Genomic DNA, 57,671 nt, shown 5'->3' with positions numbered 1-57,671 from the left:
ACATTGTTGTTTCCCTCCAGGGTCTCTATAAGCTTGTCTGCGTTGTCAGCGGGGATCCTGATGGTATAGTTGGCTGATCTGTCCTCGTTATAAACACTGCTGTTTTCAATATAACCGCCAAGCTCTGTGATCTTGTTCTCCACAAGATTTCTTGCCTTATCAAAATCCTCTGTCTCGGCATTGATATGAATTGTTGTTATAAGCTTCCTGTTTGTCTTGGCAGCTGACTCATTCACTGTCTCTGCCTGAGCTCCGGAGGTGTTATAGGACTGATCGTCCATATATGCTTCGTCAGCAGTCTCTTCATAAATTGCAGCTCCCGCAGGTGCCTCATAGGTCATCTTGGAAGTTGTAAACGCGTTATCTGTAGTAGCCCTGCTTCCTGATGAACCGCATCCTGCAAGAAGTGTTGCTGCCAGCAGGGATGTTCCGATTGCAATACCTAAATTACCTTTTCTTTTCATATCTGATTTCCTCCTTGTATACATATAGGTGTTTTGCTTTTCTATATGGTATACATTTGTGAATGATCAAATGTTGCAACAATCCCTAAATTTTTTATTTATTTACAAGCTGGCCGATATTCTCAAAAATATCTTCACATTCCTGAATCTTTTCTGCAGTTCCGATAACGCATACGCACTGATCTTCCATAAAAGCATCAACATAATCCGCCATACTTCTGATTGATTCCTTTGTTGTGGAAAGAAGTTCATCTCTGTTTCTCTGAATATTCTCCATCTTCGCATTGCAAAGATAAGCGGTAAGTCCGTAGGTTCCTTTGCCGGAAGGAGTCTTGGGAGTATCAAGATCAGAAACCGCACCGATTACATACTGAAGAACTACTCTGTCATCTGCATCGAAGTTTCTAAGGTAATCAGCTGCCTTCTCAAAGACCTCAATACTGTTCTTAAGATTGGGATCTCTGTAGGTCACAAAAGCAGAATCACCGTTCTTGGCATAACTGCTCATACATCCGTAGGCACCACCAAGTACCCTGATGTTCCTCCACAAATAATCGTAGCCCATCATAACCTTCAAAACTCTGAGAGTTCCGTTATACTTAAGGCCCTTGGAGGCAAAGTTGCCGGCACGGCACACATACTGAACCTGTCCCGCTGTCTTGAAGGCTTCGTTCTTCTTCTCAGGAACAAGTACAAGCTCGCCCTTTTCATAATCACAGGTAAACAGGGAATCTGCAAATTTTCTGCTCTCTTCGGGAACATTTACATATTCCGCCTCGGTTCCTGTTATGTCTACGATGAGATTCTCAGGTCTGAAAATAGCCCTTGAAAGCATTTCAAGCTTCGTTGCAAGAGCCTCTGCACCTTCGTCTGTCTCTATCTCGCTGATGAGTTCCTCCAGATGCTTGAAATATCCTATTCCGCTGATGCCATCTGCAACCATTGCTGCAGGAGATACATAGGACATTGCTCTTACCGCAGCTGACTGATGACCTGCTGAAGCTAGATCAGACTGCATTCTGGCATACTGCTCGCCGACTATTTCTCTGAGGCGCTTGTAATCATGATATTTGGAACCTGTAACAATCTCTTTAATGAGCTCGAAGGCCTTGGGTAGATTATCATGAAGCACCTTAACATTTATCTCGAACTCTGTTTCAAAACTGGTTGCATCGGATGAATCGGTATAAGTACCGATGGAGCCTCCGATACCTCCGGTATGAATATTGATCTCGTTATAGAGGTCTCCGTAGGTATAATGCTCAGTATCAAGCATTCCCAGCACCTTCTTAAGAGTGGCAGCATAGGGAATAAGCTTGGCGTCAATATTCCTTAGATCAAATACAAAGGTTATATAGTCAATACCATGGGTAAAGATGTTATGGAACAGAATCTTGACCCCTTTTTCCTCTCTAAGATCATAAATAAACTGCTCTGCTGTCTTTTTGAGATCCTCTCTTCCAAGAAGCGGGATTTTCTTAAGATCTTCAGGATCATCGGGGCTTTCCTGATATTCCCTGAGAGCCTTGGTCTCCAAGGCGATATTCTTAATCTCTTCCGGAGACAGAGATTTCTTGTACTCTGCCAATTTGTTCTTAAGCTCTTCGTCTTTCTTCTCGGTAAGACCTCTTTCAGGCTCAAGAAGAAGTACTGTCCTGTGATTATTATCAAGAAGATACTCACGGATAAGCTTCTCGAAATAGTCTCCCTTTGCCTCCTCTTTGAGTTCTGCAAAGGTCTCATTGGCCTCTACATTGATCCAGGGGCTGTTATCATCGTACAGCCAGCTGTCCAGAACCTGGAGGCCATAGAGAAGTCCCTTAGGATATCTGCCAAAATCAGCCTCTCTGTACTTGAACTCATCATAGTTAAGGCCAGCAAGCAGGGACTTTTTCTCAATTCCCTTCTCTACCTGCTCCTTTAGAACTTCTCTTATTGTGTTAACAAACTCATCCTTCTGGGATGCATCCGCATTCTTGGCTATTATTGAGAAAACAGGCTGTTTGATGCCGTTGTCGTATTCACTGTATACGTCCTGTCCTATGCCCTTCTCAATGAGAGCCTTCTTGATAGGCGCACCGGGTGCTGAACACAGGGCATAATCCAGAATATCGAAGGCCACATAGAGCTTCTTGTCCAGAGTATCCTTAAGAACGCAGTTGTAAGAAAGATATGTGTTCTTCTCAAGGCTCTCCTCCTGCATTATAGGATAGGGCTTGTGAATCTCCCTGGGTGCGTCAAAGGCGGCCTGCGCAGGGATATCTGAGGAGACCTCAAGATAATCGAAACTGCTAAGGTAAGCCTTATCGATATAATCAAGCTTCTCAGCCATATCCATATTTCCGTAGAGGTAAATATAGCTGTTGGAAGGATGATAATATTTTCTGTGAAAATCAAGGTATTCTTCATAAGTCAGATCAGTGATGAAATCCGGGTCACCGCCTGACTCCTTGCCATAGGTGTTATCAGGGAAAAGCGAGCACTGGATCTCCCTTGACAGAACGTCCTCCGCAGATGAAAAAGCGCCCTTCATCTCGTTGTACACTACGCCGTTAACGGTGATATCGGAATCCTCAGATTCCATCTCGTAGTGCCAGCCTTCCTGCTTGAAAATCTTGTCGGTCTTATAAATGTTAGGATAAAATACCGCATCAAGATATACATGCATCAGATTCTGGAAGTCGGTGTCATTGCAGCTTGCGATCGGATACACTGTCTTGTCCGAAAATGTCATTGCATTTAAAAAGGTGTTAAGAGATCCCTTAACAAGTTCAACAAAAGGGTCCTTAATAGGGAATTCCCTGGAGCCGCACAGCACTGTGTGCTCTATGATATGGGCAACACCGGTGGAATTCCTGGGCGGTGTCCTGAATCCTATTGAAAACACCTTGTTCTCATCATCATTGGACAAAAGAGCAATTCGCGCCTTTGTCTTTTTGTGGCTGAGAATATAGCTGTCGGAATTAAGATCCTCAATTCTTCTCTTTTCAACTATTTCGTAAGCCGTTAAATCCTCTATTCTCATTTAATGAATAATTCCTTCCTTCTTTTTCATCAAAGATCACAGTTATATTCTGCAATCAGATATCAAAATCATCGCCGTGCTTGAAGGCGATATCAAACTCATCCTTCTTTTCAGAGGAAGCTCTGCGCTTTGCCCGCCTTTCAGCAGCGCGTCTTCTTTCATCTGCCTTAAGGGCGTCATTGATCTCTTTTCTGTTAAGCGAGATTGTACCCTCAAATTTGGGCATCTTCATATGGGGCTCTGCCGCTCTAGGAGTCTCGTCGTCATCATCCATCGGAAGTACCATTCCCTCAGGAACATATCTTGGAGCATTATTCTTAACAGGCTCTTCTTCCGGAAGTTCAGGCTGAGGTTCCGGAAGAGGCTCAGGTTGAGGTTTAGGCTCGGGCTCAGGTTCCGGCTCGGGCTCAGGTTCCGGCTCCTGCCTGAATTCCGGCTCAACCACTCCGGAAACGCCGGCGCTCTCTGTTTCAGGCTCTTCCTCATTATACTCGTCTTCCACTACAGGAACTCTGTCAGAAGACATGCATATAAGAGCAGCCACACAGGCAAGAATAAAGCCATAGTAAATGGTTACCATAGTCTGATCGTTCATTCTGGTGGCCCCCATGAAGGGAACTGTGGCAAACACGATAAGAAGTGACAGAATCCAGGGTGAAACCTGCTCAACTTCCCTGTTCCTCCAAAAGCCCACGATAACTCCCGACATAGCTACAACGGTTATCAGATAGATGATCTTATAATCCGTGTAGGTCCAGAACATGCTGAAGGTATTCAGATTGTGGAAATAATGGGATGCCCACATGACGATGGTGACGTCGCCCTGCATTATTCCGGCTTCCTGAAGGATCATTGCCGTGAAAGTAAGGATTGCCCCCAGAAAAACAAATGCAAGTCTTATTAGCTCGCTTTTAACCTCTGTATCATGAATAAAAGGAACAGCAATTATAAGAGGCAATATGGTCACAAAAGTGCCAAAGTCCACATAAGACATAAAGCCAACGACAACGCCTGCCAATAAATACCAGATCACCCACACACGGGAATTATATGCCTTTTTGGCTGCGCCTTTAATGTAAAAGGACACAACTAACAGTTCTATTCCGAACAGAACAAGGAACAGATACTCAGTTGACAGCTTGGCCATTCTGGTATTATCAGAAAAAAGAGGCATAAAAGCCGTATACGCCGCAAAAACAAGGGAAGCCGTCTTACCAAGCAGCATCCTGACTGCAAAAGCTCCGCAGATAATAAATACGGTAAATAGGAATACTTCGAAGAAAAACGCCACAGAAATCTTATTACCAGTAAAGAGAAGCACAAAGCCAAGAAGCTTGGAATAAAGAATTGATAAAAGATCGGTTTCCTGAATCTTTACGCCGTGCACGGCAGCATTATCATACAGTGTGATCTTACCTGAAGGTATTGCTGTTGTTCTGAAGAGCAAATTGACTCTGTAAACAACAGATCCGATAATTATCCCTGCCAGGGTTATGCCGTACAGGATCTTAAAAACAATTTTTCTCGACAGCTCTTCGGCGCCGATGGCATCACAGACTCTTCCCAGAAGGAAGGTCACAACTCCCATGATAAGAACAGACAGCACTGTGAAACCGCCCACATAAAGATATATGTCTTTAGACGGAAAAAGTCCCGAAAAGTAACTACAGCTCGCTATCATAACCACATCAAAAAGAAGAAAAACACAAAAGATGCATATTGCCGGCCATTGGCGTCTTAGTTTCATTTCAGGACTCCCCCACGTCATTTGTTTTTTAACTTAAATATTCACTTGAAAAATTACTCTTCAGGCTCATCCCAGTTGTGGTATACAGCCTGTACATCATCATCTTCGTCAAGAAGATCAAGAATTCTTGTAAGATACTTAACAGTCTCAGGATCTGTTACGGAAACATAATTCTGAGGAATCATTGTTACCTCTGCTGAAGCTGTCTCAACCCCCTCTTTGCCAAGTGCCTCAACTACGGGCTGGAAGTTCTCGGGAGTTGTAAGAATCTCGTAAGAATCCTCTTCCTCATTGAAATCATCAGCACCTGCATCGAGTACGAGCATCATAAGATCGTCTGAAGACATCTTGCACTCTTCCTTGTCGATGAGGATCTGTCCCTTATTATCAAACATATAGGATACGCAACCGGGAGTTCCCACGTTGCCGTTTCCTTTGGTGAATGCGCTCTTAACGTTAGCAGCTGTTCTGTTTGAATTATCTGTAAGAGCCTCAACGATAATGGCTGTTCCGCCAGGACCGTATCCTTCGTAAGTAATGCTCTTGTAATCTACTGCTCCGTCGGCACCTGAAGCCTTCTTGATACCACGTTCGATGGTGTCGTTGGGCATGTTGTTGGCCTTTGCCTTAGCGATTACTGTTGCAAGCTTGAAGTTGTTGGCAGGGTTAGGGCCGCCTTCCTTAACAGCAACTGCGATTTCCTTTCCGATAATGGTAAAGATCTTACCCTTTGCCGCATCATTCTTTTCTTTCTTGTGCTTGATGTTAGCAAACTTTGAATGTCCTGACATAAAACCTGTTTTCCTTTCATATATATGTTTAAATCTATTTTGCTATTGCAAGTTCATGGTCCTCTTCTGAAACCTCTTCAGGTAATTTGTTAGCCAAAACGTCCTGTATCATATGGTTCTTAACAGAAAGAATCTTGAAACTATAGCCTTCCACATTGACGGTAAAGTCTACATCTTCCTCGGGTATCCTGTCAAGTTTTGAAATAAGGAAGCCGTTAAGAGTCTCAAACTGAGTCTCACCAAAGCTTAGGTCAAACCTCTTCTCAAGGACTTCTATAGGTGTCTTACCGTCTACGATATATTCGCCCGAATTCTTGGTGGGCTTGATATAATTAACATCTTCGTCGTATTCATCCAGGATATTACCGACAATCTCCTCAAGAATATCCTCCATGGATACCAGTCCTACTGTCTGTCCGTACTCATCTATGATGATAACCATCTGAGTCTTGGTGGACTGCATACCGTGGAAAAGAGAATCGATGTTCCTGGTCTCGGGAACGAACTTGGGCTGTCTTAAAAGCCCCTTGATCTTCCTGATGGGAAGCTGTGCATCCGTCTCGTCGGAAAGCTTCTTCATGGCATCCCTGATGTGCATGATCCCGATTATATGATCGATATCATCCAGATAAACAGGGAATCGGGAATTGTTGGTGTTCATCATGAAGCTGACCGCATCCTTAAGGCTCATGTTGGCATCGATGGCCACCATATTGTTTCTGTTGGTCATGATGTCCTGAGCTTCCTTGTCGGAGAACTCAAAGATATTGGATATCATGTCCGCCTCTGCCTCCTGAAGAACGCCCTGTTCCTGGCCTTCATTTACCATTGACTTTATCTCTTCCTCTGTGACATCCGACAGATTGTCGTCTTCTCTCACACCGAAGATATACAAAACTCCGGAGGACAGCACATTGGTAAGATAAACAAAAGGCATACTGAGAAGTCTGAAAAAACTGACAGGATAAAAGCATACATAAGCCCATTTCTCAGGATTTCCCAGTGCAAGTCTTCTTGGAATGATAATTCCAAAGCACATGATGAGCAGCGCCAGGACAAGTCCCACGGCAATAAAAATCAAACTCTGTGCCAGTTCCTGCTCATTGACGCCGGCCATTCGAACAATAAAGTCCGTTAGGTCATATGTAACAATACCACCAAGAAGCATGTTAATTATAATTGTAACAAAATGCATGCTCTTGACATGGTTCGAATCATTCTTAAGAAGTTCCAACAGCTTTTTGCTGATACCATCCTTCAGTTCCGCATCCTTTTTCTCCACATCCTCCTGCCTTAAATGCAGAAGTGCACAGGAAAAACCCTGAACCAGAACATCGATTAAAAGAATCAGACAAAAAGCGAAAATACTGACAGAAGGCAAGCCTTCGTCCATAATCAAATCCTCCTGTAAACATGAATAAACAAAAATGCGCAAAACATCAAATTAAACTATATCACATTTTTCCATTTGTTGAAAGTAGGCGCAGCATCTCCTTCTTGATGCGCTCATCATAAATGCCGTCCTTGGCCTTCTCGGATTTTGGAAGTTTATCGTACGCCACCAGCATAGGATGCTGTCTCTTGGCATTATTTCTGACTTCATTGTAGGTCCAGTGATTAATAAAATAGAATCTGCACCATCTTATGTGCTCAAGCTCCCATGCAATCTCACTGTCCTCGGAGAGTTCTCCGTCCTCAAAAAGCCTCTGCTCTATCCAGAAATGATCGGCTCTTGCCACATTGGAATCCATATAAAAACCGCTGAGTTTTTTCCACTCATCCTCCATCTCCTGCTTGAAATCTTCGGGAGCAGTTCTACCGGCATATCTAAGGCAATAGTCATAATTAAACAGCTTACCGAGTTGGTAAAGTTTTTCTTCCTTGACATTCTCCTCTGTAAGAACGTCCTTGATATCTCCAAAGGTAAGGATCTTGTCGGAGAGATACAGGTCGCTGAAATCCGTCATTGATTCCGAATAGCAATGAACCTCTGCATCGGGATTGATGTACAGCATTCTCTGAAGCGCTTCAACGGTGTGTTCCTTCAGGGTATAGATTATTCTGTCCATCTCCTTGATTGAATCAATTTCCTCATCCCAGTTGCCGTCATGAACTATTATCTTGTCCTTGTTCATGGTGCTGAGTCGTTTAACGAAGGTCTTCTCAAACTCATCACATCCCCAGATATGATATTCGAAATTCTGATCAAGGGAAAAAATATTGTTAAGAAATCCATACTTAAAAATGGCAATTCCCACCTGATCATAGCCGATGATCGCAATCTTAACGGCTTCTTTTCTCTTATCGTAGAGATTATTGTCCTTCCAGTAGGTTCTGGCAAGGAGATCATAGATGTTAAAGAAATGAAGGGCTGCTTCCTCATCATCTGCAGCTTCCAAAAGTGTGGAATCAACCTGCTGCATCAGCATATATACGTTCTTATCCTTGAGTTTTTTCTCATGCTTGGTGTAGAAATTTATATTATTCAAGTCATCAGAAAACATAAGGATATGGTTGTTGACTCTCTCCGCCCTCTCGGTGCTGTCCACTATGTAGCCATGCCTTATCGTGCGAAGAAGCTCCTTTCCCCAGTCGTTGTCGGTATAGACAACCGTGGCATCCTTGTGGAGCCTCACAAACATATGCCCAACTCTTCTTGATGCATATCTGACTACGCTTAAGATGATACCTGCAACAACTATGGTGGAGGTTATCTCCGCAAAGACAACATATCCGTTTTCTATATCAACGACAGGATTGACGAAATACAGAGCAATGGAAGCATACACAGTCTCCCAAAACCCCAGTTTTCCAACCACTCTGTATCCTATAAATGCACTGATAAAAGGAATGGCTGCCGCCACATAGGACAGCCAGAAGAGCTTTTCTCTGATAACTCTGAATATCTTCATAAACTATGGTTCCCCATTCAAACTTAACTTTTTTCTAAAAAAGCTGATAACATCATACACATTATCATTTTCCCGTCACTATTTGCAAGCACTTATTACATAGGATAAAATTAGAAAAGTGATCATCACAATATCAGAATAAATGGGGAATAAAATGGTTTCGATTGTTACGATGGCTGCAAATGCACTCGGGGGAATAATTGTCAGTGCTTTGAGAGCTTTCTTTTCTTTGATATCCTGGTTTTTAAAAAACTTTTTCAACTGCATCAAGTACTTTTTCTGTGTTCTCCCGGTTACAGCTGTAGTATTCTCCGGGCTTTTTGTTGTGAACATTGTGCTGCTGATAACAGGGTCCTTTCATGTCTCCGAAACAGATTTCCTTCCGGCTGAGGGAGTTAACGAAGCAAACAGACTTCTTGATGCAGGCACTAACACAGTCGCTGTAATGTACAGAGAGCTTATTTCCTGGTGGAATGATACAGTTTACGTTCTGTACGTGGGCCCTGCATACATTGTTCTTTTGGTTGTTACGATACTGATGTTTGTTCCCGTGGTAAGCGTGCTGCTGTGTATCTCAGTATTTGCCTCCTATTCAGCGGTACTCTTCGGGGCAGTATGCGTGGATGCAGCGATTTATATCCTACGTCTGATCCTTGGCAAATCTCCGGTCAAACAGATTCAGGGCCGATATTTCCTGCTGTTTAGGGATGCTGGTAAAAAGCATGATGAGAAAACCTATGAAAAGTGGCTGAGGCGCCATCACGATGAATTCGAAAATGATGAATATGAGAAATCTCCTCGCAGGTCCAAGGTTGACACCTTCTATGAGGACGAGGCTTCTGATGATCGATATGAAGATGATTACTACGAAGATGATTACTATAAAGACGAAGCTGAATATGAGGATGAGGAAGACTATCCGGAAGACAGTGAATATGACTACCCTGATGAGTATTCTGATGATGAGGAATATTACGAAGAAGAATATGATGACGACGAATCTGATGAAGACTACGATGATGAAAATCCCGGCTTTGATTTCTTTGCCGGTTGCAGTTCAAGGGAAAGCCTTGATAAAAAATACAGATCCCTGGTCAAGCTCTATCATCCCGACAATATGGACGGTGATACCCGGGCACTCCAGGAAATCAACGTCCAGTATGACAAGGCCAAAAAGAGTAAAAGATTTCAGGAAACATAAACTCTTGGTACTCTTTTGTTAATATCACAGGTGAGCTCATAGTTGAATCTTCCGCTGAGCTCTCCGAGAAACTCTGCGGTGATCTCCTCACCGCTCTTTTTATCTCTTCCGAGAAGGACTACTTCATCCCCCTCTGCTGCATCGGGAATATCAGTAACATCCACCATGAACTGATCCATGCACACGCGTCCCAAAATGTTGGCGCGTCTGCCATTTATAAGTACATAGCCCTTGTTGGACAGACTCCTTGGATATCCGTCGCCGTAGCCTACGGGAATGGTTGCGATCCTGGTGCTGCCGCCGGTCACATAGGTTCCGCCGTAGCTTACAGGTGTTCCTGCAGGAACCTCTTTGATCATTACTATATGACTGATAAGCTCCATGGTGGGTTTAAGATCTATTATGTCCTTGGGCACTTCCTCAGAGGGCCACATCCCATAGACGGTTACTCCTGCTCTCACCATATCCATGCTTGATTCGGGAACTGCTATAATGCTGGCGGAATTGGCACAATGCTTGATGGGAATTGTAATACCGGCCTTCTCCTCTGCCATATTCACGAAGTCAGCAAAGACCTTCTCCCTCTCCTTCACATTGGTGAGATCCTTTTCATCCGCTCTGGCAAAATGGGTAAATATTCCTTCTATTCTGATTCCCTTAAGGGCTGCTACCTCTTTGATAAAATCTGCTCCGTTGTCATCAGGGGTAATTCCTATTCTGCTCATTCCGGTATCCACAGCAATATGAATAGGTGCAGGCTCTGACAGCTCGCCGCTATCTATAAGTGCCTGTGCGCACTCAGACAGCTCTTTTGCCATGTCCATACGAAATACGGTGGGACGAATTCCCTGTAAAAGCATTCTCCTATGAGAATATGGGAATGTATAACCAAGGATGAGAATGGGCTTATTGACTCCATTGTCTCTAAGTTCGAAGGCCTCCTCTGCGGTGGCTGTGGCATATCCGCTGATATAATCCACTTTCTCCAGTTCTTCTGCTATACGAACCGCGCCGTGTCCATAGGCATCCGTCTTGATAACAGCCATCATCCTTGTGCCCGCAGGTATATTATTCTTCATAGCATCAAGATTATGTCTTATGGCACCAAGATCAATTTTGGCATATACTCTGGAGTATTCTTCCAACATGTTCAAACCATCCTTATAAATAAAATTTAATCCAATAAATTGGCTAGCTCACTGGTGATATCCGAAGCTGCCATGAAATGCTTGCCAAGCCTCTTCGCTGCGGCATCTCCGCAGAGGCCGTGGAGATAACAGGACAGGCACGCTGCCTCGAAGCTACTCTGCTTATCGCAGATAAATGCCCCCATTATTCCCGACAGAACGTCACCGCTGCCGGCTGTTGCCATTCCGTCATTGCCGCTTACGTTAATATATATCTTTTTCTCATAGCCATCGGCTATTATGGTTCTTGCATCCTTGCAGACCACCGTACAGTGAAGCTCCGAAGCAAGAAGTCTTGGATATTCAAGAATATTGTCCTTGCATTCCTTAACACTCTTACCGTATAGTCTTGCAAACTCTGCAAGATGAGGTGTAAGAATTAGTCTCTTACCGCCGGTAGCATAGTTGGCAGCAAGGTTTCTGAGTTTCTTGTCCTCAGCGATGATATTAATTGCATCTGCGTCTACGACAAGACTTTTATCATAGCTCTTTAATACACTTCTTACAAGCTTTTTGCCCGTTGAAAGTGTTCCAATGCCGGGTCCGAGAACAGCCTGGGTAGACCATTCAAAAGCCTTCTCAAGCTTGCTTTCAAAATTCTCGTCCTCTTCATACACATCAAGTATTGCTTCCGGTAAAAGAGTCTTGACGGCGACCGCATTGGCACTTGATGTAAATACGCGTATCATACCGGAGCCGCTTCTGAGCGCTGCTGTTGCACATAGGATACAAGCTCCGCTGATGTCTGTGGAACCTGCAATGATCAGAACTTTACCATTGCTTCCCTTATTGGAATCCTTTTTTCTGGAAGGAAGAAGCTTATCTATATCTCCGTCATAGAAAAAGGCCTCCGGTTCCTTTCCAAGAAAACTCTCCCCGGTGATACCGGCGTCCTCAACGTAGAGTCGCCCAACTTGTTCACAACCGGGGTACATGAGTTGTCCTATCTTGACCTGATTAAAAGTCACTGTGGCATCCGCCTTAACTGCGGCCTGGCATATCTGACCGTTATCGGCATTGACCCCCGAGGGCATGTCGACAGAAACAATGAACAGGTCATCCTTTCGAACAGCTTTCTGCTGGTTGATGAAGTTCACAGCCTCAACGTAATCTCCGGACACAGGCCTCGACAGGCCGATTCCAAACATCGCATCTATTATGATATCCCACTGAACAATGTTTTTGTTGTCCACTATATTGGAAAAAGTGTCCGTGAGTATCTTGTACTTTTCCAGAATCTTAAGCTGCTTAAGAAGAAGGTCTGAGCACTTGGTATAATCTCCAAGAACACAGATATTGACGCGATATCCCCTCTGAAGAAGAAGTCTTGCTGCGCAGGCTCCGTCTCCGCCGTTATTTCCCACACCGCATATTATAAGACAACGAAGCGGCCTGTTAATGCAGCGCCCGGCTCTCCACTCATCTATCCTGTCGCAGATCTTGAGAGCAGCCCTCTCCATAAGGATAGCGCTGTCAATTCCAAAATGCTCAGTGGTATTTCTGTCACAGATTTTCATCTCACTGCTGGTAACCGCATATCTCATTGTCATCCTCCTTTTGGGAAATGGCCATAAACATTAAGGCTGCCAAGAACGGCAGCCCTGTATTATTCTACATATTCATTTTCATTGCCGGCAAGAGGGCGCCTTACTGGGTGTCTTCTGTCCGGGTCATACTTCATGTCAAAAATCTCGATAACCTCCGGTCCGAAGATCTGATGCATATAGGAATAAAGATTGTAATTCTCCATCTCCGATTCCTGAAGCCTTATGACATTTTTCTTAAGTTCCACTCTTACCTTGGAGATCCATTCATCCATAGCCTTGATATAATCGGTATTGTCATGAAGTCTCTCGTAGCACACCTTCATGGTTTCTATCATAAGCTTGTAATCTATATCATAGATTTCTTTGGAAAGACTCAGAAGCTCATCTGTATGACTGTCGAGCCTCTCGTTACATTCATTGATAAGACGGGTTCTGTCCTGAATCTCCTTCTCAATCTGGGGTGAGTCACCGGACTTGGTGGCCTGATCTCTCAAGGGGACAATTTCGCCAAGGAGCTTCTTTTTGAGCTTCTTGATGTCCTTGGTCTCGGTTCTGATCTTGCCATCACGTTCAACCAGTGCATTCAGTTGATCCGCCAGAGCCTCTATCTCAGGCGTCATCTCCGTCTGCGTAAACAGCTGGTGCCATTTATTATCCAGTGTAAGGATGGGAATACTCTTTCCCTCCAGCGCAGACATGTACACTTCGTCATTCTTTGCCATCGGTGTCTCTTTCCGGTATCCTCCCTCGGACTGTTAATCCTTGGATGGGTTCAATGTTTTCTCGTACCTATTTATATTATACGATAATTTCATTAAACTGTCAGATAAATGTACATTTTCTACCTGAATATTGTTAGGAACTTCCAGATCCACATGGGCGAAGTTCCATATAGCCTTGATTCCGCAGGCTGCAAGCTTCTGAGCCATGGGCACTGCCTGTTCCTTGGGGATGGTCAGTACTGCGATCTCGATCTTGTTCTCTTTGACAAAATCCTCCATCTCCTCGATGGGGCGTACCTCCACGTTCCTGATCATTGTGCCGTAGAGATCGGGATTGCAATCAAAAGCCCCCTTAAAAACAAATCCCCTTCTTGTAAAATTGGTATATCCTGCAAGTGCCTTGCCAAGATGGCCGGCGCCTATGATAACAAGACTGTGCTGCTTGTCAATGCCGAGGATCTTACTGATCTCCTCGTAGAGATAGCCTACATTATAGCCGTATCCCTGCTGGCCAAAGCCTCCAAAATTGTTGAAGTCCTGCCTTATCTGTGAAGCAGTGACCTTCATAATATCACTTAATTCCTGGGAGGAAATTCTCTCAATACCCCTCTCTTTGAGATCTCCTAGATATCTGAAATAGCGCGGCAGACGACTGATGACCGCCTGTGAAATTTCCTTCTCTGACATGATAACTCCCTATTCAATTACATTTTTTGACTAATATCAAAGACTTAATTGTTAATTAATCAACGATACAATTATAGCCGTCCGTTAAATAAATGTCAATCAAACAAAGCCTTTATCTCTCCCGGTGTAAGTTCCTGTGTCGGGGCAAAATCATCTGAGTCCAAATAGGCATAAATCGCGTAAAGAAGCGCCTTTGCCTCAGGATATTCGAGCAGATCCGAAAGTCCCATTGAGGAAAACATAACCCTTCCCTTCAGACATCTGCATTCAAATAATTTCGCCATATTTCTTAGATATGAATAGCTGTCCAGCTCCTTGATTATGGGCTTGATCTTATCAGGAACAAACACTGCTCTTCTACCTGCCATAGGCCACCACTGCCACTCGTTATGGTTTCCTGTGGGGAATCTTTTGAAAAGTGGATGGGAGTCATCAATATACTGTCCCATTCCGCCCTCCTGAAAATCAAAGGTTCCAACAGACCAGAAATCCGTAGAAAACTGTGCCTTGATAGAATGGGGAAGCGACTCCTTATCTGAAGCAGGCGACAGGAAAACTGTGCCGCCTTCTTCAAGAACCTTCAGGGCTGTATCATCAAAAGATGCTGTTTCATATACTGAATCCGGCTTCGCAGGAGTTATGTCAGGAAAAGCCCAGATCTTGTACGTACTTGTAATGGGCTCATTTTCAATCCCCCGGCTTTCTTCCGGCAAAAGAGATATTCTTATTACAAGACATACTCCCACGTCTTCGGGTATACATATTCTTCCAAGTCCGGACTTAAGGAGTGAGAATCTGATTCCTAATTTCCCTGCGGTGGTTAATTCTCCTTTGGGAAAATGCTGCGTTCTCTGCGTCTGATGCATCAGACCTATACCTGTGTTTTCCTCCGAGATTTCAACCTCAATCTTTCCACCGATATCTCTTTTACCATAGTTGGCAATTGTAATGTCACAGGAAAGAAGCTCGCTGAAGGTGTAGGTATATTTCGGAAGACATGCCAGTACACGGACAGGTGCAAAAAAATCCCTGAATCTCTCCGGCGCTGCAAACTTATAGGGCTTGGGCTCCATATGAGAGTTCATCATACCAACAAGTGCGGTTCCCTGTCCCGGGAAATCCTGGATTCCAAGAAGAGACAATCCGGACATTTCAGGAGTGCGAAGAACCGCTTCCACCTCCTCCCCGTAGCACATAAGCGCAGTCTCACCGGTGGCTTCAACATACTTCTTCCAGTCTTTCAGTGCGCCTTTTTGCTCTGCCCTGTCCCTGATCATTTTGTAATTCACCGGATCAGATACTCCCCTGAATTCCTGTATTTCGTCAAAATCGGGAAGTATCTCATATTGCCCCACTTCAAAGCCAAAAATTGGCTTGCAGTATTCTTTTCTGATCTCATTACAGACTTCATTGAAGTTATGACAGGCGCTTGGATAGTCCTCATTAAGATGCCCCTTCATTCCGGCAGAAGTTGCTCTCAGCATCGTCTTACGATAGTCACTTGCGGTATAGAAATCGCTCTTTCCATTGGCTCCCCTATCTCCGTAGAAATTGTTGGATCCCCAGGCATAGAGCCTTGTATCATCGATACTTTTTGCAATATCAAGAAGCTCCTCCATCTTAGATATTCCGGCTTCTGATGAATGCAGTTCATTCCCGAGAGTCAGCATCACAAAAGAAGGGTGGTTCGCATAACTTGTTATAATCTCCACCAGTTCTTTTTTGTAATATTCGTAACTGTTCTCCGGTATAAATGCGTCCACAGGATTCCAGTGTGACAGCTCCGGCTGCACCATTATCCCAAGTTTGTCAGCCGCTTCAAAGGCAGCCTCAGGAGGACAATGGGAGTGAAATCTCACGCAGTTAATCCCATAGGATTTGTACTTCTCCATGATGTACAGCCATCTGTCCTTATCCATTGGCCAGTGGCCCTCCTCAGGAAATTCTGCGCAGTTAGCTTCGCCTCTTAAAAAGAATCGTCTTCCATTTATCGTCAGCCTTCCGGTATTATCATAGCCAAAGTCCCTGATTCCGAAGGTCTTAGATACACTATGGATTTCTTTGCCCTGCAGGTCATAGAGAGTTGCTTCAACGCAGTAGAGATTACCCTCATATTCATCCCACTTAAGTACATCGGAAGCCAGCTCAATACTATCGGTCTCAATTTGAATGCAGTTGTTGCTGTAGTCGTTGGTATTGGAGATTGCCATTTGGGCTGCTTCTTCTCTAAATGCCTTGCTGCGGATGACTATGTTCCCCTGAAATCCGGCATCTGCTGAAATAGCCGCCTTCGCATAAGCCCTATTTCCCCTTGTGTAGATCCTGAGATCATCAATGAAATTACCGGGTACAACCTTAAATCCCACTTTTCCGATAAGCCCGTTCCAATTAGTCTGGGTCTCATCGGTAGCAGCCGATGAATACAGGATATTTGCAGCCGGCATGCCTTCATAGCTGTTATCACAGACAAGCTCAATCCTGCTACCCTCATGTACAAGTCCCGTTACTTCAAATACATATGGTGTAGATAAGGTCCCACGAATTGACTCTACTTTTTTACCATCCACAAACAGCTTAAGACCGCGTGATCTCTCCACCTCAAGAAAAACTCTGCAATCAGGATCTACTACATCCTTACTGTCTATCACCCTCGAATAAACAGCTTCTCCCATATAGTAATTCTTCCGGGTAAACCTGCTCGCAATTGGCCCATCGGCCTTGACAAACTCCCTGCCCTCTTTCTTGAGAAGCAGCTCATCTGCACCGCCGACACCATTCTCATCAAGTGTCCCCGGAATCATGACATCATATTCCTTATCTTCAATTCTGACTTTCCAATTCCCCTCAAGATTTATATACATGCTCCATACCTTATACCTTGATATATTTGTTATTAATCATATCTCTTTAAGCTGCGGTTGCATACTGCGCATATTGCCAATCCATATCAGAAAATTGCTTACAGGCAATAAAAAACCCGGGAATCGTTGGAGACTCCCGGGCACTAAATTCTATGATCAAGGTTTGAAGTAGCTCATTGCATCGGTCATGCCGGAGGCAAGTTCCTGAAGCTTTGCAGCGGATTCGGAGATGATTGCGAAGGTTGCATTCAGCTCCTGCATTGATGCATTGGTCTCTTCCGTTGATGCTGCGTTTTCTTCGGAAATAGCCGACAGATCGGAAATAATCTCTACCAGCTTATCCTTAGCTATAGAGAGCTGATCTACGTGGGAAGCAATGCTGCCTGTGGATTCGGAAACATTGTCAACGTTCTCAGCCATGGACTGCATGTTAGTCCTGGTATCGCCAAGCTGCTGCTCCTGCTGCTCAAAGCTTGCGTTGAGCCTCTGCATTACTTCTACGGAAGCTTCTGAATCGGCAACCAGCTTCTCAACAATCTTCTTGATCTCTTCGGCGCTGTTACTACTCTGAACAGCCAGCTGGCCAATCTCTGTTGCAACAACCGCAAAGCCTTTACCTGCATCTCCCGCTCTTGCAGCCTCAATACTTGCATTAAGTGACAGCAGGTTAGTCTGGGATGCGATCTCTGTGATAGCCTCTGAGAACTTGGAGATCTCTCTTGCAGATTCATTGGTGGAATCAATGGTCTGTCCGATATCTTTAACGGATGCCTGAACCTCTCCGCTTTGCTCTATGAGCTTGCCAAGGGCTTCCATGGCAGCCTCGCAGGATTCTTTCATCTGATTGGTATAACTGTTGAGCTGCTCAACATTCTCAGCAACCACTTCAATATCTTTGCCAATATGCTGAGTATTGCCTGCGGCGTCTTCTACGCTTTCAGCCTGGTTCACAGCGCCCTTGGATATTTCATCCACAGCTTCGCTGACCTGCATGGATGCATGAGATGCCTGATTCGCGGAGCTGGACAGTTCTGCTCCGGAATCCTTGAGTTCCCGGGACATATCCATGGTAGTCTTAATTACTTCGCCAAGCTTCTCACTGAGTGTCTTGGCACCATCGGCAAGAAGTCCGATTTCATCGTTTCTGTCTATTGAGCTCTGGTCGATATTAAGCTTAAGTTCACCTCTTGAAAGGCTTCCGAGCTCATCTGCAATGGCTCTCATCTTTCCGGATGACTTATTTGCAATAACAATTCCGGTGATTGATACAACAACTGTAACTATAAGGGAGAAAAGAGACATATTAAGGATGATCATCTTAACAGCTGATTCTACAGAATTGCTCTCCCTACCTGCAAATACCATTCCGATGCAGGTGCCGTCATCATTGCAAAGAGGCTCATAGTAGCAGTAATAGCTCTCTGCAGCGCCTGCAGGAACAGTCTTGGCTGAATAATTACCCTTATTCTGAACAACCGCGCTGTATACTTTATCAGAAATGTTGTATCCTACAGCTTTCTTTCCCGAGCTGTCCTTCATGGTTGTAATAACTCTTTCTTTTCCATAGAAAACAGAATATTCCACACCGGTCTGAGCTTTAAGCTTATCAAGAATGGTCTCGTATTCCTCCATTACATTTTCTTCGCCTTTGTAGACAATGCCATCCACATAGGACCAGTCGCCGTCCCACACATTGCTCATTTCACTGTTCAACTGTGTAACAGCAACCTTAAGTTCCTCATTAACCATATTGGTATAGGTTTTGTCTATCTCAATACCGCTAATGACAGTTAAGGCGATTGCTACCACAATAATAGCCGCAACTGCTGCAAAAATGAGTTTCTGTACCAGTTTACCTTTTCTAACTCTACCTTCCATATCGTAGGCAACCTCCTTAACATAATTGTCTCGATCATCGTATTCACGTTATACAAATGTAAAATTATCTATATTGCGAACCGCATTAATATTATATATAAAAAAGCCTCCGACTTATATGTCGAAGGCTCTTTTAATTATGAAATTTTCATTAATTCGATAATTAATCTACCAATACACCGTTTTCATCGAATGTATACTTCTTCATCCATTTGGTTATTGTTCTGCCGATTACCATGTGGCTTTCACTGTCGAAGTAATGCCTGCCGTCTTCCAGATCAACAAAGGTGCTTCTTACTATATGTCCCTTTGCATTAGCATAATACTTAAAGTCATCTACCTCAAATACTGCGGATTTGATCAATACTCCGTGCTTGTCATAGTAACTTGTATTGCCCCATCTGGTATAGAAGCCTGTTACCATATGTCCCTCAGCATTGAAGAAATAGGTCTTGTCATCAATGGTAACCTGACTAAGTCTTGTCATTGTTCCATTCTTGGTAAAGTAATAGGTTTTACCATCAATAACCCATTTGCCGGTAAGCTTGTTGCCGTTTTCAAGGATGTAATAGGTTGATCCCCACTTAACCTTAAACTCTCCGGCAGGAGCAACATTATCTTCCTCTTCCTCTTCTTCGCCGCCATAATAGGATGCATCATCGATGATCTTACGAACAACGAAACCGCCTACTCTTGGTGTACCGCCTCCGAATTCCACATTAAGCTGGTTATCTTCAACCTCTACCTCAATGGTTACGATAGAATAGGTTCCGGCTGCATTATCAGCCTTGAAGTTGACACCTTCAGCAGTTCCGGAAATTGAGCTCTTATATACGGAATTACTGATAAAATCAAGCTGATACTTGCCGTTTGCAACATCATAAAGGAAAGTCTCGCCTGCAGGCAGTGCAAAGTCGGTATAAACATTAACAGGAAGGATTCCATCGTACTCAAAGCCCTCAGTACGTCCCTGCATCAGAGATGTGCCATTCTCGAAGCCGTAGCCCTTAGCTTTGGTGTAATCACTTCCAAATTCAGCCAGGGTCTTGGTACCGTTCTTAGGATTAACTGTGATGGTTGTCCAGCCTTCAGCTCCTCTGTTTGGATCAATACCAAAGTCAAACTTCTGAACTGCAGGATATCTTACAGTAACATCGATCTCTGCTACATCATCGTAATCCTCTACCGTTCCGGTAAGTGTGAAGGTCTTTCCAAGGCTTGTTACGTCAAGGGATGATGTATCCCAGGTTACCTTGGCGTCAGCCTTCTTGCCGCTTGAGTAAATAGCCTGCACTGTCTCGGGAAGGATCACATCGTTTCTCAGGTAATCAACTTCTACATAGGTCTTGTTGACTGCTGCAATGAAGTCATCAACCACTTTTACTGTGATCTTAACTGTATCATTTGTTCCGTCTACAGTACCTGTAAGCTCATATTCGCCAACCTTGGTAAGATCAAGAGTTGATACATCCCAGGTTACAGTCTGTGCCTTGGAGGTACCGTTAAGGAAGGTTGCCTGTACAGTCTTTGGAAGTTCAACATCATTACCAAGTATTACCTTGATATCATCGAAAGATGCATAGCCTGTAGGTACATTCTCAATAACAACTACGGTTATTTCCATAGGGTTCTCAGCATAGCCTCGAACAAAAGCCTTGGCAGTGTAGGTTCCAACCTGTGAAAGATCAACTGAAGAAGCGTCATAGGTAACTGCTACTCTTGTTTCTTTGCCTTCAGAATCTGTTACGGAAACGCTGTCCTTCTTGGCTGTAAGAAGATCCTCTACAGTCTGGTCCTTTTCAAGAGGAGTATCCTGAACAAGCTCAAATACTCCAAACTCTTCATTAAGCTTCTCTATCGCAATTGTAGTCTCAATCGTAAGCGCTGATGAGTTATAGCTCTTCTTGCCGTCTACGATTGCTGCCACCTTGTAAGAATACCTGGTTCCGCCCATAAGATTCTTATCGGTAAAGGAGTAAACTTCGGTAGTATCTGTCTCATCTCCCTCCGTAATCTCCTGATAAACAGGTGTAGCCTCGGAAATAACTACTGCATTAAGAATTGCAAGCGCACCCGCATTGGAGGAAACAATTTCAATCTGCGAAGCCTCTTCAAAGGTTACATAGGCTGTCTTTTCAATATCAGCAACTTTCGCTGACTGTGAAACAATTCCAAGATCCTGTCCGTTCACTGCAACGGTTGCATTGTCATAAGCATTGTTGCTGTATGCAGCGCCGGCATATACATCAACTCTGTAGCTTCCTGCAGGAACATCCACAAGGAACTTAAGTTCATTGTCTGCTCTTACAAGATCGCAGCAGGCTTTTTCTACATCTGTCTGAGTCTCTCCGGCGTCTTCAATGCCTACTCCTACTCTGTTCCAGTTAACTGCAGAACCTGTTCCTTCTGCCCAGCCGTAGCCACTAGCTGAGTTATAGTCATCAGCAAGGACTCTGACAAATCCGGCTGCATTACCTGACTTGTAGCCCATGTCATATTTCTTTATAGCTGCTCCGTCGGTATAGCCTGTGATTATCTTCTTGGTCTCACCGTTTTCTGCCCCTGATGCTGCCTTAAGCTCATCAATTGTCAGTGTAGCAACAGTCTCATAATCGGATACTGTCTGATTGCCATTTTCATCAACTGTTACATCGGCTCTTAAGATCTCATAGCCCTCAATGTCATGTCCATATCTTGAACCGTCATTAGCAGCTGTAAATACAATCTCAGCTGATGACTGATCAACCTTGCCCTCTGTAAGCTGTGATGTCAAAAGGCCTTCAGAAATCAGGTAGCTTGTATGAGCGGGCTGATTGTAGCCAACATTCTGCCATGCAACACCTTCTCTGTAAGCAAGATCTGTAAGAAGGCAAGGAACTACATAATCGGTCTGAATTGTTGTGGCATATACTCTTACCTTACTGCTGTCAGCTGCATCTCTTGCAATTATCTCTTCTCTCCAGTCACCAAGGATATCTGCCACAAGGCCAAGGTTACCCTTAGTTCCGTTGCTGGTATGAACCTCCGATGACTCAAAAAGCATTATTGACTTCTGACTCTCATAATCCCACTTCTCAATGGTGGTTGTAAGCGGCACATATGCAGCCTGGTTAAAGGTGTGATCCTGCGTTTCAGCAAGAAGGTCACCGTCCCAATAAATTGAGAAGTTAACGGCAGGTGTTGCTCCGCTTGAGAGCTCTACCATTGCATCATTTGTCTTATCGGTCTTTCCAACAAGACCTGAAAGTGATCCGAATACGCTGCCATTTCTTGAATTCCATGCAGGCTCATCGCTTCCGGTGTAATTGGGATTAGCGATTGACCAGTACTCTGCGCCCTCTGCTCTGGGATCGATATCGGAAGCCATTCCTCTGCCGGTATCTTTACCTGTGTAGTAGCCGGTAATCACTTCACCTGTCTCCGCGTCATGAATCTCAACATGATATGCTGCATTGTCATGCTCATGAACATCCATAACCTCAAGACCCTGGTGACTTGGAATCCAGTCTGAAACATGCATTGCATCGCCATGTCCCAGTCCGGTTGAATACATTACTGTTCCGTCATCATTGATTGTAAGTGAGCCATAGATGATCTCATCTTTCCCATCACCATCAACATCATTTATTGACAGACCATGGTTACCCTGAGCCTCAAGGGAAGGTCCGTTTGGAAGATCATTGGTATCAAATTTCCAGTAAACACCGATCTGCTCTGTTTCGTTACCTTCATCATCAGTAGTCTTGGTAAGGTAATATGCTGTAAGTGTTGTTCTTGTGTAGTAACCTCTGGCAAATACTGCAAAAGGAGTTGTTCCGTTAAGATATGCTGTTGCAGAAAGGAATCTGTCTACTCTGTTGCCGTAGCCATCGCCCCAGGCTGCAACTGAGCCTCTTGCAGGAATGTAATCCACTGTATCAATAAGCTCACCGGTATTGCCCTTGAACATTGAGAAATACTCAGGTCCGTCAAGAACATATCCGCCACTGTTTCTGTAGTCATTTACAGGACTGATGACATCTGTGGGAAGTGCATCACTGTTGCAGGCTCCAACATAACCTGTTTCAACAAGTTCTCCGTTTTTGCCTGTGTAGGTTGTGGTTCCGTCTGCTGTCTTAACTGCGATCTCAGCAATGCCGTCAGCATCGAAATCCCATACCTGGAACTGTGTATAGTGGGCACCCGAACGGATATTTACGCCAAGATCGATTCTCCAGAGCTGTGATACCTCTCCTGTTGCGAAGTTGACATCATAACCGTCAAGGAAGGTCTTTCCTGTATATCCACCCTTGGAGTTGTCCTGTGCATTACTTGGATACCACTTAACAATAAGCTCCAGCTCGCCGTCGCCGTCAAGATCGCCCACTGACATATCATTGGCGGTATAGCTGCAGGTTGAGCCATCGGGCATTGTCTCATCATCGGGTCTATTAAGTCCAAGTTCGATATACTGCTGTGCCCATACAGCAGTATCAACTGCGGTAAGTGCCATGTTATCATCATTGGATCCGACAACCTTATAAGTATCGTTTGCTGTTCCTGCCTCGTCTACGAGGTTGGTAACCTTAAGACCGGAAACAAGAAGTGCTCCGTTCCTGTATACATCGAAGCTAGTAGTAAGAGTCTTGCCGTCAAAATCCTTGGGGAATGCTCTCCAGGAGAGATAAACTCCCTTGGTAAGCTCATTTCCGTCCTTGTCTGTTGCGGTAACCTTAGTCTCTGCTCCTGCATTACCTGCGAGATTGATGGCTACAAGTGCTCTGGAAGCATAGCTCTCAAGTCCGCCTGCTGTAAGAGTTCCGGCAATAGGTGTAATACATGTCTCAGACATCTCAGACACACCGCCTGCGTTCATTGCAGCTACCTTGTAGTAGTAATGAATGTTGGTGGAGAGTCCTTCGCTCTCATCGGTAAAGGTTGTTGTAGTGGATTCTCCAACCTTGGTAAACTCCTTGAAGCCCTTATCTGACTCAGGCTTGTTTGATCTGTAAATAATGTACTTAAGAATATTCTCAGAAGTTGCATTAGCTTCCCAAGTCAGGCTGATGCTGTTCTTAAGCTCTGTTTCTCCCTCTGCGGGATCTGTACATACCACCTTGACAGGTGCTGAAGGAGCCTTGGCAGAAGGATCCATCATTGCCTGAACAATCGTGTTACTAGGTGCGGACTCTGTTCCGTCAGCTACAACACAGGTCATATAGTATGAATAAGTCTCACCGAGTGTTGCTGTCATTGCTCTGCAGTCAAGCTCGTTGTCCATAAGTTCCTGGGCTGTATAGCTCTTAACAAGTACGAATTCGCTGTCTGTCTCGCCCTTCTGATATACATTGTAGGAAACTGCTTCTTTAACCTTGGTAAAGGACAGAAGGAAGGTTGCTGTTCCTTTGTCAAAAGAAAGCTCTGTAATAGCCAGATTGCCGGGAGACTCCAAAAGAGAGGTTATGGTAAGTCCGTTAATATACTGGTTAGTTCCCTCAACTGTGATATTAAGCTGTCCATCTGTTACCTTGGCAACTCCGGTGCAGCTTCCAAGACTCTGCTTGCAGGCGATGGAACCGATGGAGATTCCCTCTGCTGAATAAGCAGGCTTAATTGTGCTGGTTCCGGATAAAAGATCTGCAGCATAAACTGTGATCTCATAGGTTCCGTTGGGAAGATCAACCGCGAATTCTCCTGCTCCGATGTTGAAATCATCAGCCATTGCGGAGGAATCTGAATTGCCGTTTCCTTTTCTGTCTCTGCCGTTACCGGGAGCCTTGATCCAGCCGTAACCCTTGGCTGCGTCATACATTTCATTCTGATTAACTCCGGTCCAGCCTTCCATAGTAGCTGAATTGTTATAGTTAAAGTCGAATCTGTAGCCGGCATTCTTGGTGCCAACCTCTATCTTGTCGGATAACTCACCAACACCGTAGCTGTTAAAGCCTGCAACGGCATATACATAGGTTGCACCGCCTGCGCACTTTGAATCAACATAGCTGGTTTTGCCTGATACAGAGTATTTCTCAGCGCCTTCGAAGTTAACATCTGCTGCTGTCTGTCCCTCGGCGAGTTTTGCTCTGTAGATGTAATACAGCTCTGCCCCCTGAGCAGCTTCCCATGCAAGCGAAATGCTGGTTGCTCCAACTGAAGTTGTGGCAAGGCCTTCGGGCTTAGCCGGTGCTTCGGTTGCGGATTTGAAAGTAACCTTGGCTGCAAGGTCATCAAGCTGATCGTCGCTGCCGCTTACTTTGCCATCAGCGTAATCAAGAATACCCTCTGCAACGCAGCCGGCAAACTTAAGAGCTCCGTAGTACTGAAGGTGAGTTGAGTCATCCACGCCGCCGGCATATGCTCCTGAAGTCACCTCTCCTGCTGCAAGCTTCAAAAAGAGCATCTTGGAGCCCTCAATACCGAAGCTGTTGCAGACATCAATCGAACGCTGTGTAAGATCCACGTAAGGAATGTTGTACTCTTTTGCAAGTGACAGCATTACCTGACGGTAGCTCTCGAAGTTGCTGGCAAAAGAAACAAGATTGCCGTTGGAATCTGTTGTGTAGCTGTAACGAGCTACCGGAGTTACAAGAACAGGAGTTGCTCCTCTCTCATAAGCACCATCCACATACATCATGATCCACTTGGCAAAATCCTCTGAGGATACATATCTGTTAGGTCTTGAATATGTAGAATCGTTATGTCCCCACTGAACCAGGAGATAGTCTCCGGGCTTGATATCCTCAAGGATATCATCGAACTTGCCCTCATCAATGAAGGACTTGGAAGAACGTCCGCCGATTGATCTGTTCTCAACGATAACGCTCTCCGTCTCATAGGTCTGTGACTGGCTGTAGCCGCAGGCATCGCATTCTCTCTCCTCAACGAAATCTCCGAAGTATGAAGAAAGAACCTGTCCCCAGCCTGTCTGAGGATAATAATATTCATCATAGGTCTGAACTGTAGAATCAGAAGCAACGAAAACAGTAGGCTTATCACCACGAGCCTCTGTAGCAAGTCTTGTGATCTTCACCTCAGATACATATACTGTGGTAGTCTTGGCGTCAGACATCTTGGTTGCGTTGCTTGCACCAAGGAACTTAAGGTTCAGCTGACCGTCAACAAGGTTTGCCTCGAAGCTCTCTGTAACTGAATCACCTGCAGCCACGTTAATATCCCACTTCTTGGAGATATCCTCAGCTTCAAGAGCTGCTGTATATGCTGATCCTGTGGGATTGGTAAGAGTTACCTCCACGAGGTAATCTGCATTGTACAGATCAACATCAAAGGTTGATGTTGTCTCATAGGTATATACGCCATAGCCTGAGCTCTCGGTCTCAGTCCAGATCTTGGAATCTACGGCGACATAAGAATCATAGTCCTTAACATTAGTAGCGCCGGCCGTTACTGCAGGCACTCTCGGATAATAGACATTACCGGACCACCCCTTTGCCTCAGTAGAATAATCCACATCGGAGAAGCCGTAGCCCTTATCTTTGCTGTAAACATCCCTGGAAGAAGCATTTTGGCCCTCGCCGAATTTTATGTCAGCGATGACCTGGTCTTCCATGTAGTTCGCATAACCTTCATCTCCCTGGTCAGCGATCAGTCCGCCCCCTGAAGCAAGAACCTTTGAAGAAGTCATGACAGTATCAGGTTCATCCTCCTGCAGCTGGATTTCTTCCTCGAAATCAGCCTCCTCTTCCGGCTCCTCCTCAAGAATTAGTTCCTCTGCGCTTTCCTGCGAATCCTCCTCACTGATCTCCAGCAAGGTCTCATCTTCCGCTGCAAAAGCTGTTACGCCGTTCGCTATCGCGGACAGATTTGACGCGGCCATGGTTATGGCAAGAAAGCAGGCCATTCCCTTTCCTTTGGAAACGCGTCCGTTAAACCCCTTATGCATTCCAACAATCCTCCTTTTTCATTTCCCCGTTGATTTTTTCTTTTGTCACATTTTGATAGGTAAAACAATCCCCCTCAGGATCGCAGACAGATAAAAGTGACAAAAAATATTATTTACATGTCGTTATTTTATGCAATTTGCTCTTTTATTGCGACTTAATTTATAAGCTAAACTTTGCATTTTTGACCATTATAAATTTTTCTTAAATATTTTTGGTGATTCTAAATATCACATGTAAAAAAGGCCGTAGTCCCGGCATTTCTGCTAAGACTACGGCTCTTATGTTTATACTGAGTAAACGTATTTATTTAAGGATAAAGATTATTTCTGAGTCTGATCTCCTCTTGGAGCGCCATACTTGGCTGCTGTGATCTTGCCTCCAAGAACTTCCTTAACATACTCAATTACAGCTTCATCAAGAACAATACCTGTGTCAAACTGAGAGCTGGCGCTTACAAATGAATAATAGGTATCACCACCTGCAGCGCAGAAGTTGTTGGTTACAACTGCATAGGTATCTGTAGCTGAGAAGGGCTGTCCGTTGATGCTCTCGATTGATACTCTGCTGATAGCAGCGGGCTTGTAGTAGGTGGATGCAGGATAAGCCTGTCCCTGCTTGAAGGCCTTGGTTGTATCAATTGTAAACTTGATGCCCTCTGTCTGAGGATAGCCACCAATAGCCTTAGGTGTGCAGAAAGTGGAAGCCTCAAGAGCCTCAAGAAGCTCAGCTCCGGTTACATATACTACAGCTACAGTGTTTCCGAAAGGAAGTACTGTGTTGATATCCTTCATGGTAACATCGCCGGCTTCGATTGTAGCACGGATGCCACCGCCATTGGTGATAACAACAACGTGATCAGCATCAACGGTAAGAGCTCCGGGAGCCTTAAGAATGCTCCACTTCATAGCATCTGTGATAAGGTCGCCCAAGTTGGTCTCCTCTGTTCTGTTGCCGGGGTCCTTGGCGCCGTTGAGCTTAACCTCTGACTTGGCAAATACAACACCGTACTGGTTGTCGATGGCCTTGAACAGTTCGTTAGCCTTGGCTGCTGTGGTTACTTCCTGCTGAAGCTTGTCGTAGTTAAGAAGGAATCTGTCCTCTATCTTCTTGCTGGCATCATCTATAATCACTACGCCGATGTTCTCAGCCTTGGTTCCTGCTGACTGAATAGGCTCTCCCTTGGGGCCAGCGGTCATAACAGTATGGGAATGACCGTCGATCATAAGGTCAACGCCTTTAATCTTGGAATAAAGGTCAATACTTCTGTGACCATCGCCTGCAGACTCATCATCAATTCCAAGATGTGCAAGACAGATAACAAGATCTGCTCCCTGAGCCTTAAGGGTATCAATCTGCTCCTGGGCACAGGTCGCAAGCTGTCCCTTGGAGAGGAAGGTGATTCCCTTGATGAGACCGGGATGAACCTTTGTCTGGGTCTCAGGAGTCTCCATTCCGAAGAATCCGATCTTAACTCCTGAGTGGGTTGTGTACATATAATTGGGATCTACGATGGGCTTGCCGTCTGCCCCAAGGACATCTGCACAGATGGTCTTGTACTTAGCCTGGCTTAAGTTGGACATAAGCTTGTAGTAGCCAAAATCAAACTCGTGATTGCCCAGGGTTGCAAGGTCATAACCTGCCGCATTCATCATCTTAACGGCGTCAAGACCCTTGGATGTATTAACATAAGGTGTTCCCTGGCTGTAATCGCCTGCATCTACCAGGATAACCTGAGCACCTCTGCTCTGGAAGTTCTGCTTGACTGATGCAATGTAAGCATATTTGCTTACTGCACCATGGATATCATTGGTGTGAAGAATAATTGTCTTGCCGGATAGATCCGCTGCTACAGTTGTTATGGATCTGATGTCTGCCGGAACGGATGGAGCTGCCAGCGAAACTGCTGCCTGGAATCTCAGTGTAAACAGCATAGTCAGTGCCATTACAAATGCAAGCACTCTTTTGATGTGATACTTTTTCATACTTACCTCCTTAAATTTTCAGTTTTTTACCATAAAAAAATTGATGGCTGGATTAATTATAATCTACCAGCCATCAATTTTCACACTATTTTTATAATCTGATAATATTTTCCTAATAATTACTTCTTTGCTGACTTTGCCTTGATCTTGATTTCCTTAAGTTCATCAACGCTGAAGGTGTACTTCTTATTACAGAACTGGCAGCACATCTCTATCTCCTTGCCATCTCCGATCATCTCTTCGATATCCTTCTCGCTGATGAGCATCAGAGCTCTCTCAACTCGGTCCCTGTCGCAGTTACAGTAGAAGTTAAGGTCTATCTTGTCAGTGAACTCAATGTCAAAACCATCAAGAACTATCTTAAGCAGCTCCTCCGGAGTCTTGCCGGCCTTGAGAATATCCGTTACAGATGTGAACTTCTTGAGATTCTCCTCCAGGTGACTGATTGTCTCCTCCTCAGCAAAAGGAAGAAGCTGAATAATAAAGCCGCCGGATGCGATAACCGACAGATCCTCTCTCTCCACCAGAACACCCAGTCCAACTGAAGATGGAGTCTGCTCTGACTTGGTGAAATAATAAGTGAGATCCTCTGCCACTTCTCCAGTGTAGAGGGGAACCTGTCCCACGTAGGGTTCCTTCATTCCCATGTCTCTGATAACGGTAAGAGTACCCTCACCGATACCACCGCCCACATTGAGATGTCCTGCTGCATTGGGCTCCATTATTACGTAGGGATTGGACACATAGCCCTTGACATTGCCCTTATTGTCGGCGGTTGCAAGGACGCCTTTAAGAGGTCCGTCGCCATCCATCTTGACGGTGATAAGGTCCTCATCGTTATCCATCATTGTGCCCATCATAACTGTACCTGTCATAAGTCTTCCAAGAGCTGCTGCCGCTATGGGTGACAGCCCGTGGACCTTTCTTCCGTACTCAGCCAGGTCCCTTGTTGTTGCTGCAAAAGCTCTGATCTGCGCATTTCCCGCAGTAGCTCTTACCATATAATCCTTATATTCCATAACTTTCTATATTCTTCCTTCTAATCTGTTTCTTATTTGGTGATTTCGCCGTAGCAGTCCGGTCTTCTGTCCCTGAATAATCCCCAGGACAGGCGGTTCTCCCTTATCTGTGCAAAATCGTATTCAGCATAAATGATCTCTTCCTTGTCCCTTGAAGCCCTTGCAATAACTTCACCTGTCTCGCCGGTCAAAAAACTGTTTCCGTAGAAGCAAAGACTGGACTTCTGCCCGCCGTTTTCCTTGGAGGGTTCAACACTCTCTGTTCCAATTCTGTTGGCTGCTGCCACCGGAATGATATTGGCCGCAGAATGCCCCTGCATAGTCCTCATCCAGTGCCCCGAACTGTCCACATCAAGAATAGGCTCCGAACCAATGGCCGTAGGATACAGAATAATATCCGCTCCCTGAATCGCAAGGCATCTTGCGGTCTCCGGGAACCACTGATCCCAGCAGATTCCAACGCCAACATTGCCATATCTTGTCTTAAATACCTTAAATCCGGTATCACCGGGGGTAAAATAGAATTTCTCCTGATAATAATGATCATCCGGAATATGAGTCTTTCTGTATACTCCAAGGCTCTTACCGTCCGCATCCAGCATAACCACTGAGTTATACAGGACATTACCGTCCCTCTCATAGATGCTTACAGGCATTACCACAAAGAGCTCTGCTGCCAGCTCACTAAAGTATTTCACAGCCTCATTTTCCATGGCAGGAACGGCATAATCATAATAATCATAGCGCCTCTCCTGGCAGAAATACTTTCTTTCGAATAACTCCGACAAAAGAATTATCTGCGCTCCGCAGGCTGCTGCCTCTCTAACCAGCTCCCCTGCCTTTTCTATACTTCTTCTTACCTGCTCCTTATCAGATACCGCCCCTCTGTCACAGGCGTACTGAATACAGGCAACTTTAACCTTTGTTCTCATTTTGTACCTGCTTAATTTCCTAGATTTACTGTTGCTTCCCCAGATCATTCTCAGGGATCTGCTGCGTTATGCAATGAATATTTCCACCGCCAAGAAGTATTGCCCTGGCGTCAATACCGATCACTTCTCTGTCTTTGCAGAGTTTTCCGAGAATATCCAGTGCTCTCTTATCGCTCTCTGCGTTATCCCCACCAAATTGAGGAACCAGAGCAGCACCGTTAATATAATAAAAGTTTACGTAGCTGGCTGCAAGTCTTTCTCCAATTTCTCTCTCATCTTCGCCTTCTTCAAAGACGTAGTTGTCAAGATCTTCCTTGGTTATTGTTACCGGCTTATCGGGAATCGGAAGCTTATGAACCGTGATATTTCTCCCCTTTGCATCGATCACACTCTCAAGATACTCAAAATCAGCCTTGGACATCTCATACTGGGGATCATCCTCCTTATCAGTCCAGGCAAGAACCACCTCTCCGGGCGATGTGAAGGCGCAGACATTGTCTACGTGCTCATTGGTCTCATCGTTATATATTCCATAGGGGAGCCACAGAACCTTCTTCGCTCCCAGATACTCCTTTAGAATATCCTCAATCTGCTGCTTGGTAAGCCCGGGATTTCTTCCTTTGCTCAGAAGGCAGGACTCTGTAACCATCACAGTTCCTTCCCCATCTGAATGAATGGAACCACCCTCCAGTACAAAAGGCGCAGCATCATAAAAATCTATCTCGCACATATCAAGGAATTTCTCTGCCACCTTATCGTCCTTGTCCCAGGAGGCATAGAGACCGTCCACCTCGCCGCCCCAGGCGTTGAAGCTCCAGTTTATTCCTCTTATCTGCTTGTCACCGCCTGATACAAAGGTTGGTCCCACATCCCTTGCCCAGGCGTCATCAGACTCTATGGGCAGGATAAGGCATCTGTCCTCCATAAGCTTAAGAGTATCCTCATCTGTTCCCTGAACCTTCATCTTGACGATAAGAGTATCCAGGAAAAGTCTTGCCTCCTCGAAATCCTCTTTGCTGGCAAGAAGATACAGATTTTCTCTCCTTAATATTTCCAAAAAAATGTCACCAAAAGCCTTAAGGGCAGCGCTTCGGTCCTTTCCCCAGCTTCCGGGTCTTACAGGATATATCATGATCGTGCCGTCATGAGGTGCGAACTCAGCCGGCATACGGTATCCATCCATTACAGGTGCCCTATCGGTAATTTTCTGCAAAGCAGCTCCTTTCCAGATTCATGATCACAATCTCATCTTAAAGTCTTCATATCCGAACTTTCTGATTATCTCAATATCGTTCCTGTCATGCATCACAGCAATATCAGGAAGCGGCATTCCGTTGAAGGTATTGTTCTTTACCATGCTGTAGATGGCCATATCCTCAAAATAGAGCCTGTCGCCAATCTTCTTCTCATTCTCAAAGCTGTAGTCGCCGATAACATCGCCGGCGAGACAGGTCCTTGAAGACAGCCTGTAGGTATAGGGAAGTTCTCCCGGATTGTCCGCATCCTTAAGAGGCGGAACATAGGGCATCTCTATAACATCGGGCATATGACAGGCTGCTGAAGTATCGAGGATAAGTACGGGCTTTCTGTCCGTCTCCACAATATCCATGACAGTTGTAACCAGATATCCCGCATAGAGAGCGATGGCTTCACCGGGCTCAAGATATACCTCAAGTCCATAGGTGCTCTTAATATATTTAACCAGATCAATCAGACCTTCCACGTCGTAGTCATCCCTTGTGATATGGTGACCACCGCCAAGGTTGATCCATCTAAGCTGACTTCCCTTGGGCTCTTCACCCTCTGAATAAGAGAACTCCGTATCCGGAAAATAGGCTGCAAAATCCTTCTCAACCTTCTTGAAGGTATCAAGAAGAGGCTTGAAGTCCTGCTCACATAGATTATGGAAATGAAGTCCCTCAACCCCATTAGGAAGCCTAGAAGGCATATCACAGAGCCTTATACCAAGTCTTGAGCCGCTGGCGCAGGGATCATATATCTCATGTGCATCATCGGTGCTGATCTCGGGATTGATCCTTAGTCCAACAGAGATCTTGCCCTCTTCATAGGCCTTCTTCCACACAGGCTTGTGGTGCTGGAGCTGCTTTATGGAATTAAAGACGATGTGGTCACAGATCTCGCAGAGCTCTTCCATCTCATCGTCCTTGAAGGCAGGCTCATATACGTGATTCTCTCTTTTGGACCCATCCGGCGCATGGAACTCCTCATGGGCAAGTCTTGCCTCGAAGATACCCGATGCTGTACATCCGGATAAATACTGTGCAATAAGCGGATAGGTCTGATATATGGAATAGGCCTTCTGGGCCAGTAATATTTTTGCTCCGGATTTTTTCTGAACATCAGCCAGAATCTCCAGATTTTTCTTTAGTTTTTTCTCATCGATAACATACGCAGGAGTAGGTATTTCTTTTAAATTCATAAGTAATTACCACCTTTATTATTCCGGCGTCCTAAAAAGCGCCATGTATTAGAATAACATATCACCCTTTAATTTTACTATGCCAAATGCCTATCAAATCTAAAATAAACATAAATCACTATAAAAAAAGTCCCCCGGAACAACATTTCCGAGGGACAGACATATCATATTTATCAGTCAACAAGCACGGGATTCTCATCAACCACCCATGGAAGGCCAAACTCGTTAAGCATCTCCATGTAAGGATCGGGATCAAACTCATCGGTTGTGTATACACCGGGCTTCTTCCACTTGCCTTCAAGCACAAGTGATGTGCCGATCATAGCAGGTACACCTGTTGTGTAGCTGATAGCCTGGCTTCCAAGCTCCTTGTAGCACTCCTGGTGATCACATACGTTGTAGATGAAAAGAGTCTTCTCCTTGCCATCCTTGATTCCCTTGAAGATACAGCCGATATTGGTCTTACCCACTGTTCTGGGGCCAAGGCTTGCGGGATCGGGCAAAAGAGCCTTCAGGAACTGAATAGGCACGATCTCTCTTCCCTCAAACATAACAGGGCTTGTGGAAAGCATTCCCACATCCTCAAGACATCTCATATGATCAAGATAGCTCTGTCCGAAGGTCATGAAGAAACGGATTCTCTTGATCTCAGGGAAGTTTCTTCCAAGGGCCTCAATTTCCTCGTGGTGAAGAAGATACATATCCTTCTTGCCAACCTGAGGGAAATCATACTCTCTCTTGATCTCCATGGGCTTAGTCTCTACCCAGTGTCCGTCCTCCCAGTAGCTGCCGTTGGCACTTACTTCACGGAGGTTGATCTCAGGATTGAAGTTGGTTGCAAAAGCATAGCCATGATCGCCTCCGTTGCAGTCAAGAATATCAACGCTGTGGATCTCGTCAAAATAGTGCTTCTTCGCATATGCAACAAATACACTTGTTACGCCGGGATCAAAACCTGTTCCGAGAAGACCTGTGATACCTGCCTCCTTGAACTTGTCCATATATGCCCACTGATAGCTGTAGTCGAAGTAAGCGGTAAAGCCCTTCTCCTTGCATCTCTTCTCATAAGCTGCGCGCCATACGGGCTCATCTGTATCTTCAGGCTCATAGTTGGCGGTATCGATGTAATCAACCTTGCACTCAAGGCAGGCATCCATGATTGCCAGATCCTGATAAGGAAGAGCAACATTAAGAACCGCATCGGGCTGGTACTCTTTTATAAGCTTAGCCACATCGGCGCTGTCATCCGCATTAACGGTAGCTGTTGTGATTTTAACGCTTGTTCCCTGCTTCTCAAGTTTGTCCTTAAGTGCATCGCACTTGGATACTGTGCGGCTAGCAAGGCACATCTCAGTAAATACTTTATTGTTCTGTGCGCATTTCTGGATTGCAACCTGAGCAACTCCGCCGCAGCCGATAACCAATAATCTACTCATTTTATTCTCCTTTATCTTCGTAATATTTGCTATATTCTTGTCTAGATAACACGGATTGCTCCGCAAAAAACGCCCTTGTTATCTAGACATATCTTCCTCTTCTTGAAGTAAATCTTCAACGTATTTGGGGAGCATGAAGGCTCCTTTGTGAAGATGTGTTGTGTAGTACCAGGTCTTGATACCTCTCTCGTCCCATCTGTCGGGGTTGAAGTCCTTCAGAGGATGATACTTCTTGCTGGCAAAACCAAAGAGCCAGTAGCCTGCGGGGCAGGTAGGAATGTGGGCCTGATATACCCTGTTAACCGGGAATACTCTGTAGGCCTTGCGGTGCATGGCTCTGCAGCTCTCCTCGTCCTCATCGTAGAAGGGACTTCCATGCTGATAAACCATGATTCCGTCGTCGTGAAGCGCCTTGTAGCAGCTCCCGTAGAATTCCTTGGTGAAAAGTCCCGCCTCATGTCCAAGAGGCTCTGTAACGTCATTTATAATAAGGTCATACATATCGTCGCATTTACGAAGGTACTTAAGTCCGTCCTGATAATAGATGTGAACCCTGTCGTCCTCAAGTCCCACTGCGTTGTCCGGGAAAAACTGTTTGCAGACATCCACAAACATATTGTCAGGCTCCACCACATCGATGACCTTGATCTCGTCATAATGTGTCAGCTCTCTGGCAACACCGCCGTCTCCGCCGCCAAGAACCAAGACTCTTTGAACCTTGGGGTGAACAGCCATGGGCACATGAACGATCATCTCATCATAAGTGAACTCGTCCTTCTCGGAAAAGATGATGTTTCCGTCCGAGGTCAGGAACTTACCGAATTCAGGTGAATCAAAGACATCGATTCTCTGAAACTCACTGGTTCCCGAAAAAAGCTGTTTGGCAAGGCGAATGCTTATTTTTACATTGCCTGTGTGCATATCACTGAACCAATAATCCATCTCAGCCATTACTTCATCTCCTATATCTTAATAAGTCTATGCTTCTTATTTCAGTACAAAGAGCTCCGAGATATCCTCACTCTCGGGTCCCTGCATGGAACAGCCCTTTTCCATGGCTGTTTTAATATAATCCAGAATATCTTTGGTGATCATCTCACCGGGTGAAAGGATCGGTATTCCCGGCGGATAGCACATAACCGACTCCGCACTGATCCTGCCCACAGTCTCATCTATCGGAAGTGATTCCTTCTCAGCATAAAAAGCTTCCTGAGGAGTTGCCTTAACTATAGGTGTGATGTACTCTGCAGCGAAGATCTGATATTCCGGCTTGGAATAAAGTCTTCTGATATCCGCAAGTGCTCCTGCCAGACGCTCAATATCCTGAAGCCTGTCGCCGATGGAAATATAAGCCATAACATTGGACAGGTCTCCGAACTCCATCTGAATATCATACTCATCACGGAGAAGATCATATACCTCGATACCTGTAAGTCCGATGCTCCTTGTATTAACCACAAGCTTGGTCTCATCAAAATCAAAGATACTTCCGCCGTTCTTGAGCTCATTGCCGTAAGCGTAATAACCACCGATATCATTGATCTCTTCTCTTGCGTACTGAGCCATCCTTGTAACCTTGGCAAAGCTGTCATGTCCGTTAAGCGCAAGATTTCTTCTTGAAATATCAAGGCTACCAAGAAGCAGATAGCTGGCAGAGGTGGTCTGTGTAAGATTCACTATTCTGCTGATATATCCCACATTTGCATCCGGGCCGCACAATAGGATCGAACTCTGTGTAAGGCTTCCTCCAGACTTGTGCATACTGATGGCAGCCATGTCGGCGCCTGCAGCCATTGCATTAAGGGGGAGATTTGGTCCAAAGTACAGATGCGTGCCATGAGCCTCATCCACGAGAGCCTTCATGCCATTGGCATGGGCCAGCTCTACAATCGCCTTAAGATCTGAGCAGATGCCGTAGTAGGAAGGGTTGTTGATAAGAATAGCCTTGGCATCAGGATTATCTTCCACTGCCTTCTTAACATCCGCTATCTCCATACCAAGAGGGATTCCCAGCTTGGTATCTACCTTGGGATCAATATATACGGGAACAGCGCCGCAGAGAATAAGAGCATTGATGGCACTCTTATGTACATTTCTGGGCATAATGATCTTCTCCCCTGCCTTAACATGGGATAAAACCATAGCCTGAACAGCGCTGGTGGTTCCGTTAACCATCATAAATGCATGGGCAGCACCAAAGGCGTCTGCCATAAGTTCCTCTGCATCCTTGATAACCGATACGGGATGGCACAGGTTATCAAGTGGCTTCATGGAATTGACATCGATTCCGACGCATCTGTCGCCAAGAAAGCTCACAAGCTCGGCATTACCTCTGCCTCTCTTGTGACCGGGAACGTCAAAGGGCACAACCCTCTGTTTTCTAAATCTCTCAAGAGCCTCATAAATAGGGGCTTTCTTCTGTCTTTCTAAATCCAACTAACTCATCCTCCAAAAAACCGATCGGTTAATCGGTGTTACTCGCATAGATAGTATAATTGTCTGTGCCCCCTATAACAACCATTTTTTTTGAAACATCATTAATTAATCCTTCGCTGTAGGGGTAAAATACAGGCCAGACGGGAGAATCATAGGTTTCATCCCTTTGCTCCGGACCTATCACAACATAATTTGCTTCCTCCAGCGTATAATATTCCGTCGGGGTCACATCATAATAAAACTTCAAAACATATTTCTGATAATCATCAGTATAGTATATGGTATCAATATCCGACACATTAATAGTGTCAAATGCTGCCTTGAGCTCGTTTTCTCTGTCCGCCATCGGCGCCCTGTAATAGGGATTAGTCATTGCCAGCACCCAGAATAGAGTAGCTGCGGCCATGATGCATATACTGGCAGCACTTTCCTTCTTTTTATCTTTTATCCTGTCAGTAAGTTCTCTGCAGATAATTCCCAATCCCAGAGTCAGAGGAACAGCCAGAAAACTAAGAACTCTCTTATAGGGATGAACGCTCTGTACTACCAGCATAACAGGAACAAAGATCATGAAAACCGATACAAAAAGCGCGCCGTAGAACTCCTCATCCTTGTCATTTCTTTTACTTATCGCGATCACAAGATTAAGAACAAGCACCAGAACCGCAATAACAAGAACAACTGATCCCAGCCTGTCATAATAATTGTCAAAAAGTTCCTTAAAATACTGTGGAAGGCCCGTAATGCACTGCACCCTGTCGATGCTCTGAATATACGGAGTTGCAGTCATATATTTTATTCCGGTAAGCGCCGAATCTATCGGAGCCTTCAGCACAACCTTCGCCTGATTCATCCCGAAAAAAGCGCTGCTCTGATCTTTGCTCAGAAGATTGGCTCCTATTGCAAGCCAGATCAGAAGATACAGGAAAAAGGTTCCGATGGCGGCAACCACACCTGACATAAACAGCTTGAACAGCTCGCTCTTTTTCCCTGCAAACAAAAGGAATAATCCTCCTGTTAAGCAGATGGGAAGCACCCAGTACAGCGAACTTGGAATGGTATACAGTCCCAACATCAGAGACAGTCCAAACAGTACGTAATCTCTTTTCCTGCCCTCTCCCATGCCGATATTAAGCGCACAGGTCATGGCGATGAGCAGATATGTGATAACCAGCGTGTAGCCCCTTCCTTGAACAGCCAGTGAATGAATAAGGTAAGCTGAACAGTACATAAGTGTAACCGCTGCGCTCAGGAACCTGTCAAGGAACCTTGCGCAGAATCTGTACAGAAGGAGCAGATTGGCCACAGCAGCCAAAAAGGATACTCCCCTAAGTCCTATATAAGGATTACCCAAATAGTCCAGAAAAGCCGACAGAACCGAATATCCCACGTGGTTATTGGGAACCGGCCAGTGAATAGCCGCATATGCCGGACCTCTGCTGATAAAGTAATAATAGGTATACAGTTCGTCGTACCAGGGCCCGTTAGTAAACATCCTGACCAGGTATATAACTGCCATAAGGATTACCACAACGATTATTGGTAGCTTTACGAGTTTGTTTTTCATAAAAAGAGATTTCCCCTGTTAATTTATATTCAGTCGTGAAGTTCGAAGACATCTATCCAGTATCTCTCTATCAGAATGCTGGCTCTTCGATATGCGCCTATCCCTTCACTCTCCCAGTTCTTAACTATATCTTCTCTGGAAGCAAAGCTCCCGAAGAAATAGACCTCTTTTCCGCTCTGCAGGAAATAATCCAGCATGTCGTCCCCGGCATCATCCCTGATACTTCCAAGCATATCCGGAAGGAGCTTATCAATCTCTGCATCGTACAGATACACCTCACAGTCAGGTCTGTAGAAGCCCATCACGGCCGTCACATGGTCAAAATTGGTGATGATGACTGAGCCTGTGGGTATACTGTCCACAAGGTTCATAGCTGCGGCTTCCTCATATACCTTTTTGCTCTCCTCATCGCAAAAGCCCTTGTAGTTCAGAGCTCCTGCAAGAATAACGGGAAGGATCAAAAGATATAACAACGCTCCCAATCTTCGCTCCAATGCCTTGTTCATGACTTCTGATACAGCTATCGCCACAAGAAGCCATGCTCCTCCAAGAGAAGGCACCATATATCTGTAGACAAAAATCGGCGTTCCCAGAGCCGATAACACGAATCCACTGGCAATCACCACAATAACCGGCATCAGCATAAGTACAAAAAGTTGCAGCCCATCTTTCTTGGCAGCTCTTTTGGAAGCAAATAAATATATAGCAAGTATTACTGTAACTGTCAGTATCAAGAGCCCTGCCGATATTTCAGGCATACGCCCTGCATAAACAACAGGAAGCGTAGCAAACTTGATACAGCCAAGTATGCTCCTTAGCGTAAGGGGCTGAATCCAATACTTGCCGCTGATATTATCCATCTGCCTCTTAATTACACCAAGCCAGGGCAGATACGCGATCACAGAGATAACTGCAGCTGCTGTCACACCGATAAGGATCTGCTTCCTGTCATCACCTTTTTGAAACAAAGAGATAATTCCCACCGCCAGATAGATACCTGCAGTGGCAATGCAGGCGTAATACTGAGTATAGGCAGTAAGTATTCCCAGAACAAAAAACAGTATAAAAAGGCGCTTCCTGTCACCTTCGCCTGACAATATCCTATCAGCTGTCATTATATGAGCTGTAATAAGAAACAGCGCAAAGGAGTACATTCTGATCTCAACATAATAAATCGGGATCTGAGGCATAACCGATATCAGGAACATAAACATTCCCGCCGTAAGAATCCCGAATCTCTTTCTGATATACGTAACAGCCAAGGCCATAAGTCCCAGCCAGGGAAGGCACGAAGCCAGCTTGGCTGCGGCGTAGAAGCTTCCTTCCCCGAATATTCCGGTGACGATAGAGGTAACGAATCTAAGATAAAAATAATAAAGAGGCGGGTGGACATCTCTTGCTGTAAGACTCACAATATCGCCATAGCTCTTCTTAGCGAAACACAGGGAAAAGACCTCGTCGTACCATATATCCCTTCCGAAGGCAAACTTAAGTGTATTAAAAAAAGCTGCTGTTCCAAGTACCAGAAACAGCACTCCAAGAATGTTATTCAGATTTTGTTTTATTTTTGCGCACATAGAGTTATTATAGCATTTTTGTAGAGCAAATAGCAAAAAACTCCTTGCCGCAACTGCGACAAGGAGTTTAATTTCTTATGAGTTTAATGAATTACATCATACCGCCCATTCCTGCGCCGCCAGCGGGCATAGGAGGTACGGGCTCCTTAACTGTAGCAACTGCTGCCTCTGTTGTAAGGAAGCTTGATGCTACTGATGTAGCGTTCTGAAGAGCTGATCTTGTAACCTTGGCAGGATCGATGATTCCATCCTTAACCATGTCTACATACTCTTCTGTGTATGCATTAAAGCCAACGCCCTGCTTGGACTCCTTAACCTTGTTAACGATTACGGATCCGTCAAGACCTGCGTTGTTAGCGATGTGGTAAAGAGGAGCCTCAAGAGCCTTGAGAACTACCTTAGCACCTGTCTTCTCGTCGCCTTCAAGTGAATCTGCAAGCTTAGCTACTTCCTTGGTTGCGTGGATGTATGCACTGCCGCCGCCGAAGATGATACCCTCTTCTACAGCTGCTCTTGTAGCATTAAGAGCATCTTCCATTCTGTACTTAGCTTCCTTCATCTCTGTCTCTGTTGCAGCACCTACTCTGATAACAGCAACACCGCCTGCCAGCTTGGCAAGCCTCTCCTGGAGCTTCTCTTTATCAAACTCAGAGGTTGTATCCTCGATCTGCTTCTTGATCTGAGCTACTCTGTTCTTGATGTCTGTCTTGTTGCCGAGACCGTCAACGATAGTGGTCTTCTCCTTCTCAACCTTGATGCTCTTAGCTCTTCCGAGGTCATCCATTGTAACGTCCTTGAGCTCAAGACCAAGATCAGAAGAGATAACCTTGCCGCCTGTAAGGATTGCGATATCCTCAAGCATAGCCTTTCTTCTGTCGCCGTAGCCGGGAGCCTTAACAGCAACTACATTGAATGTTCCGCGAAGCTTGTTAACGATAAGTGTTGTAAGAGCCTCACCCTCAACATCCTCAGCGATGATAAGGAGCTTGGAGCCTGTCTTAACGATCTGCTCAAGAAGAGGAAGAATATCCTGGATATTGGAGATCTTCTTGTCTGTGATAAGGATGAAAGGATCATCCAGTGTAGCTTCCATCTTGTCCATATCTGTAGCCATGTAAGCTGAGATATAGCCTCTGTCGAACTGCATTCCTTCTACAAGGTCGAGCTCTGTCTGCATTGTCTTGGACTCTTCGATTGTGATAACGCCGTCGTTGGAAACCTTCTCCATAGCGTCAGCGATCATCTGTCCAACCTCATCATCTCCTGATGAAACTGCAGCTACTCTCATGATCTGCTCTTTGCCCTTAACCTTGGTAGCCATCTTGCCGATAGCCTCAACAGCCTTGTCTGTAGCCTTCTTCATACCCTTTCTGAGTACGATAGGGTTAGCGCCTGCTGCAAGGTTCTTAACACCCTCATTGATCATAGCCTGTGCAAGAACTGTAGCTGTTGTTGTACCATCACCTGCTACGTCATTGGTCTTGGTAGCAACTTCCTTAACAAGCTGAGCACCCATGTTCTCGTAAGAATCCTCAAGCTCGATCTCCTTGGCAATTGTTACACCGTCGTTGGTGATTGTGGGAGCGCCGTAGCTCTTATCAAGAACTACATTTCTTCCCTTAGGTCCAAGTGTTACTCTTACTGTATCTGCAAGCTTATTAACGCCTTCTACCATAGCTGTGCGGGCGTCAGCGCCGTACTTAATTGTCTTAGCCATTTTAATTTCCTCCGTTGATTTATTGTACTCCGTGATATACGGATTGCTCCGCTTCGCTCTCGCAATCCTACATACATTCGGAAATCGATCTGCTCATTTCATTCGCATATCTGTTTTCCTCATGTATGTTCGGTCCTCAAGGTTTCATTTATATGTCTGCAAGCAGCCATAAATGAATCTTTTCGTCCCTATATCACTCATTTAATTATCGCTAATATGTCGTTCTGCTTAACAATGATGTAGGTTACATCATCAAGCTTAACTTCTGTTCCGGCGTACTTGGAATAGATAACATTGTCGCCCTTCTTAACCTGCATCTTAACTTCCTTGCCGTCAACAACTCCGCCGGGGCCTACTGCGATAACTTCGGCCTGCTGTGGCTTCTCCTTCTCAGCACCGGGAAGAACGATTCCTGATTTTGTAGTCTCTTCTGCCTCAAGCTGCTTAAGTACAACTCTGTCTGCAAGTGGTTCTAACTTCATTGTTAATGCCTCCTTTATGTGATACTTTTTGTTTACTTTTTAGTCTTGTTAGCACTCAATCTCATCGAGTGCTAACCTCTAAGAACATATATTACTACCATAGTGAAATAAATGCAACCTCTACACCCCCACTAATTTATAAAGAATTTAATATAATTTAATCCCCAGTAAATTGCATATTTCAGAACCGCCTCTCATAATGAGGCTAAGAAAGTATGTATTAATTCACAACAGGGATGTTGTGAAGCCCGCAGCGGGCAGCTCTTCAAGGAGGTGATAGATATATGAGTACAAATTTCTTTAGTAGCTTATCCGGCTCTTATGATTATGTATCCAGCATGTCAGGTCTTTTGTCGGATTATTCCAGTATAAAAAGCGGTGCCTACGGAAGCCTCATGAAATCATACGTAAATAAAGTAGGAAACAAGGCTGCCCTGAACGCATATCGCGAGACAGGCTCCACCACTACGGGAGCAGCCTCTGAGGTGACATCCTCCAAGTCAGGAAGTGCAAATAAATCAAGCTTTCTTGACAGCTATTTTAATGACATAAAAAACAGCGGATCTACTCCCAAGTCCTCGTCAAAAGAATCCTCGGATTCCTCAAGTACAACTTCGTCAACAGCCACCACTACCACAGATGCCTATGCAAAATACAAATCCTCCTGGCTGGACGATCAGCTAAAGCAATACGACAAGGATGCCAACAAGACCACCGCAGCAGATACTTCGGTATCCTATGACACAACAATTTAACAGGATTAAACAGAAGCAGCACCGGCACAGGAGCAATTCCTGTGCCGTTTTTTTATGTCGGGTGATGTCTGTCACCACTTTCAAACTCATAAGGATCTCGCCAGCTCTTAAGGAGACCATCCACTACTGTATTACAGATCATAATCTTATAAAGGCATCCATTCCGGAGTTCTATGCGAAATATAAGCTTCTCAATGAAGATAGTTAAGCAAATAAAAAAAGGCTCAAGTCATAAGGCTTGGGCCTTTAAATATGTTCATAGCAATGAAAATGAACCATTGACTCCGTCCCCGGGGGCCATTATTCTTTTCTTGGAATATCCTTGCCGTAGAGATCTATATAGTTCTCCTTAAGGGCTATAGCCCAGTATTTCTCAGGAATATCAGGCCACTTCACTGTTCCTCTCTCCTGCTCGCAGAGTCTCATGGCTCGTAGCAGCACTGTCTGATTGAGGTCAACTCCCGTTCTGATGGTATGCATGGTAACTGCTGCCCAGGCCGGTGCCATGGTACACAGCTCAGAATTCTTGAACTCCCTGAGGATTTCCTTCCTGTCATACTCAAGCTGAACATATTCTTCTTCCCAGGATTTGGCATCTCCGTGAAGTATACAGAACTGTGTCTTACCGCTGTGATACCACGGAATACCGATAGAGCCGGGATTGACACCCTTTTTGCCCCTGTAGATATATGTCTCCTGAATATGATTGTGGCCGTGGAGCAGCACTCCGGTCTTTAAATGAGACAGAACCTTCTTGGTATTTCTCTTTTCCCGGAACAACAGCTCCCCGGTATTAGTGGGTGAACCGTGGCAGTATTCAAAGCCCGGCAGACCCTTAGGCTGATATATACCGTAATTAGGCAGGGATTCAAAAAAATCAAAGTCCTTGTCCGTCAGATTCTGATAAGTATACAGTAAAGATCCGCTGGCGGAGCCTCTCTTCCACTTCCCCTCGCCGGTCTTACGATAGTTCAGAAGATATTCTTCCCTGTTCCCTCTGATAATATAAGTATTGAAATACTGCTTAAGGACATAGATGAGCTCCATGGTCTTCTGAGGATTGGGACAGTCCGTCACAAAGTCCCCCAGAAGCACGAAATTCGTTATACCTTTGCCCACAGCATAGTCAATGGCCGCCTGCAGCGCCGTATGATTGCCGTGAATGTCACTGAAAACAGCAATATCCATTAGCTGAATACTCCTTCAAAAGCACCTTCCGTGCTGAATTCCTCAAACTGTTTGGTAAATAGCTCGAAGTAATACCCCTTTAGATCCATAAGCTCCTTATGGGTTCCTCTCTCTATTATCTTACCATCCTGAACCACCAGAATAATATCTGCGTCCACTATGGTTGAGAGTCTGTGGGCGATCACAAAAGAGGTCCTGCCCTTGATCACCGTAAGTATCGCATCCTGAATCGCCTTCTCCGTAACGGTATCGATGGAAGCTGTGGCTTCGTCAAGAACAAGAATGCTTGGGTCTGCCAAAATAGCTCTGGCAAAGGAAAGAAGCTGTTTCTCTCCCACTGACAGCATATCTCCATCCTCACCAACATCACTGTCAAGGCCCTTGTCCATGCGCTTAACTATGGAATCGGCGCTGACAAGCTCAAGTGCCTTCCAGATCTCTTCCTCCGTCGCATCGGGCTTACCATATTTAAGATTATCCCTAACCGTTCCCGAAAACAAGTGGGGTGTCTGCAAAACGTAGCCTATATTGGAATGGAGCCACAGCTGCGACCTCTCCGCCGCATCACGTCCGTCTATCAGCACCTGACCGGAGGTTGGCTTAAAGAATCTGCATACCAGATTAACCAATGTTGACTTACCTGCACCGGTCTCTCCAACTATGGCCACATTGGTTCCCTGCGGAACCTTCAGATTAAAGTGCTCCAGAACATACTCCTCTCCATCAGGATAATGGAAGGAAACATCCTTGAATTCAATATCTCCGTGAAGAGGCTCCCAGTTCTCTTTCCTGGGATTAAAGGTATCACCATACTTCTCTATTACCTCAGGAGTATCGTAAACATCGGACCTGGTCTGAATAAGGCGGGTCAGTCTCTCCACATTTACCTGCACAGCAATAAGCTCCGACAACGTAACTATCACATTCTGAACCGGCTCCATCATTCCAAGGGCATAGGACAGGAATACGGAAAGAGTTCCTATCTGCATCACGCCTTCCATGGTGATGGTACCTCCCTTGTACAGTACGATCGACAGCGCCAGTGAAGACATCATGGTTATGATCGAAGTAAAAAGTGCGGAATAATGAGTTGCATGAACCGAAGTCCGTCTCATTTTCTCTGTATCGGTTTCAAAGTCATTCTGGATCTTATCCTCAACCACAAGGGTCTTAATGGCCTTGGCCCCTGTTATTCCTTCGTTGAAATTGCCCGTGATGGTTGAGTTGATCTCCCTTATCTTCCTGTTAAGTACGATGAGCTTACCCTGGAAATACATCACAAGAACCGCCGCGATGGGCACCAGTATCATGATGTACAGGGAAAGCCTTGCATTGAGGGCTATCATCATTCCCATCACGCAGATAAGATAGGCTCCGTTCCAGATGATATCCATCATTCTCCAGGACACCATAACACCTATTTTGCCGGTATCACTCATAACCCTGGCGTGGATGTAACCCACGTTGTTCTGGTTAAAATAGGCCAGTGACAGCTCCTGCAGATGATTGAAGGCCGCATTTCTAAGGTCTCTGTCGACGCTGAGCTCCACCTGTCCGCACATATAGCAGCATATAAAATTGTCGATAACCTGCAGTATAAGAATGCTCACATACAGGATAATAAATACAGTCAGCCCATTCAGGGTCTGCTTTCCCACAAAATTGTCCAGGGCATATCTGTTAAAGATCGGATAGATCGAATCCACCAGTGAACTCAGTATTCCCAGAATTATCATAAAGATTATCTTGGGATAATACTGCTTGATATAGGGATGTAGTCTTGGTATTCCAAAAAACGGCAGCTTAACCGCCTTATCATTTTTATTCTCGCTCATACTACCCCCTGCATCTGAATATCATAGATTCTCTTGTAGATACCGCCCTTTGCAAGGAGCTCATCATGGGTTCCGGATTCCGCAACCTTCCCCTTGTCCAGAACGATTATATTGTCTGCGTGCATAAGAGTTGTGATCCTGTGAGAAATAAGAACCACTGTGGAATCTCCCACATTCTCTGACAGAGCAGCCCTTATCCTTGCATCTGTCTGGGTGTCGACAGCTGACAGTGAGTCGTCAAATACCATGACAGGCGGCTTTTGCACCAGCATCTGGGCAATGGCAGTTCTCTGCTTCTGTCCTCCGGATAAAGTCACGCCCCTTTCTCCCACATAGGTATCATAACCCTTTAAGAAGGTCCTGATGGTATCATCAAGAGCTGCGATCCTGGCTGCGTTCCTGATTTCCTTCATATCCGGCTCCTTAAGAGTGATTCCGATATTCTCTGATAAGGATCTGGAAAAAAGAAATGGCTCCTGCAACACAAATCCGATGTTCCTTCTAAGGTGACTTGCCTTGATATCTGATATTTCAGTATCTCCCACATATATTGTGCCCTTACCCTCAGGAAGCTCATATAGCTTGTCCATGAGATACATCAAAGTAGACTTGCCTGAGCCGGTACTTCCCAGGATTCCGAAGGTGGTTCCCGCCTTGATAGTAAAGGAAACGCCTCGAAGCACCTCCTCAGTAGCATTGTCATAGGCAAAAGAAACATTCTCAAATCGAATATCCTGGCGAAGGGAAGGCAATCCCGCTCCCTCTTTGTCCTTCTCGGGTTCACTGTTCATGATATAGCGAAGACGATCGATGGAAACACCTGCCTTACTCATCTCTGAAATGATCCTTCCAAGGGCTCTTACAGGCCAGGTCAGCATCGCATTATATGATACAAAAGCAATGTACTCACCCACCGTGATTCTGCCCTGAACACAGACAACAGCACCAAGCACTGTGACCAGCATGACCTGTAATCCCGAAATAAGATCGTTGGAAGACCAGAAGGCCGCCAGCGTCTTCATAAGACTGATCCACATCTCGGTGTACTCCTGATTCTGCTTCTCGAATCTGTCCTTTTCGTATTTCTCCCTTCCGAAGGCCCTTACCACTCTTACGCCGGTGAGGTTCTCCTGGGCTGTGGCGGAGAGTCTCCCCTCTTCGCTGTCTGCATGCTCGAACTGGGAGCTGATCTTGTTATGGAAAAAGCAGGAATACAGAACAATTATCGGAATAAATATCCCGGAAAAGAATGTGAGAAAGCCATCTATATTGATCATAAAATACATGGCCACGATAATTCTGATGACGATTCTGAAAAGCGAAAGAAGCTGCTCCGAAATAAAAGCCCTGATGGTCTCAACATCAGAAGTACACCGCTGAATAATATCACCGGTGTGGTTCTTCCCATGCCAGGAAAAAGGCAGGTGCATTATGTGCTCAAAGAGCTTGTTTCTCATGCGCTGAATTAGCTTTTCGGAGGCGATGGAATTAAGGAGCCTGAAAAGGTATCTGCACAGGGCCTGCAACAGTGCTATGACTGCGATTACCACAGCTATCAGGTACAGGTGGCTTCTTAAGAATTCGTTTCCTCCCAGAAAATCCATGAAGGTCTTTAAATATCCCGGGGTGCTCCCACTGTCTGTGGGAGACTCCGAGATACAAAAGTCAATTGCATACTGTACGATCTTGGGGCCTATAAGCTCCAGAAACGTAACACAAAAAGAAATAAGAATACTAAATAAGAATATGGCAGTGCTCCCCTCAAGGAAGTACATAACCATCTGTGTTTTGGTCTTAAACCTTAAGTTTTTGTCTTTATTTTCCATATTTACCCGTTAGTCATAAGGCTAATTGAAGGTAAAATGCCATTATTTAATAATCTCCTTGATGGAACCCGCAAGTCCCGCAATTCCCTGGAGATTGGAGGGAACGATGATCTTGGTTGCCTGACCGTCAGCAGCCTTCTCAAAGGCCTCAAGGCTCTTAAGTGTAAGAACTGACTCGTCGGCACCTGCCTCCTTCAGCATTCTGATACCTTCGGCATTAGCGTGCTGAATGCTCTTGATAGCCTCAGCCTGACCTTCTGCCTCTCTGATTTTCTTCTCTCTCTCAGCTTCGGCTCTAAGGATTGTTGCCTGCTTGTCAGCCTCAGCCTGTAAGATCTTACTCTGCTTCTCACCTTCTGCAACAGTGATCTGTGACTGCTTCTCACCTTCTGCAAAAAGGATCTTCTCTCTCTTCTCACGCTCAGCCTTCATCTGCTTCTCCATGGCATCACGGATCTGCTCCGGAGGATTGATGTTCTTGAGCTCTACTCTTGTTATCTTGATTCCCCAAGGATCTGTTGCGATATCAAGAGCATCCTGCATCTGTGCATTGATCTGGTCTCTGGAAGTAAGAGTCTCATCCAGAGTAAGTGAACCGATTACGTTACGAAGTGTTGTTGCTGTAAGATTCTCAATGGCTCCTATGGGATTTCTTACGCCGTATGCATAAGCCATGGGATCGGAAATTCTGAAGAATACGATAGAATCGATCTGCATGGTAACGTTATCCTGTGTGATAACGGGCTGAGGCGGGAAGTCACAATACTGCTCCTTGAGATCCACCTGTCTTGCAACTCTGTCAATAAAAGGAACCTTAACGTGAAGACCTACATCCCAGGTCTCCTTATAAGCGCCGAGGCGCTCAACAACAAAAGAATGTGCCTGAGGCACGATCCTGATGTTGGCTGCTATCAAAACCACCAACAAAATAATAAGTACTGCAAAAACACCAAGCATCATAAATTTAAATCCTCCCTTTCAACAATAAGTTTAGCTCCGCTAACTTTAACAACTCTTACAGTAGTGCCTTCCGGAATGATAATGTTGTCAATCGTGGAAGCTGCCATCCAGGTAGTTCCGTCCATGTCGATTTTACCTGTCCCCTTAAGGTTGTCAATTTCCTTTTTAACCACAAGCCTACGGCCTATAATCGCATCAATATTGGTCTTTTTAGCCTTGCCGTTGACATATTTGGCAGCAAGTGGTCTTACAACCAAAAGAACCGCCACCGAAACCACCAGGAATGCTGCTACCTGAAGTAAAACAGTGGCGCCTATCATAGACAACAAAAGTGCCGCCAGGGCTCCCGCTGCAAACCATATGGTAACAAGTCCCATCGTTGCCAGTTCAATAACGGAAAAAACAATTGCGACCGCAAGCCAGACCAAGGGCATTGACATCTCCATACCTATCCTCCTTCCCCAAATTACTGATGTAAATGTATTATACTTCATAAACACAGCATTTGATAGTAGTTTCATAACAATTATTTAATAGTACTTTAAGATTTCTGCAAATTGTAATTGCGTTCATAAAAAGTTAAAATATTGTATATATGTGTGTGCATTTTCAGGAGAATTTATATGAGCGAAACGAATTTTAAAGCCTTTAAAACCATGGTTAATCTATATAACATCCCCGCCTCGGTTCTCGAAGTACACAAAAACCCCGATGGCACCTGCGGTGATGTGATTATGTACGCCATCAATTCTCTGATGGAAAGAAGCTATCAGAACCTTTTTTCCGCAGAAGGTGAAAACAAGCAGGTAGAAGGTAAGCCCTATTATGAAAACATGCCAAGAGAGCCCAAGTTTGAGCATCTCTGCTTCAGATGCGCCTGGAACAGGCAGCGTGCCCACACCTATGTCGACACCACAATGATGTACGGCTACTGGACTGAAGATATATTATTCCCATTGGATCCTCCTGAGCAACCGGAATCTGACGATGTGGCCTACTGTCTTTTCATGTATACCCTCAACAAAGAGATGGATACCGGCAAGTTATCTCAGGTTTCCCCTGAGATTGCCAGCTTCGTCATCAAGACCTGCCTCACCCTGAGGAATGAGGAAGACTTCTACTCCAAGATGGAGATCGTAGCAAGAGACATCCGCACTTACCTGGATGCCTTTTCCTGCTGCATGATGACAGTAACTCCCGACCTCTACAAATTTGACGTTATATGTGAATCCGTTAGAGATAATGCCAAGAATCTCAAGGAAATATTCGCAAATATTCCCTATGAGATAGTTGAGACCTGGGAAGGACTGGTGGCCGAGACCAACTGCGTTATCATCAAGGATGAAAACGACATGCAGTTCTATGAGCAGAAATCCCCTGAATGGGTGGAATCACTTCTTGATAACGACGTAAAGAGTCTGGTTCTTGTGCCCTTTGTCCACCAAAACGCTATAATAGGCTATCTGTACATTACCAACTTCGATACCATTCAGATATCAAAGATGAAAGAGACCGTGGAACTGGTATCCTTCTTCCTGTCCTCTGAGGTTGCCAATCACATGATCATGGAGAGACTTGAATACCTCAGCAATGTGGATATGCTGACCGGTGTCTACAACAGAAACAGTATGAACGTCATGGTTGATGAACTCTCCACCAAGCTCAAATTAAATCCAAGGCCCTTCAGCGTTGCTTTCTGCGACTTGAACGGTCTTAAATCCATAAATGATAACGAAGGCCACGAAAACGGTGACCAGCTCCTTAAGGATGCCGCCAAAGTCCTGAAGGAAGTATTTGTCGGCGATAAGATCTACCGCGCCGGCGGCGATGAATTTACCATCATATCAACCCACGGAACCGAGCAGGACTTCATCAAAAAGATCGCCGACCTTAAACAAAAGGCCTGCGATCCCAATTGGCTCTATTTCGCCGTAGGCTACTATCATGACCCTTCCGAGGGAAACCTCAGGCTTGCCATGCGCTACGCCGACGAGCGGATGTATAACGACAAAGATGCATATTATGAAGCACATCCGGAAAAAAGAAGATAAACCGTGTGCTCTATTCCTTCTGTAATATCAAAAAGGGCTTTCCAGCCAAGATTCTCCAGCTTCTTAGCATTAAGAGCTGACGTTGGCATCAGGTTGAAGCTCTTTTTTTCTGCGTCAGTAGCCTCCTCGTAATTATATAATAAAAAGCGCTCCGCATTGACGAAGCGCCTTATATTATTTGACTAATTCAGTTAAGCATAAGGAAGTTCGGTTCTCGCAAAATACGCTCGCCCGAACGGCCTTGCTAACTAAACTCGAAAATACCTCGTTAAGTAATCAAGGTCAAAACTTACCAGCCTTAGCAGCCTCTTCGATTGAAACGGCTGTAGAAACAGTCATACCAACCATCGGGTTGTTACCTGCACCGATAAGACCCATCATCTCAACGTGAGCGGGAACTGATGAAGATCCTGCGAACTGAGCATCTGAGTGCATACGGCCCATAGTATCTGTCATACCGTAGGAAGCAGGACCTGCTGCCATGTTATCGGGATGAAGTGTACGGCCTGTGCCGCCGCCTGAAGCAACTGAGAAGTACTTCTTGCCGGCCTCTGTTCTCTCCTTCTTGTAGGTTCCTGCAACGGGATGCTGGAATCTTGTAGGATTGGTTGAGTTACCTGTGATAGATACGTCAACGTTCTCCTTCCACATGATAGCAACACCTTCCTGTACGTCGTTAGCGCCGTAGCAGTTAACCTTAGCACGAGGTGAGTTAGCGTCCTTGGAATAGCACTTTCTGAATACTTCCTTAACCTCACCTGTGTAGTAGTCATACTGAGTCTCTACATATGTGAAGCCGTTGATACGGGAAATGATCTGAGCTGCGTCCTTACCAAGACCGTTAAGGATAACGCGGAGAGGTTTCTGACGAACCTTGTTAGCCTTCTCTGCGATACCGATAGCACCCTCAGCAGCTGCGAATGACTCGTGACCTGCAAGGAATGCGAAGCACTCTGTATCCTCTTCAAGAAGCATCTTACCAAGGTTACCATGGCCAAGACCTACCTTACGACGATCAGCAACTGATCCGGGGATACAGAAAGCCTGAAGACCGATACCGATAGCTGCAGCAGCCTCGGAAGCCTTGCGGCAGTTCTTCTTGATAGCGATAGCGGCACCTACTGTGTAAGCCCACTTAGCGTTCTCAAAGCAGATAGGCTGAATGCCCTCGATGAGCTTGTATACATCGATGCCGGCAGCCATTGTGATATCTTTACATTCTTCGATAGATGAGATTCCATACTCCTTAAGGCAAGCCAGGATCTGGGGCTCTCTTCTTTCATATGATTCAAATAAAGCCATTATAATTTCCTCCTTCTCACCTTAATTATTCTTTTCTGGGATCGATGCATCTTGCAGCGTCAGCTACACGACCATACTGTCCCTTAGCCTTATCAAAAGCTGTATTAGCGTCATCACCGGCCTTGATGAAGTCCATCATCTTGCCGAAGTTAACGTACTTATATCCGATGATCTCGTCGTTCTCATCAAGAGCAACATCTGTGATGTAACCATCTGTAAGCTCAAGATAACGAGGTCCCTTGTCAAGTGTTCCGTAGGTTGTACCAACCATTGAACGTGATCCCTTACCAAGATCCTCAAGACCGGCACCGATCTGAAGACCGTCCTCAGAGAATGCGGACTGTGTTCTTCCGTAAACGATCTGAAGGAAGAGCTCTCTCATAGCTGTGTTGATAGCGTCACAAACAAGGTCTGTGTTAAGAGCCTCAAGAACTGTAAGGCCGGGAAGAATCTCAGCAGCCATAGCAGCTGAATGAGTCATACCTGAACATCCGATGGTCTCTACAAGAGCCTCCTGGATGATACCGTCCTTAACGTTGAGGGAAAGCTTACAACCACCCTGCTGAGGAGCACACCAGCCAATACCGTGTGTATAACCGGAAATGTCCTTAATTTCCTTGGACTGAACCCACTTTGCCTCTTCAGGAATGGGAGCAGCGCCATGATGTACCCCTTGTGTTACGGGACACATATTTTTTACCTCTGTTGAGTAAATCATGTGAAAATCTCCTTTCGTATTGTAAAGTAACTTTCATTACCTACTTACGGATTTTTAAGATTGGCAGAAAACGCCACATCTATTTTTACATAACTTCCGACACATTTCAACATTTTTGATATATTTTTAACACATATTTTATTATCAAGTGGGCTGTTTTATATAGGACGGGGTTATGAAGGTTGTGAATTATTGAATGGGTAGTTATAATATATGAGATGTTTTTCAAGAAAAATCAGAGGTGAAACTATGGAAGAATTCAAGATTTCAAATATGTACGATCTAAACGAAACTATCGCAGCAGACTTCATGAAAACCAAGGAATATCCCTGGGAGCTGCTTGCGGGAATCAAGGATTATATAATTGAGCTGGGCAATAAGCTCCCCGCAGATAAGTTTGAGAAAAGAGGCGAGAATGTATGGATTGCCAAGAGCGCCAAGGTGTTTGACTCAGCTTATATCGGAGGCCCCTGCATTATCGATGAGGAGGCCGAGGTAAGACAGTGCGCATTTATCAGAGGCAGCGCAATTGTTGGTAAGGGCGCTGTTGTAGGCAATTCCACAGAGCTTAAGAATGTTATTCTCTTCAATAAGGTTCAGGTGCCTCACTACAACTACGTTGGCGACTCTATCCTTGGCTACAAGGCTCACATGGGCGCCGGCTCCATAACTTCCAACGTTAAGAGCGACAAGAAGCTCGTAGTAGTCAAGAACGGCAAGGACGATCAGGTTGAAACCGGTCTTAAGAAGATGGGTGCAATGCTGGGCGATAACGTCGAGGTAGGCTGCAACTCAGTTCTTAATCCCGGAACCGTAATCGGAAGATGGTGCAACGTATATCCTCTTTCTTCTGTAAGAGGCTGCATCCCCGCTTACCACATCTTCAAGGACAAGGATCACATTGTAAAAAAGGTTGAAGACTAAATTGCTTTTTTAGCTTTCTTATTCCATAGGAGGAGGCGCACAAGAAACAGTATTCCTCTTACGCATAGCTCCGTGGCCATAGCTACCCAGGCTCCCTTGAGTCCGTAATGTGAGCCAAGGAAATATGCAAGAGGAATCCTGACTGCCCATACGCTTATGAGATTCAGGACACTTGACATAAGAGTCTCTCCTGCCCCTCTGAACACGCCCGCTGCCACTATGGATGCACCGTAAAAAGGCTCCGCAAAAGCTTCTATTCTAAGTATCTGAGTTCCAAGACTTCTTATTTCTTCATCCGGTGACAATATCCCTATCATAAAAGGAGCGAAGGTCCACATCAGGGCACCGCTTAATCCCATTATTGCCATACCCAGAATAACCGACATCCAACCAAGGCGCTTGCCCAGGTCTTTTCTTCTGGCGCCTATGCACTGTCCCACGATGGTGGTGGCTGCAACGCCTATTCCAAAGCCCGGCATGTAGCACAGACTCTCAGCCGTTATGGAGAAAGAGTTAGCAGCTACAGATACCGTTCCGAAAGGCGATACGATTCTGGTAAAAGCCACATAGGCAAAGCCCATGATGATATTGTCGATTGCCACAGGAATAGCTATCTTCAGCGCTGTCGGAAGTTCCACAGAAGCAAAATCAGATAAACTCTTTGAGCGTTCGCCCTTACGTCCCACAAGGCTGAGCGCCGGAGACTTCACCAGAAGAATATACAGCATGATCCCCGCAACTATCACAAAGGACAACGCCGTGCCAAGGGCCGCTCCGGTTACGCCAAGCCTTGGTATAAACATGGAATTAAATAACACATCCAGAGCGCACATGATAACATTAAGTATACTGGGAACACGAATATTGCCGCTTGACTGGATCATTCCCTGGGATGCCAGCAGCATCTCTCTTGCCGGTATGGATATGGCATATATCAGAAAATAAGAGGCCGAATCCTTAAGGATCGCCTCCTCTCCTCCCATCCATATCGGAAGCCGGGAACTAACGGCAACACCAACTGCCATTATTATCAGACTGAAAAAAAGATTGACCACAAGCCCCCATTTAACGATGACTCTGGCCCCCTCTTCATCCCTGGCGCCTATTCTGTGGGCTACGCATACGGAAAAGCCCATTGCTGCAGCGGTGAGAACTCCTCCCACCAGCCAGGTTGTACTGGACACAAGTCCTATTGACGCCGAAGCGCCTGCGCTCAGATGTCCCACCATGGATGCGTCTATGTATTGCATTATTACCGACGACAGCTGCGCAAGTATCGCCGGGAAGCTGAGCTTTAGTATCAGCAGTATCTCTTCTCTAAAGGTAAGTTTTTCGCCATTTCTAATGGCTGATAATGGATCTCTCATAGTTTTTCTAATGCTTTGGCAAATTCTCCCTGAAATTTTTCGTTTTCCTCTTCGTGCCTGATACGGCTAAGCTCTATCTGCTCTTTGGACAGAATTTCAGAGGAAATGAAATGTAGATTCTCTGCTGCTTTCGCAGTCTTTAATACAACCTGGCGGGGACTGTCCCCCACCAGTAGTAGCTCCATTGCCTCTTCATCCGACAAAAATCCGCTGGTTATAATCCCAAGGGTATCATATATTGTGTCGCAGGCTATGGGACCTATTATCAGGTCATACTCTGAAAAAGAATCCGGCACTAACCTTCTGTTTGCAAAAATGTATCTATACCACTCCGGATTCTTATCAAAGACCTTGATCTTAAGCATCCTGTCATCCAATTCATAGCGGTTAACGATCACCTCAAAACCGGGCTTTTCTATAGCCCAGCCATAGGCAAAATCCCTGTCATCCGTCGTATAAAAGCCCTGACCGAAGTCGGCATTGATCCTGCCGCGGTGAATATCGGGCTGCTTTATCTCATCATATCCTGCATGATATAAGGTCATCATATATTTTCCCTCCGGTACGGACATTATAGCATAAAAAAACGATGATCCGAAGATCACCGTTCAGACTGTAGACAAAATGGTCCTGAGAGCGTAGCTCTCAAGACCATTTTTCTTTTTCGCGAGTGTTTTATTGATAATAAAGGATAGAAACGGCCTCTATCAGGCCATCTCTAACCGCCATTCATGCTTGATTCTTGCAAGCTTTTTCAGATTCATACACGCAAAGGTAAGCGCGACCTTCATTTCCATCCGCGCCTTGCCATACATCTGCGTATATCTGAATCCGTGGTTCTCTTTAGCTGTTCCAAAGATTCTCTCTATTGTTTCTTTTCTGTGAGAATAGAGATCCTTCATTCCTTCTGTATACCTTATATCCTCACATTCTTCCATGTAATCTTCCCAGATATGACGAGTTATAAGCTTTACATGGTTTTTACTGAGTGTGCACTGCTCGAGATATGGACAGCTTTCACAGACCTTTCCGCAGCTCTTGTATTCCCGGTATCCATCACGATTTGTTGTTGAATACTCCAGTACCTGATCATTAGGGCATACATAACAGTCATTGTATTCGTCGTATGCGTACTCAGATTTCTTAAAGAATCCTTTCTTTGTCATTGGACGCTTGTATGGGAGAAGTGGTTTGATGCCATCATCTATGAGGAGTTTTGCTATGGCCGGCGTCTTATAGCCTGCGTCTGCAACGATAGTTTCAACACCAATATCCTTAATCTTATCGTATAGCCCTTTGAATGTACGGCTGTCATGCTCATTGCCTGGATTAACTGTATAATCAAGAATCCATCCATTCTTATCACAGGCAGTCTCTATACCGTATGCGAATACATTCTTGTGTTCACCTTTGTGGAACCATCCACTATCAGGATCGGTAGTGCTGCATTTTACTTTCTTGGTATCCTTTGGCACATCGTCTGTAAAATCACTGAAATCATCATGCCCACCTGTGCCTTTATCATTATCATCATCTTTATCTTTAAGAGGTTTCTTGCCGTGCTCAGCTCTGTCTTCGTTTATTTCTTTCCTGAGCATTTCTTCATAGAACAGTGCTTCCTGCTTTGCCAGTTTATGCTGCATCTTACGGTTGTTTGCTCTGGCTTTTACATGAGTGGCATCTACAAAGACAGCAGTAGGATCAACAAGCTTGAAGCGGTAGCAGTCTTCGAGAATACGCTGGAATATCTGCTCAAAGAGGTCTGTGTCCTTGAAACGTCTTGTATAGTTCTTTCCAAATGTTGAGAAGTGCGGGACGGGCTCGTTAAGTTCCAGGCCCAGGAACCATCTGTATGCAACGTTGACTTCGATTTCCTTGATAGTCTGTCTCATGCTGCGGATTCCGTATAGATACTGGATGAAAGGGATTTTAATGAGAGTGACAGGATCCATGCTGGGTCTGCCCATGTCTGAAGAATACTTATTTTCAACAAGATCATATATAAATGACCAGTCGATGGCTTTATCAATAAGCCTGAGCATGTGGTCCTGTGGAACCAGATCGTCCATGCTCACAAACTGCATTTGTTCACGCTTTCTTTCGGTATTAGAAGTCATCATAAAGGCAATCCCCATCCCCAACTTTGATACTTCTATTATATCAGAAAAAGTGCCTCAAGCCCAGATAAATACTGAGTTTCCGGCACTTTTATAAAGAAAAATCCACGGCAAATGCCGTGGACTTTGTCTACAGTCTGA

39 protein-coding genes (1 of these 39 running past the window's edge) are annotated in these 57,671 nt (G+C 45.1%); 4 read left to right on the top strand and 35 right to left on the bottom strand.

Going from position 1 to position 57,671, the window contains the following annotated elements; all coding sequences use genetic code 11:
• The 6 genes from G588_RS19925 to G588_RS0110785 all read right to left on the bottom strand — a co-directional run.
• Positions 1-464, bottom strand: the 5' end (the start) of a protein-coding gene (locus tag G588_RS19925; RefSeq protein ID WP_022778756.1) for a DUF4349 domain-containing protein. 517 nt of this gene lie to the left of the window's left edge; only the first 464 of its 981 coding nucleotides appear in the window; it begins with the start codon at positions 462-464; the stop codon falls past the left edge of the window.
• A 94-nt stretch (positions 465-558) separates the two neighbouring features.
• Positions 559-3,489 (bottom strand): insulinase family protein, encoded by a 2,931-nt coding sequence (locus tag G588_RS0110805; protein WP_022778755.1) that lies wholly within the window; start codon positions 3,487-3,489, stop codon positions 559-561.
• Positions 3,490-3,544: 55 nt separating this feature from the next.
• Complete coding sequence (locus G588_RS22755; protein WP_196804974.1) at positions 3,545-5,110, bottom strand: hypothetical protein; 1,566 nt, start codon at positions 5,108-5,110, stop codon at positions 3,545-3,547.
• 179 nt (positions 5,111-5,289) lie between these two features.
• The gene (locus G588_RS0110795; RefSeq protein WP_022778753.1) at positions 5,290-6,027 is read right to left on the bottom strand and encodes a YebC/PmpR family DNA-binding transcriptional regulator; all 738 of its coding nucleotides are present in this window, start codon (positions 6,025-6,027) and stop codon (positions 5,290-5,292) included.
• Between the two features lie 34 nt (positions 6,028-6,061).
• Positions 6,062-7,420 carry a hemolysin family protein gene (locus G588_RS0110790; RefSeq protein ID WP_022778752.1) on the bottom strand — a complete coding sequence of 453 codons (1,359 nt, stop codon included), beginning with the start codon at positions 7,418-7,420 and terminating at the stop codon, positions 6,062-6,064.
• Between the two features lie 61 nt (positions 7,421-7,481).
• Positions 7,482-8,939 carry a RyR domain-containing protein gene (locus G588_RS0110785; RefSeq protein WP_022778751.1) on the bottom strand — a complete coding sequence of 486 codons (1,458 nt, stop codon included), beginning with the start codon at positions 8,937-8,939 and terminating at the stop codon, positions 7,482-7,484.
• 154 nt (positions 8,940-9,093) lie between these two features.
• On the opposite strand from G588_RS0110785, the gene G588_RS0110780 reads away from it, so the two are divergent.
• Positions 9,094-10,140 (top strand): J domain-containing protein, encoded by a 1,047-nt coding sequence (locus G588_RS0110780; protein WP_022778750.1) that lies wholly within the window; start codon positions 9,094-9,096, stop codon positions 10,138-10,140.
• Here G588_RS0110780 and alr read toward each other — a convergent pair.
• From alr to G588_RS0110685, 19 genes are all read right to left on the bottom strand, one after another.
• Complete coding sequence (gene alr / locus G588_RS0110775) at positions 10,128-11,285, bottom strand: alanine racemase (RefSeq protein WP_026668726.1); 1,158 nt, start codon at positions 11,283-11,285, stop codon at positions 10,128-10,130. The genes G588_RS0110780 and alr overlap by 13 nt on opposite strands.
• 29 nt (positions 11,286-11,314) lie before the next feature.
• Positions 11,315-12,871 (bottom strand): bifunctional ADP-dependent NAD(P)H-hydrate dehydratase/NAD(P)H-hydrate epimerase, encoded by a 1,557-nt coding sequence (locus G588_RS0110770; RefSeq protein ID WP_022778748.1) that lies wholly within the window; start codon positions 12,869-12,871, stop codon positions 11,315-11,317.
• Between the two features lie 62 nt (positions 12,872-12,933).
• A complete protein-coding gene (locus G588_RS0110765; RefSeq protein ID WP_022778747.1) occupies positions 12,934-13,596 on the bottom strand; it encodes a hypothetical protein in 663 nt (220 codons plus the stop codon).
• Between the two features lie 33 nt (positions 13,597-13,629).
• Positions 13,630-14,283, bottom strand: a complete 654-nt coding sequence (locus G588_RS0110760; RefSeq protein ID WP_022778746.1) for a redox-sensing transcriptional repressor Rex — start codon at positions 14,281-14,283, stop codon at positions 13,630-13,632.
• Between the two features lie 95 nt (positions 14,284-14,378).
• Positions 14,379-17,144, bottom strand: a complete 2,766-nt coding sequence (locus tag G588_RS0110755; RefSeq protein ID WP_022778745.1) for a glycoside hydrolase family 2 TIM barrel-domain containing protein — start codon at positions 17,142-17,144, stop codon at positions 14,379-14,381.
• 156 nt (positions 17,145-17,300) lie between these two features.
• A complete protein-coding gene (locus tag G588_RS0110750; RefSeq protein WP_022778744.1) occupies positions 17,301-19,022 on the bottom strand; it encodes a methyl-accepting chemotaxis protein in 1,722 nt (573 codons plus the stop codon).
• A gap of 163 nt (positions 19,023-19,185) precedes the next feature.
• Positions 19,186-26,898 (bottom strand): rhamnogalacturonan lyase family protein, encoded by a 7,713-nt coding sequence (locus G588_RS0110745; RefSeq protein ID WP_022778743.1) that lies wholly within the window; start codon positions 26,896-26,898, stop codon positions 19,186-19,188.
• A 321-nt stretch (positions 26,899-27,219) separates the two neighbouring features.
• Positions 27,220-28,881 (bottom strand): bifunctional metallophosphatase/5'-nucleotidase, encoded by a 1,662-nt coding sequence (locus G588_RS0110740; RefSeq protein ID WP_022778742.1) that lies wholly within the window; start codon positions 28,879-28,881, stop codon positions 27,220-27,222.
• Between the two features lie 119 nt (positions 28,882-29,000).
• Complete coding sequence (gene hslO / locus G588_RS0110735; protein WP_022778741.1) at positions 29,001-29,900, bottom strand: Hsp33 family molecular chaperone HslO; 900 nt, start codon at positions 29,898-29,900, stop codon at positions 29,001-29,003.
• A gap of 32 nt (positions 29,901-29,932) precedes the next feature.
• A complete protein-coding gene (gene aguB, locus G588_RS0110730) occupies positions 29,933-30,832 on the bottom strand; it encodes an N-carbamoylputrescine amidase (RefSeq protein ID WP_022778740.1) in 900 nt (299 codons plus the stop codon).
• A 25-nt stretch (positions 30,833-30,857) separates the two neighbouring features.
• Complete coding sequence (gene aguA, locus G588_RS0110725) at positions 30,858-32,045, bottom strand: agmatine deiminase (protein WP_022778739.1); 1,188 nt, start codon at positions 32,043-32,045, stop codon at positions 30,858-30,860.
• A gap of 24 nt (positions 32,046-32,069) precedes the next feature.
• Positions 32,070-33,272, bottom strand: a complete 1,203-nt coding sequence (gene nspC / locus G588_RS0110720; RefSeq protein WP_022778738.1) for a carboxynorspermidine decarboxylase — start codon at positions 33,270-33,272, stop codon at positions 32,070-32,072.
• Positions 33,273-33,445: 173 nt separating this feature from the next.
• The gene (locus G588_RS0110715) at positions 33,446-34,708 is read right to left on the bottom strand and encodes a saccharopine dehydrogenase family protein (RefSeq protein ID WP_022778737.1); all 1,263 of its coding nucleotides are present in this window, start codon (positions 34,706-34,708) and stop codon (positions 33,446-33,448) included.
• Positions 34,709-34,786: 78 nt separating this feature from the next.
• Complete coding sequence (gene speE, locus G588_RS0110710) at positions 34,787-35,650, bottom strand: polyamine aminopropyltransferase (protein WP_026668725.1); 864 nt, start codon at positions 35,648-35,650, stop codon at positions 34,787-34,789.
• 45 nt (positions 35,651-35,695) lie between these two features.
• A complete protein-coding gene (locus G588_RS0110705) occupies positions 35,696-37,144 on the bottom strand; it encodes an aminotransferase class I/II-fold pyridoxal phosphate-dependent enzyme (RefSeq protein WP_022778735.1) in 1,449 nt (482 codons plus the stop codon).
• A gap of 28 nt (positions 37,145-37,172) precedes the next feature.
• Positions 37,173-38,711: an ArnT family glycosyltransferase gene (locus G588_RS0110700; protein WP_022778734.1), complete on the bottom strand. Its 1,539-nt coding sequence runs from the start codon at positions 38,709-38,711 to the stop codon at positions 37,173-37,175.
• A 29-nt stretch (positions 38,712-38,740) separates the two neighbouring features.
• A complete protein-coding gene (locus G588_RS0110695; RefSeq protein ID WP_022778733.1) occupies positions 38,741-40,288 on the bottom strand; it encodes a glycosyltransferase family 39 protein in 1,548 nt (515 codons plus the stop codon).
• A gap of 91 nt (positions 40,289-40,379) precedes the next feature.
• Entirely contained in the window at positions 40,380-42,005 is a 1,626-nt protein-coding gene (gene groL / locus G588_RS0110690) for a chaperonin GroEL (RefSeq protein WP_022778732.1), read from the bottom strand.
• 197 nt (positions 42,006-42,202) lie between these two features.
• Entirely contained in the window at positions 42,203-42,487 is a 285-nt protein-coding gene (locus G588_RS0110685; RefSeq protein WP_022778731.1) for a co-chaperone GroES, read from the bottom strand.
• Between the two features lie 284 nt (positions 42,488-42,771).
• On the opposite strand from G588_RS0110685, the gene G588_RS0110680 reads away from it, so the two are divergent.
• Positions 42,772-43,242 carry a hypothetical protein gene (locus G588_RS0110680; RefSeq protein ID WP_022778730.1) on the top strand — a complete coding sequence of 157 codons (471 nt, stop codon included), beginning with the start codon at positions 42,772-42,774 and terminating at the stop codon, positions 43,240-43,242.
• Between the two features lie 300 nt (positions 43,243-43,542).
• Here G588_RS0110680 and G588_RS19920 read toward each other — a convergent pair whose 3' ends face one another.
• The 5 genes from G588_RS19920 to G588_RS0110650 are packed head-to-tail and all read right to left on the bottom strand — an operon-like array spanning position 43,543 to position 49,497.
• Positions 43,543-44,430, bottom strand: a complete 888-nt coding sequence (locus G588_RS19920) for a metallophosphoesterase family protein (RefSeq protein ID WP_022778728.1) — start codon at positions 44,428-44,430, stop codon at positions 43,543-43,545.
• Complete coding sequence (locus tag G588_RS0110665; RefSeq protein ID WP_022778727.1) at positions 44,430-46,265, bottom strand: ABC transporter ATP-binding protein; 1,836 nt, start codon at positions 46,263-46,265, stop codon at positions 44,430-44,432. Before G588_RS0110665 ends, G588_RS19920 begins: the two co-directional genes overlap by 1 nt.
• Positions 46,262-48,091 carry an ABC transporter ATP-binding protein gene (locus G588_RS19915; RefSeq protein ID WP_022778726.1) on the bottom strand — a complete coding sequence of 610 codons (1,830 nt, stop codon included), beginning with the start codon at positions 48,089-48,091 and terminating at the stop codon, positions 46,262-46,264. Before G588_RS19915 ends, G588_RS0110665 begins: the two co-directional genes overlap by 4 nt.
• Before the next feature lie 42 nt (positions 48,092-48,133).
• On the bottom strand, positions 48,134-49,051 hold the full coding sequence (locus tag G588_RS0110655) for an SPFH domain-containing protein (RefSeq protein WP_022778725.1): 918 nt from the start codon (positions 49,049-49,051) through the stop codon (positions 48,134-48,136).
• A complete protein-coding gene (locus G588_RS0110650; RefSeq protein WP_022778724.1) occupies positions 49,048-49,497 on the bottom strand; it encodes an NfeD family protein in 450 nt (149 codons plus the stop codon). Before G588_RS0110650 ends, G588_RS0110655 begins: the two co-directional genes overlap by 4 nt.
• Positions 49,498-49,674: 177 nt before the next feature.
• On the opposite strand from G588_RS0110650, the gene G588_RS0110645 reads away from it, so the two are divergent.
• A complete protein-coding gene (locus tag G588_RS0110645) occupies positions 49,675-51,102 on the top strand; it encodes a sensor domain-containing diguanylate cyclase (protein ID WP_022778723.1) in 1,428 nt (475 codons plus the stop codon).
• A gap of 282 nt (positions 51,103-51,384) precedes the next feature.
• On the opposite strand, the gene G588_RS0110635 is transcribed toward G588_RS0110645, so the two are convergent.
• Both G588_RS0110635 and G588_RS0110630 read right to left on the bottom strand, forming a co-directional pair.
• Positions 51,385-52,404: a GGGtGRT protein gene (locus tag G588_RS0110635; RefSeq protein ID WP_022778721.1), complete on the bottom strand. Its 1,020-nt coding sequence runs from the start codon at positions 52,402-52,404 to the stop codon at positions 51,385-51,387.
• 25 nt (positions 52,405-52,429) lie between these two features.
• A complete protein-coding gene (locus G588_RS0110630; RefSeq protein ID WP_022778720.1) occupies positions 52,430-53,122 on the bottom strand; it encodes an iron-sulfur cluster assembly scaffold protein in 693 nt (230 codons plus the stop codon).
• 249 nt (positions 53,123-53,371) lie between these two features.
• Here G588_RS0110630 and G588_RS0110625 point away from each other — a divergent pair, with 249 nt between their 5' ends.
• A complete protein-coding gene (locus G588_RS0110625) occupies positions 53,372-54,046 on the top strand; it encodes a UDP-N-acetylglucosamine pyrophosphorylase (protein ID WP_022778719.1) in 675 nt (224 codons plus the stop codon).
• Here the strand turns inward: G588_RS0110625 and G588_RS0110620 are convergent.
• From G588_RS0110620 to G588_RS19905, 3 genes are all read right to left on the bottom strand, one after another.
• The gene (locus tag G588_RS0110620) at positions 54,043-55,413 is read right to left on the bottom strand and encodes an MATE family efflux transporter (protein ID WP_022778718.1); all 1,371 of its coding nucleotides are present in this window, start codon (positions 55,411-55,413) and stop codon (positions 54,043-54,045) included. The two genes, G588_RS0110625 and G588_RS0110620, sit on opposite strands and share 4 nt — an antisense overlap.
• A complete protein-coding gene (locus G588_RS19910; protein ID WP_022778717.1) occupies positions 55,410-55,961 on the bottom strand; it encodes a DUF3990 domain-containing protein in 552 nt (183 codons plus the stop codon). The genes G588_RS0110620 and G588_RS19910 overlap by 4 nt, the downstream gene beginning before the upstream one ends.
• 159 nt (positions 55,962-56,120) lie before the next feature.
• Complete coding sequence (locus tag G588_RS19905) at positions 56,121-57,533, bottom strand: IS1182 family transposase (RefSeq protein WP_155830783.1); 1,413 nt, start codon at positions 57,531-57,533, stop codon at positions 56,121-56,123.
• Positions 57,534-57,671: the final 138 nt, after the last annotated feature.

It is taken from the genome of Butyrivibrio sp. AE3009 (assembly GCF_000420845.1).
Lineage (GTDB): Bacteria > Bacillota > Clostridia > Lachnospirales > Lachnospiraceae > Butyrivibrio.
This window is presented reverse-complemented; position numbering and strand designations above follow the sequence as displayed.

Excerpts from the sequence above, each read along its gene's own strand:
- G588_RS0110805 (WP_022778755.1), bottom strand. The coding sequence starts at position 3,489 with ATGAGAATAGAGGATTTAACGGCTTACGAAATAGTTGAAAAGAGAAGA.
- G588_RS0110795 (WP_022778753.1), bottom strand. The coding sequence starts at position 6,027 with ATGTCAGGACATTCAAAGTTTGCTAACATCAAGCACAAGAAAGAAAAG.
- G588_RS0110790 (WP_022778752.1), bottom strand. The coding sequence starts at position 7,420 with ATGGACGAAGGCTTGCCTTCTGTCAGTATTTTCGCTTTTTGTCTGATT.
- G588_RS0110785 (WP_022778751.1), bottom strand. The coding sequence starts at position 8,939 with ATGAAGATATTCAGAGTTATCAGAGAAAAGCTCTTCTGGCTGTCCTAT.
- G588_RS0110780 (WP_022778750.1), top strand. The coding sequence starts at position 9,094 with ATGGTTTCGATTGTTACGATGGCTGCAAATGCACTCGGGGGAATAATT.
- G588_RS0110770 (WP_022778748.1), bottom strand. The coding sequence starts at position 12,871 with ATGAGATATGCGGTTACCAGCAGTGAGATGAAAATCTGTGACAGAAAT.
- G588_RS0110765 (WP_022778747.1), bottom strand. The coding sequence starts at position 13,596 with ATGGCAAAGAATGACGAAGTGTACATGTCTGCGCTGGAGGGAAAGAGT.
- G588_RS0110760 (WP_022778746.1), bottom strand. The coding sequence starts at position 14,283 with ATGTCAGAGAAGGAAATTTCACAGGCGGTCATCAGTCGTCTGCCGCGC.
- G588_RS0110755 (WP_022778745.1), bottom strand. The coding sequence starts at position 17,144 with ATGTATATAAATCTTGAGGGGAATTGGAAAGTCAGAATTGAAGATAAG.
- G588_RS0110750 (WP_022778744.1), bottom strand. The coding sequence starts at position 19,022 with ATGGAAGGTAGAGTTAGAAAAGGTAAACTGGTACAGAAACTCATTTTT.
- G588_RS0110745 (WP_022778743.1), bottom strand. The coding sequence starts at position 26,898 with ATGCATAAGGGGTTTAACGGACGCGTTTCCAAAGGAAAGGGAATGGCC.
- G588_RS0110740 (WP_022778742.1), bottom strand. The coding sequence starts at position 28,881 with ATGAAAAAGTATCACATCAAAAGAGTGCTTGCATTTGTAATGGCACTG.
- hslO (WP_022778741.1), bottom strand. The coding sequence starts at position 29,900 with ATGGAATATAAGGATTATATGGTAAGAGCTACTGCGGGAAATGCGCAG.
- aguB (WP_022778740.1), bottom strand. The coding sequence starts at position 30,832 with ATGAGAACAAAGGTTAAAGTTGCCTGTATTCAGTACGCCTGTGACAGA.
- nspC (WP_022778738.1), bottom strand. The coding sequence starts at position 33,272 with ATGAATTTAAAAGAAATACCTACTCCTGCGTATGTTATCGATGAGAAA.
- G588_RS0110715 (WP_022778737.1), bottom strand. The coding sequence starts at position 34,708 with ATGAGTAGATTATTGGTTATCGGCTGCGGCGGAGTTGCTCAGGTTGCA.
- speE (WP_026668725.1), bottom strand. The coding sequence starts at position 35,650 with ATGGATTATTGGTTCAGTGATATGCACACAGGCAATGTAAAAATAAGC.
- G588_RS0110700 (WP_022778734.1), bottom strand. The coding sequence starts at position 38,711 with ATGAAAAACAAACTCGTAAAGCTACCAATAATCGTTGTGGTAATCCTT.
- G588_RS0110695 (WP_022778733.1), bottom strand. The coding sequence starts at position 40,288 with ATGTGCGCAAAAATAAAACAAAATCTGAATAACATTCTTGGAGTGCTG.
- groL (WP_022778732.1), bottom strand. The coding sequence starts at position 42,005 with ATGGCTAAGACAATTAAGTACGGCGCTGACGCCCGCACAGCTATGGTA.
- G588_RS0110685 (WP_022778731.1), bottom strand. The coding sequence starts at position 42,487 with ATGAAGTTAGAACCACTTGCAGACAGAGTTGTACTTAAGCAGCTTGAG.
- G588_RS0110680 (WP_022778730.1), top strand. The coding sequence starts at position 42,772 with ATGAGTACAAATTTCTTTAGTAGCTTATCCGGCTCTTATGATTATGTA.
- G588_RS19920 (WP_022778728.1), bottom strand. The coding sequence starts at position 44,430 with ATGGATATTGCTGTTTTCAGTGACATTCACGGCAATCATACGGCGCTG.
- G588_RS0110665 (WP_022778727.1), bottom strand. The coding sequence starts at position 46,265 with ATGAGCGAGAATAAAAATGATAAGGCGGTTAAGCTGCCGTTTTTTGGA.
- G588_RS19915 (WP_022778726.1), bottom strand. The coding sequence starts at position 48,091 with ATGGAAAATAAAGACAAAAACTTAAGGTTTAAGACCAAAACACAGATG.
- G588_RS0110655 (WP_022778725.1), bottom strand. The coding sequence starts at position 49,051 with ATGATGCTTGGTGTTTTTGCAGTACTTATTATTTTGTTGGTGGTTTTG.
- G588_RS0110650 (WP_022778724.1), bottom strand. The coding sequence starts at position 49,497 with ATGGAGATGTCAATGCCCTTGGTCTGGCTTGCGGTCGCAATTGTTTTT.
- G588_RS0110645 (WP_022778723.1), top strand. The coding sequence starts at position 49,675 with ATGAGCGAAACGAATTTTAAAGCCTTTAAAACCATGGTTAATCTATAT.
- G588_RS0110635 (WP_022778721.1), bottom strand. The coding sequence starts at position 52,404 with ATGGCTTTATTTGAATCATATGAAAGAAGAGAGCCCCAGATCCTGGCT.
- G588_RS0110630 (WP_022778720.1), bottom strand. The coding sequence starts at position 53,122 with ATGATTTACTCAACAGAGGTAAAAAATATGTGTCCCGTAACACAAGGG.
- G588_RS0110625 (WP_022778719.1), top strand. The coding sequence starts at position 53,372 with ATGGAAGAATTCAAGATTTCAAATATGTACGATCTAAACGAAACTATC.
- G588_RS0110620 (WP_022778718.1), bottom strand. The coding sequence starts at position 55,413 with ATGAGAGATCCATTATCAGCCATTAGAAATGGCGAAAAACTTACCTTT.
- G588_RS19910 (WP_022778717.1), bottom strand. The coding sequence starts at position 55,961 with ATGATGACCTTATATCATGCAGGATATGATGAGATAAAGCAGCCCGAT.
- G588_RS19905 (WP_155830783.1), bottom strand. The coding sequence starts at position 57,533 with ATGATGACTTCTAATACCGAAAGAAAGCGTGAACAAATGCAGTTTGTG.